General features: G+C 43.9%; 39 protein-coding genes (1 of these 39 cut by a window edge). 19 read left to right on the top strand and 20 right to left on the bottom strand.

From position 1 onward, the window contains the following. A protein-coding gene (locus BUE31_RS13215; RefSeq protein WP_073404137.1) for an NAD(P)/FAD-dependent oxidoreductase crosses the window boundary here: on the bottom strand, positions 1-476 show its 5' portion. The gene continues 667 nt to the left of window position 1, outside the view; 476 of the gene's 1,143 nt are visible here — the first part of the coding sequence; the start codon lies at positions 474-476; its stop codon lies beyond the left edge, outside the window. 131 nt (positions 477-607) lie between these two features. Between BUE31_RS13215 and BUE31_RS13220 the strand changes: the two genes are divergently transcribed. The 4 genes from BUE31_RS13220 (at position 608) to BUE31_RS13235 (ending at position 4,745) form a co-directional block, all read left to right on the top strand. Then, positions 608-1,336: a zinc metallopeptidase gene (locus tag BUE31_RS13220; RefSeq protein ID WP_073404139.1), complete on the top strand. Its 729-nt coding sequence runs from the start codon at positions 608-610 to the stop codon at positions 1,334-1,336. A 137-nt stretch (positions 1,337-1,473) separates the two neighbouring features. Further along, positions 1,474-1,755 carry a hypothetical protein gene (locus tag BUE31_RS13225; RefSeq protein WP_073404141.1) on the top strand — a complete coding sequence of 94 codons (282 nt, stop codon included), beginning with the start codon at positions 1,474-1,476 and terminating at the stop codon, positions 1,753-1,755. Between the two features lie 270 nt (positions 1,756-2,025). After that, on the top strand, positions 2,026-3,009 hold the full coding sequence (locus tag BUE31_RS13230) for a YXWGXW repeat-containing protein (protein WP_073404143.1): 984 nt from the start codon (positions 2,026-2,028) through the stop codon (positions 3,007-3,009). 302 nt (positions 3,010-3,311) lie between these two features. Continuing rightward, positions 3,312-4,745: a glycosyl hydrolase family protein gene (locus BUE31_RS13235; protein ID WP_073404145.1), complete on the top strand. Its 1,434-nt coding sequence runs from the start codon at positions 3,312-3,314 to the stop codon at positions 4,743-4,745. Positions 4,746-4,839: 94 nt separating this feature from the next. Here BUE31_RS13235 and BUE31_RS13240 read toward each other — a convergent pair whose 3' ends face one another. Continuing rightward, a complete protein-coding gene (locus BUE31_RS13240) occupies positions 4,840-7,131 on the bottom strand; it encodes a GH92 family glycosyl hydrolase (RefSeq protein WP_073404147.1) in 2,292 nt (763 codons plus the stop codon). 219 nt (positions 7,132-7,350) lie between these two features. On the opposite strand from BUE31_RS13240, the gene BUE31_RS13245 reads away from it, so the two are divergent. Both BUE31_RS13245 and BUE31_RS13250 read left to right on the top strand, forming a co-directional pair. Continuing rightward, positions 7,351-8,136 (top strand): DUF3050 domain-containing protein, encoded by a 786-nt coding sequence (locus tag BUE31_RS13245; RefSeq protein WP_073404149.1) that lies wholly within the window; start codon positions 7,351-7,353, stop codon positions 8,134-8,136. A gap of 257 nt (positions 8,137-8,393) precedes the next feature. After that, the gene (locus BUE31_RS13250) at positions 8,394-10,652 is read left to right on the top strand and encodes a biosynthetic peptidoglycan transglycosylase (protein WP_073404150.1); all 2,259 of its coding nucleotides are present in this window, start codon (positions 8,394-8,396) and stop codon (positions 10,650-10,652) included. Positions 10,653-10,756: 104 nt separating this feature from the next. Here BUE31_RS13250 and BUE31_RS13255 read toward each other — a convergent pair whose 3' ends face one another. Then, complete coding sequence (locus BUE31_RS13255; RefSeq protein WP_073404152.1) at positions 10,757-11,767, bottom strand: LacI family DNA-binding transcriptional regulator; 1,011 nt, start codon at positions 11,765-11,767, stop codon at positions 10,757-10,759. A 196-nt stretch (positions 11,768-11,963) separates the two neighbouring features. On the opposite strand from BUE31_RS13255, the gene BUE31_RS13260 reads away from it, so the two are divergent. Further along, positions 11,964-12,329 carry a response regulator gene (locus tag BUE31_RS13260; RefSeq protein ID WP_073404154.1) on the top strand — a complete coding sequence of 122 codons (366 nt, stop codon included), beginning with the start codon at positions 11,964-11,966 and terminating at the stop codon, positions 12,327-12,329. A 125-nt stretch (positions 12,330-12,454) separates the two neighbouring features. After that, on the top strand, positions 12,455-12,709 hold the full coding sequence (locus BUE31_RS13265) for a hypothetical protein (protein ID WP_073404156.1): 255 nt from the start codon (positions 12,455-12,457) through the stop codon (positions 12,707-12,709). 160 nt (positions 12,710-12,869) lie between these two features. Here the strand turns inward: BUE31_RS13265 and BUE31_RS13270 are convergent, their stop codons facing one another. The 10 genes from BUE31_RS13270 to BUE31_RS13315 all read right to left on the bottom strand — a co-directional run bounded on the left by BUE31_RS13270 (position 12,870) and on the right by BUE31_RS13315 (position 22,742). Beyond that, positions 12,870-14,111 (bottom strand): efflux RND transporter periplasmic adaptor subunit, encoded by a 1,242-nt coding sequence (locus BUE31_RS13270; RefSeq protein ID WP_073404158.1) that lies wholly within the window; start codon positions 14,109-14,111, stop codon positions 12,870-12,872. After that, positions 14,104-15,360 carry a heavy metal-binding domain-containing protein gene (locus BUE31_RS13275; RefSeq protein ID WP_083619826.1) on the bottom strand — a complete coding sequence of 419 codons (1,257 nt, stop codon included), beginning with the start codon at positions 15,358-15,360 and terminating at the stop codon, positions 14,104-14,106. Before BUE31_RS13275 ends, BUE31_RS13270 begins: the two co-directional genes overlap by 8 nt. Next, positions 15,357-16,619: a TolC family protein gene (locus BUE31_RS13280; protein WP_073404160.1), complete on the bottom strand. Its 1,263-nt coding sequence runs from the start codon at positions 16,617-16,619 to the stop codon at positions 15,357-15,359. Before BUE31_RS13280 ends, BUE31_RS13275 begins: the two co-directional genes overlap by 4 nt. A 4-nt stretch (positions 16,620-16,623) precedes the next feature. Then, positions 16,624-18,516, bottom strand: a complete 1,893-nt coding sequence (locus tag BUE31_RS13285; RefSeq protein ID WP_073404162.1) for an efflux RND transporter permease subunit — start codon at positions 18,514-18,516, stop codon at positions 16,624-16,626. Next, the gene (locus BUE31_RS13290; RefSeq protein WP_073404164.1) at positions 18,513-19,787 is read right to left on the bottom strand and encodes an efflux RND transporter permease subunit; all 1,275 of its coding nucleotides are present in this window, start codon (positions 19,785-19,787) and stop codon (positions 18,513-18,515) included. Before BUE31_RS13290 ends, BUE31_RS13285 begins: the two co-directional genes overlap by 4 nt. 57 nt (positions 19,788-19,844) lie before the next feature. Then, the gene (locus tag BUE31_RS13295; RefSeq protein WP_073404166.1) at positions 19,845-20,090 is read right to left on the bottom strand and encodes a heavy metal-binding domain-containing protein; all 246 of its coding nucleotides are present in this window, start codon (positions 20,088-20,090) and stop codon (positions 19,845-19,847) included. A gap of 43 nt (positions 20,091-20,133) precedes the next feature. Further along, positions 20,134-20,556: a hypothetical protein gene (locus BUE31_RS13300; protein WP_143167110.1), complete on the bottom strand. Its 423-nt coding sequence runs from the start codon at positions 20,554-20,556 to the stop codon at positions 20,134-20,136. 134 nt (positions 20,557-20,690) lie between these two features. Beyond that, positions 20,691-21,068 (bottom strand): HYC_CC_PP family protein, encoded by a 378-nt coding sequence (locus tag BUE31_RS13305; RefSeq protein WP_073404170.1) that lies wholly within the window; start codon positions 21,066-21,068, stop codon positions 20,691-20,693. Positions 21,069-21,150: 82 nt separating this feature from the next. Continuing rightward, complete coding sequence (locus BUE31_RS13310; protein WP_073404172.1) at positions 21,151-21,720, bottom strand: helix-turn-helix domain-containing protein; 570 nt, start codon at positions 21,718-21,720, stop codon at positions 21,151-21,153. 41 nt (positions 21,721-21,761) lie between these two features. Then, positions 21,762-22,742 (bottom strand): GlxA family transcriptional regulator, encoded by a 981-nt coding sequence (locus BUE31_RS13315; protein ID WP_073404175.1) that lies wholly within the window; start codon positions 22,740-22,742, stop codon positions 21,762-21,764. A gap of 118 nt (positions 22,743-22,860) precedes the next feature. Between BUE31_RS13315 and BUE31_RS13320 the strand changes: the two genes are divergently transcribed. Then, complete coding sequence (locus BUE31_RS13320) at positions 22,861-23,424, top strand: dihydrofolate reductase family protein (protein WP_073404177.1); 564 nt, start codon at positions 22,861-22,863, stop codon at positions 23,422-23,424. A 142-nt stretch (positions 23,425-23,566) separates the two neighbouring features. On the opposite strand, the gene BUE31_RS13325 is transcribed toward BUE31_RS13320, so the two are convergent. Next, a complete protein-coding gene (locus tag BUE31_RS13325; protein WP_073404179.1) occupies positions 23,567-24,847 on the bottom strand; it encodes an MFS transporter in 1,281 nt (426 codons plus the stop codon). 223 nt (positions 24,848-25,070) lie between these two features. Continuing rightward, the gene (locus tag BUE31_RS13330; RefSeq protein WP_073404181.1) at positions 25,071-25,508 is read right to left on the bottom strand and encodes a MarR family winged helix-turn-helix transcriptional regulator; all 438 of its coding nucleotides are present in this window, start codon (positions 25,506-25,508) and stop codon (positions 25,071-25,073) included. Between the two features lie 224 nt (positions 25,509-25,732). Between BUE31_RS13330 and BUE31_RS13335 the strand changes: the two genes are divergently transcribed. Further along, a complete protein-coding gene (locus BUE31_RS13335; protein ID WP_073404183.1) occupies positions 25,733-27,124 on the top strand; it encodes an alkaline phosphatase family protein in 1,392 nt (463 codons plus the stop codon). A 280-nt stretch (positions 27,125-27,404) separates the two neighbouring features. Continuing rightward, complete coding sequence (locus BUE31_RS13340; protein WP_073404185.1) at positions 27,405-29,201, top strand: cytochrome-c peroxidase; 1,797 nt, start codon at positions 27,405-27,407, stop codon at positions 29,199-29,201. Positions 29,202-29,291: 90 nt separating this feature from the next. Here BUE31_RS13340 and BUE31_RS13345 read toward each other — a convergent pair whose 3' ends face one another. After that, entirely contained in the window at positions 29,292-31,829 is a 2,538-nt protein-coding gene (locus tag BUE31_RS13345) for a DUF3857 domain-containing protein (protein ID WP_073404188.1), read from the bottom strand. A 165-nt stretch (positions 31,830-31,994) separates the two neighbouring features. Between BUE31_RS13345 and BUE31_RS13350 the strand changes: the two genes are divergently transcribed. The 6 genes from BUE31_RS13350 (at position 31,995) to BUE31_RS13375 (ending at position 38,860) form a co-directional block, all read left to right on the top strand. After that, positions 31,995-35,348, top strand: a complete 3,354-nt coding sequence (locus BUE31_RS13350) for a DUF4175 family protein (RefSeq protein WP_073404190.1) — start codon at positions 31,995-31,997, stop codon at positions 35,346-35,348. 1 nt (position 35,349) lies between these two features. Further along, positions 35,350-35,772, top strand: a complete 423-nt coding sequence (locus BUE31_RS13355; RefSeq protein WP_073404192.1) for an ATP-binding protein — start codon at positions 35,350-35,352, stop codon at positions 35,770-35,772. Beyond that, positions 35,772-36,203 (top strand): rRNA maturation RNase YbeY, encoded by a 432-nt coding sequence (ybeY, locus tag BUE31_RS13360; RefSeq protein WP_073404193.1) that lies wholly within the window; start codon positions 35,772-35,774, stop codon positions 36,201-36,203. Before BUE31_RS13355 ends, ybeY begins: the two co-directional genes overlap by 1 nt. Before the next feature lie 99 nt (positions 36,204-36,302). After that, positions 36,303-36,815, top strand: coding sequence for a glutathione peroxidase (locus tag BUE31_RS13365; protein ID WP_073404195.1), 513 nt, complete (start codon positions 36,303-36,305; stop codon positions 36,813-36,815). Between the two features lie 436 nt (positions 36,816-37,251). Beyond that, positions 37,252-37,593 (top strand): hypothetical protein, encoded by a 342-nt coding sequence (locus tag BUE31_RS13370; protein ID WP_073404197.1) that lies wholly within the window; start codon positions 37,252-37,254, stop codon positions 37,591-37,593. A gap of 10 nt (positions 37,594-37,603) precedes the next feature. Further along, complete coding sequence (locus BUE31_RS13375) at positions 37,604-38,860, top strand: hypothetical protein (protein ID WP_073404199.1); 1,257 nt, start codon at positions 37,604-37,606, stop codon at positions 38,858-38,860. An 809-nt stretch (positions 38,861-39,669) separates the two neighbouring features. Here BUE31_RS13375 and BUE31_RS13380 read toward each other — a convergent pair. Then, positions 39,670-40,146 carry a DoxX family protein gene (locus tag BUE31_RS13380; RefSeq protein ID WP_073404201.1) on the bottom strand — a complete coding sequence of 159 codons (477 nt, stop codon included), beginning with the start codon at positions 40,144-40,146 and terminating at the stop codon, positions 39,670-39,672. Between the two features lie 519 nt (positions 40,147-40,665). Continuing rightward, positions 40,666-41,073, bottom strand: coding sequence for a hypothetical protein (locus tag BUE31_RS13385; protein WP_143167111.1), 408 nt, complete (start codon positions 41,071-41,073; stop codon positions 40,666-40,668). 325 nt (positions 41,074-41,398) lie between these two features. Here BUE31_RS13385 and BUE31_RS13390 point away from each other — a divergent pair, with 325 nt between their 5' ends. Both BUE31_RS13390 and BUE31_RS13395 read left to right on the top strand, forming a co-directional pair. After that, the gene (locus tag BUE31_RS13390; protein WP_083619829.1) at positions 41,399-43,174 is read left to right on the top strand and encodes an alpha-keto acid decarboxylase family protein; all 1,776 of its coding nucleotides are present in this window, start codon (positions 41,399-41,401) and stop codon (positions 43,172-43,174) included. Positions 43,175-43,490: 316 nt separating this feature from the next. Then, positions 43,491-45,497 carry a flavin monoamine oxidase family protein gene (locus BUE31_RS13395; protein WP_073404205.1) on the top strand — a complete coding sequence of 669 codons (2,007 nt, stop codon included), beginning with the start codon at positions 43,491-43,493 and terminating at the stop codon, positions 45,495-45,497. 316 nt (positions 45,498-45,813) lie between these two features. On the opposite strand, the gene BUE31_RS13400 is transcribed toward BUE31_RS13395, so the two are convergent. Next, positions 45,814-46,251, bottom strand: coding sequence for a hypothetical protein (locus BUE31_RS13400; protein ID WP_073404207.1), 438 nt, complete (start codon positions 46,249-46,251; stop codon positions 45,814-45,816). Between the two features lie 398 nt (positions 46,252-46,649). Continuing rightward, positions 46,650-47,382 (bottom strand): RHS repeat domain-containing protein (locus BUE31_RS13405; RefSeq protein ID WP_143167112.1); only part of this gene is annotated, 733 nt, incomplete at its 5' end.

Consider the following 47,382-nt stretch of genomic DNA (forward strand, 5'->3'; position numbering starts at 1 on the left):
GCTATTTTAGCATCAACAACTGAATAAATGTCAGGTTTGCCTATAGCTTGCTTTAATAAATTGTTAAAATACGTTAATTGCCCAATGCTTTCTTCAGCCCTGCCCGGCTCATCATCCATAAATAATTCATAGCCACCGTTTTGTTGGTATTCTATATTTTCATCTCCCAGGTTTTGCCGAAGCCGCTGCAGACCACGCCATTTATAATCAACCATCCGCAAAACTTCGGCTTCAGATGATTTTTTAAGATAGGCTATTTGTTCGGAAATGGTACCAAAGCATGCAAAACCCGCATTTTTTGTGCTGGCTCCGGTTGGTAAAAAGCCGCGCTCCAATACCAGTACTTTTAAAGCCGATTGCTGTGTTTTTAAATGCAGCGCGGCACTTAAGCCAACAAGGCCGCTGCCGATAATAATTATATCGGCATTGTCAATAAATGCGGTTCGTTCCCAATATGAAAATGTATTTGCTTCCACTGCGTTATATTATTTTACGGAATGCTTTTTGTTTGTTGGTCATTGGTCAGTTGTCATTAGTCATTGGGGGGTAAATGGAAGACTTTGATTCTTGACTTCAGATCATACAATTATCTAACAAAAATATAAATATGAATCACATATCATTTATTACAGGATATATAGGCTATAATTCAGCCTGGTTTTTGATGATCGTTATAGCAATAATAAGCTTTATTGTTCAATGGCGGTTCAAAAGCAAATTTAAACAATATGCAGAGATCCCGTTGTTATCCGGCTTATCGGGCCAGGAAGTGGCTGAAAAGATGCTGCGCGATAACGGCATTTATGATGTGCAGGTAATATCTGTTGAAGGGCAGCTTACCGACCATTATAACCCCGAAACCAAAACCGTTAATTTAAGCCCGGATGTATTTTACAGCCGCAGCGTGGCCTCTGCAGCTGTAGCGGCTCATGAATGTGGGCATGCCGTTCAGCATGCCAGGGCTTACAGCTGGCTGAGCCTGCGTACGGCCATGGTCCCGGTTATTAATATAGCATCAGCCCTAACCCAATGGACCTTGTTTATTGGCGTTATCCTGTTGTTTTTTGTCCATAGCCCATATGTGCTGGCTATTGGTGTTGTGGCGCTGGCAGTTGTTACTACTTTTAGTTTTGTAACACTCCCGGTTGAGTTTGATGCCAGCAACAGGGCGCTGGCATGGCTTAATAATAATTACACCGTTATGCAAACCAGCGAAGAGCATGAACAGGCAAAAGACGCCTTATGGTGGGCCGCCATGACCTATGTTGTTGCTGCGTTAAGCGCATTGGCTACCCTGCTTTATTACGCTTCGCTTTTGTTTAACAGGCGGAACTAAGCTCAACTTTTAAAGAATGCTTTTTAATGGATCCTCATTTGATAAATCAAATGGGGATTTTTTTATAACGTTATATACCTTATGCCATCCGAAACATAATTACCAGCTGATTGTCTATAACTTATTAGCATATCCCAATGAAAAAAATAGTTATAATATTCATCCTGACAGGTGTAATGGGTATTTGCATGCCCGCGATAGCAAATAATATCAAGTTCCAAAGCACTAAAACCATTCAACATACAGATACTGTTAAACGCAAGATTATTAAGAAACGGAGAAAAATTGCAAGCCGGCATGTTTCAGCCGCGCGCAGCCAGCGGATGCAAATACAATTGAGGCAGGCAAAAAAGCATTTAAAGGAGGACAAAAAAGCTGACAGCGCCCAAAACGCGGTCAAAAAAGAGCTGCACCCTTAAAAAGTAATCAGAAACAGCGGAAGTGTTGAACTGCCCTGTCCATTATAATTTACCATTTATTATAAAAAGCTCCGCCATGTATTTTAGGCGGAGCTTTTTTATTGGCATACCTAAATACTCAACATTAGGATAGCATTAGAATTTGCTTTTCAAGGCTTTTAGGCTAAACTATTCTTATTTCAAATTGTCATACAACCGTTACAAATAAACAATAGCATGAAAACAATCGGAAAAATATTGACCCCCTTATGTATAATCTTTTTGTTGACAATGACAAAAACGTATGCACAGATCAGCGTAGGTGTATCCATAAGGATAGCCCCGCCGGCATTACCTGTTTATGTTCAACCCGCATGCCCCATTGATGGCTATTTATGGCAACCTGGCTACTGGGCCTATGATGATAACGATGGATATTACTGGGTACCAGGTGTATGGGTATCGCCCCCCCGCCCAGGTTACTTGTGGACCCCGGCTTATTGGGGCTATGAAGGCGGCGTTTATGGATTTCACTCAGGATACTGGGGAGAACATGTAGGTTTCTATGGCGGTATAAATTACGGTTTTGGATATGGTGGCGTTGGTTTTGGAGGCGGAGCATGGTCTGGAGGAGCATTCAGGTATAACACTGCCGTTGTAAACGTAAATACAACTGTTGTTCACAATACTTATATTGACCGTACTGTAATTGTAAATAACACAACTATAAATAACCGTACAAGCTTTAATGGCCCTGGTGGGGTTGCAGCACAACCCAGGCCCGAAGAACGGGCGGCTATGAATGAACAGCACATTCAACCTACTTCCCAACAGCTATCACATCAGCAAACTGCAAGCAAGGATAAAAATCAGTATGTTTCTGCAAATCATGGCCAGCCGGCAGCAACCGCCCTCAACAAAATAAATGGCCGGCCGTTTGATCAGCAAGGGCATACAGCCAGGGCCACATCGTTTGGCAATGCAAGGCAGAACGCTAACAACAAGCCGGAGGGCAACCTGCCAAATGCGGCCAACCCGGATAAAAATCAAAAAGCAGAAAACGGCAAACCGGAAGAACTAAAAAATAACGTTCAGTCAAATCCCCAGGCACAACAACATTTGCAAAACCAGCAAAGGGTGCAACAGCAACAACACCAGCAAAATCAGCAAAGAACGCAACAACAAAGGGTACAACAGCAAAGGGTGCCGCAACACCCAAGGCAACAGCCATCAAGGCCACATAATGCACCCAAGCCCGAAGAGCATCACAGGTAAAATACTTATCAAACAAAAACCCCGGCTGTTTATATGACCGGGGTTTTGTTTTTATTTATATTGAGCGACGGCCCCAAAGCCGAACTATGTAAGAACCCACATTTTATATTTCCCCCCACATTTGTAGTTGACAATCGGCCGGCCAAACATTATCTCTGCTGATTGCCGCATAATTAACTATAAATCAGCCAATAAAATCAGAACTTAAAGACTGCTTATGCTTAATTCCCGATTTTTTTAATTTATTTTTGTGGCCGTAATATTATTACTACAAAACTATTGATCCCTTATACCCTGATTAAATGAACAGACCGTGGTTTGTGGCCATCGTATTGGCAGTTAGCTTTTGTGCATGCAAAAAGGCTACATTTGATACAGACCCGCCGGTACAACACAATCAGCCTGCTATTCCTGTTACCATAATATTAGACCAAAACCTTCCGGGTTATACCATTCATCACCAGTTTGAGGGCCTTAGCTATGAAACTGCTCTTTTAACAGAAAGCCCGGGCTATCTTAATGAAAACAACACTGTACTTATTCAACTCATAAAAAACCTTGGGAAAGGGGTTTTACGCATTGGTGGTAACAGCAGTGATGAAATTGACTGGGGAGGTGATGACCCAGGTACCGATACCCTCAAAAGAAAACTTACAAAAGCCGATATTGACCGCCTGGCAGCATTTTCAAAAGCCATTAAATGGCCGGTTTTGTTTGGCCTTAACCTGGCAAACAATAATGCCGCACAAGCCGTTGACGAGGCTCATTACGTTCACAATGCGCTTCAAAATAATCTATATGCCCTGCAGTCAGGTAATGAGCCGGATGTTTTTTGTTTTGGCCCCCGTCCGCGCACTTATAAATACCAGGATTATCAGCGTGAGTGGAATAAGTATTATACGGTAATAAAACGCATGGTGCCCGGCGCAAATTTTGCGGGCCCGGATATTGACCCCTTTAACACCCAGTGGTTCAGCGAATTTACCAGGGACGAGCATCAGAAGGTTAACCTGCTTGATTCGCACTATTATAACTACGGCCCGGCATCTGATCCTGCAATAAATATAAATAACGTTTTAAGGCCAAATAAAAACATGGGTGAGTTTTTGCGGGGAATGGATAAGATTGCTTCGGCGCATAACCTGCCCTTCCGCATATCAGAAGCCAACAGCATTTGGGGCCGAGGCAAACCCGGGGTGAGCAATACTTTTGCATCCGCCTTGTGGGCGCTTGATTTTATGTGGAGCGTTGCTGAAAATAATGGACAAGGCGTCAATTTTCATGGCGGGGGCATCCGCTTTGTTTATACGCCAATTAATATAGATAACGGCATTACTACAGCTCGCCCGGTGTATTATGCTATGCTGGCTTTTAAATACGGAGCAATAGGCGGCAAGATAATCCCGGCCCGGATTGTTGGCCGCGATGAAAGCAATAATTATAGTGTGCATGCCTGTGTTAATGCAGATAATTCCACCTCGTTAACTTTAATAAATAAGGAGATCGGGAAGGATTTTTCATTTACCGTTCAACTAAGTAAAACGGCATCGATTATAAAAATAGCAAGGCTTAACGCACCTTCAATTACCGCATTAAACGGAGTTACTTTTGCCGGAAGCACAGTAAATACCGACGGGGTTTTTACCCCAGCTATTACCGAACAATATCGCACCGATCAAAAAAGCCTGGTAGTAACTGTTCCGGCGGGAAGTGCGGCAGTGGTGGTGATTAAGTAAAGTTAGAGGTTAGTTAATTAGAGATTAGGGGGAAGCCAATGGATTACCACCCCTTCTTCTAATCTCTAATTAACTAATCTCCAATCGCTAACCCCTACCTGTGTTTCGCTCCCATTACAAAAGTGATCTCGCCGCCGTTCATAATATCGGCATGGGTTAAAAACAAGCTGTTATGCGGCTGGCCGTTAAGGGTTATCTTTTGGATATAAACGTTTTTGTCACTTTGGTTTTTTACATTGATGGTGAAGGTTTTGCCATCGCCTACCTGGATCACCGCATGGCTTACTGCCGGGCTGCCTATGGCATACTGATCTGTAGCTGGAGCAACCGGGTAAAAGCCCAGGGAGCTAAAAATATACCAGGCGCTCATTTGGCCCGTATCATCATTACCACCCAAACCATCTGGGGTTGGCTTGTACATTTTAGGCAATATCATCCGGATCTTCTCCTGTGTTTTCCAGGGTTTGTCGGTCCAGTCGTACAAATAAGCTACATGGTGCGATGGCTCGTTGCCGTGCACGTAGTTGCCAATTATCCCGTCTTTGGTAATATCTTCTGTTTCGGCAAAGTATTTATCCGGCAGGTTGTAGCTGAAAAGGCTATCTACATACGTTACAAAACGCTTATTGCCGCCCATCATTTTTATCAGCCCTTCCGGGTCCTGCGGAACATACAGTGTGTAGTTCCAGGCATTGCCTTCAATAAAGCCCTGGTTAATGGTGGTAAACGGGTCAAAGTTTTTGCGAAAGGTTCCGTCAGTTAACTTAGGATGCATAAAACCGCTTTTAGGGTCGTACACATTTTTCCAGTTTTGTGAGCGCTTGTTAAAGTCCTCGTAAATGTCCATCCGGTTTAGCTTTTTAGCTATTTGGGCAATACAAAAATCGTCATAAGCATATTCCTGGGTTGATGATACCGAGTTACCGTTCTTTTCATCAGGAATATAGCCCATATCCATATAATAGCCAATCCCCTCATAATCGCGGTGGCGGGCGGTTGCTACACAGGCATCCAGCGCTTTATTAGCATCAAAAGGGGCATTGCCCTTAACCACAGCATCAGCAATAACAGATACGCTGTGATAGCCGCTCATGCACCAGTTCTCGTTGGCGCTATTGCTCCATATGGGCAGCATATGCTCCGGGCTCTGGTCAAAGTGGGCCATCATGGATTGAACCATATCCGAGTTTCTTTTTGGGTCGATGATGTTAAACAGCGGGTGCAGGGCACGGTGCGTATCCCAAAGGCTGAAAGTAGTGTAGTTGGTAAACCCTTCCGCTTTGTGAATGTTCTGGTCAAGGCCTTTGTACTGCCCATCCACATCCATGTAAATGGTTGGGTTTATCATAGCATGATACATTGAGGTGTAAAAGTCTTCCTTTTCGTCCTTGCTGCCGTCAATCACAATTTTATGCAGCTCGGCTTCCCATTGTGCCTGGCCATCGGCCTTCACTTTATCAAAATCCCAACCCGGAATCTCGACCTTCATGTTGTTCAATGCGCCATCAATGCTTACCGGCGACAAGGCAAATTTTATTTTGATCTTTTCGCCTTCTTCTGTTTTAAAATCGAAGTACGTTTTTAACTGACGGCCAGCCAAATCAGGGAAGTTTTTCACCCTTGCAAACTTGCCCCAAAAGCCGCCGTACACTTCGCGTTTATCAAATTTTTTATACCCCATCTGGATAAATGGCTTATTAAACGTCATAGCAAAATACAGCGTGCGGGTACGAGCCCAGCCATTGGTTTGGCGGTAACCAACTACGGTGCTATCATTCACCATGCGCAAATAGGTCCACACGTTTTTATCCGGGTAGTTATAAATGCCCGCCATCAGATCGAGAATAATGTGCGCATTATCTGATTTCGGGAAAGTATACTGGTGAAAGCCAACGCGGGTGCTGGTGGTCATTTCAGCAATAATGCCGCTGGCATCAAGCTTTACTTTGTAGTAATTTGCCGCGCTCACCTCGTTATCATGCGAGAAAGCAGAACGGTAGCCGCTGCCGGGCTTATCTGCTGTACCCGGATTTAGTTGCACTTTACCAACGGTTGGCATAATCAAAAAGTCGCCAAGGTCACTATGCCCTGTACCGCTAAAGTGGGTATGACTAAAGCCAACAATGGTTTTATCATCGTACTGATAGCCGGCGCAATACTTATATACATCCGGGTTGTATTTTCCATTAAGCTCATAGCCCGCGGTATCTGTTTCGGGGCTAAGCTGCACCATACCAAATGGCACCGTAGCGCCCGGGTAAACATGCCCCATCCGTTGTGTGCCTATTATAGGCTTAACGTATTGAATTAAATTGTCGTTGGTTTTTGTTTGAGCCGACACGATTACGGTTGCGCAGCTAAAGAGAGCGGTCAGTATTTTCTTCATTTGTTGAGATCAGTAGTTAACGCCCAAATATAGTATTAACCACTGATTTTTTTAATTGAAGGATTGCGTTGATTCTGTAACAATTGTAACATCTGATTTTTTTCTGATTTATGTTTTTTAAGTCAAAAAAGCAATTGAAATTAATCCCGGTGATCCTTAAATCCAGTAAATCAAAGTTCAAAATCATACCTTTGCGGCCTTAAAGCATCCGGAAAGCAGATGAATGAGGAAATAAAGAAACTACAGCAAGCGATTGAGCCATTAAGGCAGCAGATAATTAACCATAAAGTTTACGGCTTAATAACCAGTATTGAAGACCTCGGCATTTTTATGAACCATCATATTTATGCCGTTTGGGATTTCATGTCGCTGCTGAAGGCTTTGCAGCAAAATTTAACCTGTACGGCAGTGCCCTGGTTTCCGGTTGGTTCGGCAAATACGAGGTATTTAATTAACGAGATTGTAACCGGAGAAGAATCCGACGTGGATAGCGAAGGCAATCGTAAAAGCCATTATGAAATGTATTTGGATGCCATGCAGCAATGCGGTGCTGAACCAACGGCTTTTCTTGATTTTATTGCTGCGCTTAAAAACTCCGGCGATGTTAGCGCCGCCTTTAGTACTTTAGATGTGCCGGTAACTGTACGAAACTTTGTTGAGCATACTTTCGAAGTAATAAACAGTGGAAAATCGTATTTACAAGCAGCTGTTTTTACCTTCGGCAGGGAAGATCTTATCCCTAACATGTTCCTTTCCATAGTTAATGATCTTAACAGTAAGTTTCCCGGACAGGTCTCTCAATTTAAATATTATCTCGACCGCCATATAGAGGTAGACGGTGATCACCACAGTTACCTTGCATTGGAGATGACTGCAGAGCTGTGCGGTAATGATCCTCAAAAATGGGAAGAAATAACAGCAGCAGCTATCATCGCCCTGCAAAAGCGGATAGGCTTATGGGATGGTGTTTATGAAGAGATTTTGAGCAGCAGGGTAATGGCATAGTCGGGGTGAGTCAACCCGCCATGCATTTGCGTTAATATCGCGCGCACATTTACCCACCCGGTCATTGCTTCACTCGACCTCCCTCCCTTCGCTGCGCGTAAGGAGGGAAGAAGATTCTTTGGCTTAATAATATTATCCATAGCTATTTATACGGCAGGAAATTTTCATCTGCCTACTTTTCTTTCCGGGAAACATTTTACGGTTCCGGGCGTTTGTATCGCATAATAAATAGTTTAGTTTTGGATAAATATTTTTAGATGCAGCGCCCCAATCTTAAAAACATACACATTAATCCTAAATATATCCGCATAGCGGCAATTGTATTAGCTTCCCTGTTTGTTTTGCTTTTGATAGGTGGCTACATTGCCTATTCAAAACGCGAAACCCTGCTTCAAAAGGCTATCGCCAAAGCAAAGGCGACTGCCCGCAGCACTTATAATTTAGACCTGGAAATAGGCTCGGCGCATTTTACAGGGCTCAGCACAGTGGCATTTACAAATATTACAGTCGTGCCAGACCATCGCGACAGCTTATTAAGCATCAAAGAGTTCCGGGTAAGCATTAAGTTGTTTCCGCTGATATTTGGCACTGTTAAACTGGCCGATGTAGAATTACAACAGGGCCATTTAAACCTAACCGACATAAAGCATGTAAAAAACTTCGATTTTCTTTTTAAAAAGAAAAGAGATTCTACCATAAAAACAAAGGTTGATCTTGCCGAGCTATCTCATAACCTGATCAACCAGTTGCTTTACAAGATCCCGGATAACCTGAAGCTGAATAACTTTTTGGTATCGTTTAAAAACGACAGCAATAGTTTTACGGCGCTGGCACAATCGGCAATAATAAAAGACGGACAGCTAACCTCAACCATCAACATAAATAATGGCCTGGCGCTTTGGCATTTTGACGGACGGATGCACCCGTCAGACAAAGACATTGATGTTAAGCTTTATGCCGATGGTAAAAAAGTGGAGATCCCATTTATTGAAAAGCGTTTCCATTTAAAAGTAACATTTGATACGGTAAGCACCCGTTTAAGCAAGGTTGAGCATAGCGATGGAGAGACCCGCATTTATGGTTATTGGGGAGTAAGCAACCTGCTTATTAATCAGCCCGGGCTTTCAGGCAACGATATAGTTATCCCAAACGGGGGTATAGACGCCAACTTATTTGTGGGCCAAAATTATTTATCGCTGGATAGCTCATCAACCATTCATCTGAAAAAAATAACGGCACATCCTTATATAAAATACACGCTTAACCCGGTTAAAATTTACGAGCTAAAGCTTAATACCGGCTGGCTTAATGCCCAGGATATTTTCGATTCATTCCCAACGGGGATGTTTGAATCGCTGGATGGAATTAAGGTTGCCGGCAAGCTCAATTATAAACTCAATTTCTTTTTAAATAATGCGAGTCCGGATGACGTTCAGTTTGATTCGCGCCTGGATAAGGATGGGTTTAACATTATAAAATATGGCAAAACCGATCTGACCAAATTAAACAAGGTTTTTGTTTATACGCCTTACGAAAAGGGGAAACCAATGGGGCCGCACATAATCGGGCCCGAAAACTCTTATTACACCCCATTAGAAGACATTTCGCCCAACCTGCGCAATGCGGTAATGACAGCCGAAGATCCTTCTTTTTATAGTAATCATGGCTTTGTTGAGGAATCGATCCGTAAATCGCTGGCTACCGATTTCAAGGATAAAAAGTTTAAGCGGGGTGGCAGCACTATATCTATGCAACTGGTTAAAAACACTTTTTTAAGCCGCGAAAAAACGCTTTCACGTAAAATTGAAGAGATCCTGATCGTTTGGATGATTGAGAACAACCGGATAATGAGCAAAAACCGGATGCTGGAGGTTTATTTTAATATTATTGAATGGGGTCGTAATATTTACGGAATTGGCGAAGCATCAAGGTATTATTTTGGTAAATCGCCGGCAGAGCTCACCATCGGCGAAAGTATTTATTTGGCAAGCATTGTGCCACATCCTAAAACCGGCTTATATTCATTTATGCCCGATGGCACGCTAAGGCCGGGACTATCGGGCTATTTTAACCTGATAGGAAACCTGATGGCCGGGCACGGAAAGGCACAAAGGGATAGCAGCAACTATGGTTTTTATGACGTGCGTTTGCGGGAAGGCCTGCGGCGTGAGGTAGCCCCGGTTAGTACTACTGTAGCCGATAGCCTGATGAAGCAAAATGATGACGATGCTGCTGTTCCATTGGTTCCCGTTGAGCCGGAAGTAAAGAAGCCAACATTTTTTCAGCGATTATTTGGCAAAAAGGATACCACAGCCAAAAAGGAAGAAATAAAGAAGGTTGATGCAAAAGAAAAGCTAAAGGCGGATATTGAAAAGCTGAAAGACGAAGAAAAACGAAAAGAGGCATTAATTGATACCGCCGGAAAAACCAGGAAAGACATTCGCCAGGAAAAGAGAAGGCTGCGAAACGAGGAAAAGGACGCTGAGAAAGTTTTGAAGGAACTGGTTAAGGAGTAGTTTTCAGTTGGCAGTTAGTTAATGGTTTATAGGCACTTGCCTTGGTTAGTTCGCCTTTTCTTTACTGCAAACTGAAAACCGGCAACTGCAAACTATTCTTAAGATCAACCACCTGATGATTTCCTGATAAACAGCTTCGACTTCAACACATGTTCTTTTTTGCTGACGGGTTGCCCTTTACTTTCAAGTTCATCAAACAACAAGGTGGCTGCCTTAATACCCATTTCATAGGCGGGCTGGGTAATGGTTGAAAGCGGGGGGCATAGTAATGGCGCAATACCCAGACTGGAGAAGCTGATAACTTTCAAGTCGCGGGGGATATTGATGTTCATATCATTGCACACGTAATAGGTGGCGAAGGCCAAGCGTTCAACAGAGCTAAAAATGCCATCGGGTTTAATCTCTTCCAGTACCTTTTTAAGTATGGTGTAGTTTATCTTTTCGTCATTACTGCAATCAATTATCAGCTCATCATTAAATGGAATATTGTGCTTTTGTAAAGCATCAACATAACCCTGCATCCGCACTTTACCAATTGAAATACTTTTGTTTACAACTAAATAAGCTATTTTTTTACACCCGGTTTTAAGCAAATGCTCGGTGGCGTCAAAGCTGCTGTCATAGTCATTAGTGGTAACCTTTGCCGCTTCAATATCTTCGTAAACACGGTCGAAAAACACTACCGGGATGTTTTTTTGTTCAAGCTTGCGTAAATAATTATGGTCATTAGCCTCGCCGGATACCGACATGATGATACCGTCAACTTTGCCATTATTGAGATAATTTACGAATGAAACTTCCTTTTCAAAAACATCATCGGTACGGTAAAGCAAAATATAAAAACCCTTTTTGCGGGCAATTTCTTCAATCCCATTTATAGCCTGAGAAAAGAAATCGTTGGTTATTTCAGGAATAATTACGGCAAGGGTACGGCTCTTTTTATCGCGCAAGTTACTTGCGTAGTGATTTGGCAAAAAATTATGCTCGCGGGCATACGCTAAAATTTTCTCTTTAGTGTCCTTATTAATATCGGAATTGCCATTAAATGCCCTTGAAATAGTAGAAGTTGAGATATTTAATTCTTTAGCAAGGATCTTGATATTAATATTATCCATTTTTCGGGCCGGCTGTTTTTGTGGTTACCAAATGTAGTAAAAGTGGTTTATTACGATACCAAATCAATTTATTATTGTGTAAATATAGTCAGCGCATTGTTAAAACATCAAAATCAGGCAGTTATATCTTCTAATTTTTACATGTGGCATATCATTTGCGCTATATATAATACCTGCAATATTAAGCAGAAATACTATGGCAAAGAAAATATTGATAGTTGACAATAATTTGTTAATGATTGAGGTTATGACTTACATATTGATCAACAATGGCTATGAAGTATTTGCCATATCCAGCGGCAGTGAAGTCTTCGATCGTATTAAAACAGCGCATCCCGACCTTATTATTTTAGATGCCACACTACCGGGGATAAATGGAAAAGAGATCTGCCAGTTAATCAAGCTAAATAAAACCACGCAAAATCTGCCCGTTATCATATGTTCGGGCGATGAATCAATCAATGAGTCGTTAAAACAGAAAGGTGCGCCGGATGATGTATTGCAGAAACCCTTTGATATTAATTGTTTGATAGAGAAAGTGGAGTACCAACTGGCCGCATGAATATAGGAAGCATTGGCTCTTTTGCCCTCTGGTTTTTTAATCGTAATTTCTAACCAGCGTTTTATCCATTCATTGCGTAATTGATTAAAAGAGATTTATATAGGTCGCTTTTTAATCATCATCCAATGGCAGTATTTGTAAACCAATTAAAAAAATATTTTTCGTTCGACTGGGTTTTCTCAGAAAGTGATTACACAGAAAAAAGAGAAAGCGTTCCCTGCAGCTTATTTTTAGAAAACCGTGAAAACTATACCGGCTTTTATATTGATATAGGCACCCTTCACCCTTACCCATTTTTACGAAATATTAAGTTGACCCTGCTGGTACTATTACGCAGCAAAGTGATGAAACGCTGGGTAATAATGAAATTATTTTTATAAAAAGAAAGTAATGGCTTTTAGGCGGATGAATGCAACACATATTACCCAATTGAAAAACGCAGAAATGCCCCACCTCCCTTTCGCGTATGCTGCGGTGGGTACGCCTCTTTAATTATCTGAACAACTCCATTAAAATTTCATTACGCTATTTCGGTTTATTTCACATTTTCATTCCAGCCATACTGTTATCACTCCCATTTTTAAATATGGCTTCACTATTCAATAAATAAGCACCATTAGTAACCACAATATCCCCGGCATTTAACCCTGAAATAACGGGCACGTAGCTTTGATTACCATTTCCGGATTTTATTACCCGGGATGAAAAACTACCGTCTGAATTCTTTACCCATACTTTGCTGCCATTGCCATCTGTCAAAATTGCTGTTGCAGGCACGGCTAAAGAACGGCTTGAGCCACCTGCAATCGAAATATAGGCCAGCATTCCGGGCCGGATCAGTCCTTGCGGATTGGAGATACTGATCCTTACCAAATCCACTTTGGAGGCCTTTGATAATTCAGGATTTATAAATTCAATTTTACCATTAATTACCTGGCCGCTCAAATCGGGGAAAGAAACGCTTACCCGGGCATTTTCCTTATAGTTATTTGTTTCACTGGCATACAGTTGGGCTTCTACCCATAAATCACTTAATGTTTGTGTTTTCAGGATAGACATCCCCTCAGTTACATAGTCCCCTTCATGAACCGCTATCTCACTAACGGTCCCGCTAACTTTACTTAATACAGTAGTAGTAGCAGATACTTTTCCGGAAGCTGCTATGTTCCTGATCTGCGCCGGCGACAGGCCCCAAAGCTGCAGCTTGTTTTCGGCAGCACTAATCAGTTGCTGATAATCCACATCCGGGTTATGCAACATTTTTTGCTGTTGCTTGGCCAGCAGGTATTCTTTTTCCGCTTCTTGCAGGTCTTCACTGTAAATGGAATAAACCGGCTGGCCAACCGATATTTTCTCGCCGGTAGTTCTCACGAATAATTGCTGTACCCGGCCAGCTAATCTTGCACTCAGTTCTTCCGCTTTATTTTCGTCTGTAGTTACTGTTCCTGTTAATGTTTTTTCGCTCCCTACGTTTTCTTCCCGTATCGTGTCAGTTTGGATCCCTGCCAGTTGAATTTGTGTGGCTGTTAACCTGATCTTGGTCAGATCCATATTATTCCCGGTCACTTCCACTTTGATCAGCTTCATGCCGCAGATGGGGCAGTTGCCCGGATGATCTTCATGGATCTGCGGGTGCATGGAGCAAGTATAATAGGCTTTGTTTGATGCCTTAGCAACTGTAGTTTTTGGTTTTTGGGTGCAGGCTACAAAAAGCACCGCTGTCAATACCATAAAGGCTAAAAACGCGATTGTGCTTAATCTTAAAAAATGTTTCTTATTCATGGCTTTGCGTTTTAATAAAGCTTTCGCTGTCTGTTAAATATTGGGCATTGGACGCCAGGCTATCGGTTGCGGATAAGCCTTTTGTGATTTGCGTTTCGTTACCATTAGTTGCGCCTGTTGTTACCTGGTGGGCCTTGTATGACGCACCGTTTTTTAGCCAGACGACTTGTGTTCGCCCTAAATCAACCAGGGCAGATCGGGGTATCCATAAACCATTTGTGCTGCCGGTTTGTATAGTAGCTTTTACAATGCTGTTTACTTTCAAACCGTGATCCATATTGTCCAAATAAACCCGAATGCTGGTTGTTTTATCACCATCCTGCAAAACAGGCTCGATAAAATTAACCTTTCCGGTGATGCTCTTACCCGGCAAGTCAGGCAACGTAATGGTAACCTGCTGGTTTAATTTCAAAGCAGCAACAGCTGAGCGGTCAATTTTCAGGATAGCCCAAAGCTTGTGCGGATTGACCACATTAAATAAATTCTGCCCTTTTTCTACATACATTCCCTCTCTGACAGATAGCGGCAAATTGTTTGCAAAATCTGATGGCGTCTCTGTTGATGCAGCACCTGCCATCTGGCTATGCGCCACATCGTGTACATGGCCCGCATAGGGGCTGTAAATCGGCAAGCTATAAAAGGCTTTCCCGGTTTTAACAACCTGGTTAACCTGTTCATAGTTCATACCCAGCAGCAATAATTTTTGTCTTGCAGCATCTATTAATCCTGTTTCCTGTGCTGAGTTTTTTGTTAAATAAATTAAATCCTGCTGAGCAGTTACTAAATCAGGGCTATATATATCAAAGATGCGCTGGCCCCGGTGGATTTCCTGGAAGGCATATTTGACGTACAACTTTTCAATGCGGCCCGAAAAGCGGGAAGCGATGTTGTTAAATGTCCGTGTATCGAAGTCAAGGTAACCCTGTGCTGAGATTGTTGCCGGGATTTCCTTTTGTTCGGGTGTAATAGCAGCTACGGCTGATAAAACAGCTGTATTAACCGGTTGTAAAACCGTATTGAGGCTGATGCCCGAGCCCTCACTGGCCTGGCCGGATTTTTTTACCAGCGTCATTCCGCAAATCGGGCAGCTGCCGGGATGGTCTTCCATGATCTGCGGGTGCATCGGGCAGGTGTATTTTACATCAGTTTTAACCTGCGCTTTAGCCGGTTCTTTTTTTTGATCAGAACAGGCAGCGAACAACAACGTGCCTAACAGCAGGCTAATCGTTATGATTTTAATATTTTTCATTTGTTCTGATTGTTTAGTGGTAGTGCCGCAGTTTCATTTTCCCTTTCATAAGCTACCTGTAAGGTTAAAAATTCCTGTAAACGTTCTAAGGCGTTCATTCTCGCTGTTTGCAGATCCTTAATGACGAGTAATACAGATGGCAGGTCGCCGGTATTCTGATCGTAGGCCAGCAACGCCGTTTTATAACCATTCTGCAAGGCAGGAATAATATTTTGCTGATAGTTTTTTAACTGTCTTTTTTTGCTCCCCATTTCCGACCTGAAACCAGCCAGTTGTCCTTCGGCCTGGTTGAGTACATCCATTTTTTTCTGTTGTAATTCTTCTACTTCGTAACGGATCCCCTTCAGGTTAGCTTTATATTCTTTAGAAGCCCAGGGAACAATGGGTATGGTGACGGAAGCCATTAAGATATATTGGTTAGCATAACCGCCATAGCTGATCATGTGTGCTGCCTGGATGCCGAAATCGGGCTTGCGTTTGCTGTATTCCATTTGCGCATTTAACCGCTGCAATTCAATATTCCGGTTAATCCCTTTAATATCACTTCGTGCATTTGCAAGTGCTGCGGTATCGGTTAGCTCACTTTCATATTCTCTTAATACAATAATGGTATCCACTATAAAGGCGGTTTGCTTATCCCTGTTCATCAGCGTATTGAGCGCGATGTTTTTTTGGCTGATCTCATTGTTTAATTGCTCACGGGTATTGTCCAGTTCGAACAGATCTGCTTTAGCTTTGTAAATATTGGTCAACTTCTCCTTTCCATAAGTCAGCCTGATGTTCGCATCTTTGAGCATATATTCCAGCAGGCTTTGTGTGTTCTGCAATAAGATGAGTTTTTTCTCCAATACTACCCGTTCATAGTAATACTGTTTCGCCTGCGCGATCAGTTGATTTTTCAGATAATTCTTGTCCTCTGCTGTTACTTTAGACAGCCCTTTCATATAATCTTCTTTTGCCCGCAACTTTGCCGGGTTAGTGAACATCTGTTCGGCCTGGATCATGAATGAACCTCCATTAGGGCTAAACTGATATGGCACCTGGTACTGGCCTGCGCTAACCTTCGGTGCATCCAAACTTTTTGCACCGGTTGCATAGGCATCCTGTGCGCTGATCTTTGAATCATAAGCCTGCAATGCCGGATTGGCGGCAACTCGAACCAAAACACTGTCTAATGGCAAACGCTGAACCTGTGCTTTTGCTGACACTACAGCGAAGCAGGCGAGCAGCGTAACTATAATTTGATATTTCGTTTTCATGTTTTTACTCCTTTACATCTAATACATCCAGCTTGCCGTATTTCTTCAATTCGTACTCCTTAACCATCAAAAAAATGAGGGGAGTAACCAGTAAAATATGCGAGGAAGACGTTAAAACCCCGCCGATCATCGGCAATACAATAGGCAGCATCACATCACTGCCTGTCCCGGTTGCCCAAAGTACCGGTACCAAACCAAACAGAGCAACGCAAACGGTCATCAGTTTGGGGCGCAGGCGTTTTACTGCACCGTTCATTACATAGGTGCGCAGGTCTTCGCGGGTAATCATTTCTTTGGAATTACCCTTTAAGGTAACCAATTGCTGCATGGCATCATTCAGGTAGATGACCATCACAATACCCGTTTCTACCGCTATCCCAAACAGGGCGATAAAGCCCACTGCTACCGCAACAGATAAATGCACGCCAAAGAAATACACCATGTAAGCGCCACCGATCAATGCAAACGGAATACTGATCAGGCTAAAAAATGCTTCGCGGATTGAATGAAAGGCAAAATACAAACAGGCAAAAATGATGAGCACTACAATAGGCAGTATCAGCTTTAAGGTATGCTCTGCACGGATCAAATTTTCATATTGGCCACTCCATTCTACATAATAACCTTTCGGAAGCGTTTTCACCATGCTGTTTAGCCTGTCCTGCGCCTCCTTTACCGTACTGCCCAAATCACGGTCACGTACATTGAACAATACCGTTCCTCTTAATAGCGCATTTTCAGACTGGATCATAGCCGGGCCATCGCTGATCTTAATATCAGCAACGGATGATAAGGGAATTGGCCCGTTATTAGTTGTTTGTACCAATGTGCGTTTGATTGCATCCAGGTTGTTGCGGTAATCCTGCGCCAACCGCGCGTTTACGCTGAACCGCTGCCTGCCCTCAACCGTGGTGGTCAGGTTCATGCCGCCCAGGGCGCTTTCTACTACTTCGTTCACATCATCCACACTCAGGCCATATCTGCCGATAGCCTCTTTATTTACCTGGATATCTAAATATTTACCTCCGGTGATGGGGTCAACATATAAGTCCTTTATCCCGTTAACTCCCTGCAAAGCCTGTTTCATTTGGTTGGATAAGGCATAGATCGTATCGAGGTTCTGTCCGTAAACTTTTAGTCCCACGTCAGTTCGGATACCTGTTGAAAGCATATTGATGCGGTTAATGATTGGCTGTGTCCAGCCGTTAACCACGCCCGGTATTTGCAGCTTTGCATTCAGCTCATTGATAATATCTTCCTTTTTAATGCCCTTGCGCCATTCGCTTTTGGGTTTTAAAAGGATGATGGTTTCCGTCATACTGATCGGTGAATTATCGGTTGCGGTATTCGCCCGCCCGGCTTTTCCTAATACATTGGCCACTTCCGGTACGCTTTTAATGATCTTATCCTGTACCTGTAAAAGCTGCTTAGCTTCTGAGTTGGACACATCAGGCTGGGTAACCGGCATAAACAGGATCGTCCCCTCATCCAAAGGCGGCATAAACTCGCTACCCAAACTTAAAAGCAGCGGTATGCTGATCACTAAAGCAAGGATATTAATACCAAGCGTTGTTTTACGCCAGGTCATACACCAGTTCAACAAGGGGTGATATACTTTTTCTAAAACCCTGTTCAAGGGGTTGTGATCATCGGTCCTCAATTTTCCTTTCAGGAAAAAGGAGATCAGCACCGGCGCTAATGTTACCGCAAGGATAGCATCTATAGCGAGAATAAACGATTTCGTCCAGGCCAGCGGACCGAACAATTTGCCTTCCTGTCCTTCTAATAAGAATACAGGCAGGAATGAGGCTATAATAATCAGCGTGGAAAAAAACACTCCACGCCCAACCTGCTTGCAGGAAGCTTCTATAATTTTAATTCTTTCTGCTGTGGTCATGATCTTTCTTTTTGTTGTGCGATGGATAAATTCCTATGCGAGTTTTCAACCATTACAATGCCGTTATCTACTATCACGCCTATTGCTAAGGCAATTCCGGTTAATGACATAATATTTGAGCTGATACCAAAAGCATTGAGCAGAATAAAGCTTGCAGCAATGGTGATCGGGATCTGAATGATAATGCTCAAAGCACTTCGCCAGCTGAACAGGAACAGGATCACGATGATAGATACGGTTATCATTTCCTCTATCAATGTATGTTTAACCGAACCAATAGCATTTTCAATCAGTTCACTGCGGTCATACGCAATCTTGAATTTTACGCCCGACGGCAATCCTTTTTGAATATCGGCCATTTTATCTTTTACCGCGTGGATCACCTTATCCGCATTTTCACCGTAGCGCATCACCACGATACCACCGACCGCTTCGCCGTTTCCATTCTGGTCAAATATGCCCAGGCGTTCGTCGCCGCCCATCTGCACTGTTGCCACATCTTTTATCTTTACCGGGATGGTATTGATCGCACCAACCGGGATGTTTTCTACATCGGCCAATGTCTTGATATAACCCAGGCCTCTAACGATATAGCCGGTGCCGTTCATTTCGAACTTGCGGCCGCCTACATCGTTGTTATTGCTTTTAACGGCTTTGAGTACCTGCGACAGCGGTATGTTATAGTAATTGAGCTTATGCGGATCTATAGTTACCTGGTATTGCTTTTCAAAGCCGCCGAACGAAGCTACTTCACTAACACCCGATACGGTTTGCAGTCCTAGCTTCACATACCAGTCTTGTAACGCGCGTTGTTCACCAAGATCCATTCCTTTGGCGTCCAGCGTGTACCATAAAATATGGCCGACGCCTGTGCCATCTGGCCCGAGCGTCGGGGTGATCCCTTGCGGTAACAGGCGCTGAGCATAATTTAACCTTTCCAGCACCCGGCTCCGGGCCCAGTACACATCGGCCTTATCGTCAAAAACAATATAAACAAAGCTCATCCCGAACATGGATGTTGCACGGATAGCCTTTACTTTTGGGATGCCCTGAAGGTTGCTCACCAGCGGATATGTAACCTGGTCTTCCATAACCTGTGGACTGCGACCCTGCCATTCGGTAAATACGATCACCTGGTTCTCCGAGAGATCGGGTATGGCATCAATGGGATTTTCCTTAACCGCATAGGCCCCCCATCCAAAAAGGGCGACCGCGATCAGTAAAACGATATACCTGTTTTTTAAAGACAGGGAAATAAGTTGATTAATCATCGTAATGGGGTTTAATAATCCCGTCCGCCAGTTGGAGACAGACGGGATTAAATCATTTTACATTTTCATTTTAGCTGAATCTGTTTTCTTTTTAGCCGGTTCTTTTTTTACCAGGGTCATACCGCATTTGGGGCATTTGCCGGGTTTATCGCTTAACACCTCCGGATGCATCGGGCAGGTATATTGCACTTTTGCAGGTTTAACCTTTTTGGTTGTGTCAGCTACTGCGGCATTGGTGTGGGCAGCAAAAACAGTTGCGGCGGAGAACAGGATGGCAATTGCCATTAACATTACTTTTTTCATGCGTTTTAATTATATGATTTGATGATTAATTGCACTTTTATAATTAGGCGCGGTCAGCTTTTGATAGGTAATAGTTGACCCTAAATTCGTGATGTATCCTGTCAAAAGAAAGCAGGTCGCTATCGGTACTGAAATAGGTATCCAGAACGGTAAAAGCCTCCCCTTCCCTGTAGATCTTTTTAAGGTTTTCCAGGGTAAACAGGTACACTTTATCAGAGCCTTTTACACTAAAATAATGTGTAATAACCGGCTTGAAAAGATTAAGCTTATCACCGGGACGCTGACGCTCATAGATAATGATTGGGCCACTTTCCAGGATTTTATACTCGGAAAGATGAGGATGTTTAACTGCAAGGAGCGAATCGTGAGTTGAAGTAGTATTTTTAGCATTAAAGCTACCGGCTTGCACCAATGACCTTGAAAAAAGCAGGGCAAGCAAAACGATTGAAAATTTGAACGTTTTCATTTTAAAAAAGATTAAAATATGTTGATGCTGAATCATTCAGCAATAAATGGATTAAGAAAAAAATTTAATAAGTGGAGTGGTCTAATTCGCCGTTGATGGCAATTAAACAAATAGTGGAGGAAGTACCGGAGGTATTAAATTCTGTAGTTAGAGTAGAGGATGTAGAGTGGATCGCGCTGGACTGGCGGGGCCTGGCTATTGTAAGCGCTTACCTCCCTAAAGCTAATTCTTCCCGGCGAAGCAGGAATGAAAAATACAGGAGTAATTAAAGCAAATGAACTTTTTAAGGTCAAATCCGTTTTGGCCGAAAAGTGATTGTCTTTTACTTTAAAGCTTGTTTTAATGGTTTTGCAGCATCCTGAACCAACAGATTTACTGTCACTTTTGGATTGGTAGCTGGCAGACACAGATACATCAGCTAATTTACCACAGCAATAAAAGCTGTTTATGGTAACTCCATAAACAGATGCTGAGTAGATCAGGGTGAGTAATATAACTGCTATCTTTTTCACGATGCTAAATTATAAAAGTTCTTTATGCTATTTTTATATAATTCTGTTTTTTATTTATATCCTGTTGTATGATAGAAAATCATCAGGATGAGATTTTATCAATAGGTTTCCGTGTGGCTATTCCTGATGTCCTGAACTGGCTTGGCGTTAACCCGGTGATGCTTTTAAACTGCGTGGATAAATGCGCGCTGCTGCTATAGCCCATCAGGTAAGAGATCTCATTAAGGTTCAGTTCCCCGTATTCCAGCAACTCCTTTATTTTTTCTACCTTCTGTTCAATAATAAACCGTTCAATGGTCATGTCCTGCGAGTTGGAGAACAATCGGCTTAGATAGGTGTAGTCTTTTCCCACCCGCGTTGCGATCACGTCAGAGTAGGATGTTTTCAAGCCGGATAGGTCAGAATGGTGTACCAGTTCGACAACGCTGTTTTTGATTGCCTCTACGGTCTTATCCGTTTCCTTATTGATCAGCTCAAACCCCGGAACTTTTAAAGCCGCGGCAATCATTTGCAATTGTTCCTCATCGGGTTCGGGTGTGATGTCCGCATGACCCAAAGCGATTTCTTTCACCGTAAATCCAAGGCTCTCCAGTTGCGGTCGGATAATCATCATGCACCTGTCGCATACCATATTTTTAATATGAAGTATCATCTTTTTTGATTACGCTGTAAAGTTACGGGATAGATTGTGCATTATAACAAAGCGGCCTGGCTGAATTTGCTCCGATATTCTAACGGGGTGATCCCCGCCACCTTTTTAAAGATCGTACGAAAGGCTTTAACATCTGTATAGCCAACACCATACATCACCTCGTTAATGTTTTTCCTGCCCGACTCCAGGCCCCTTTTGGCCGCCTCCATTTTAACGCGCTGGATATAGTCGACAGGCGAGATCTTCGTTGCTCTTTTAAAGCGCCGCGAAAAATTGATCCGGTTCATTGCGCAACGGTCGGCAAGGAAGTCAACGGTTACTTTTTCTTCAATATGATTCTCGATGTAGTCCTGCACCAACCTGATCTCATCGTCGGGATGCTCTTTCAATCCCTCAAAAACAATAAAAGGCGATTGCGAGTTTCGTTCGATATCTATCTGCAACACCTTTGCGCAATACAGCGCCACTTCCCGACCGTTATATTTTTCAACCAGGTAAAGGATGAGGTTCAGACTGGAAACTGCACCTCCAGCGGTATAAATCCCCTTATGATCGGTAATGATCTTATTGGTGGTTAGGTTCAGTTCGGGGAAAAGGTTGCGAAAATGACCTTCCGCTTTCCAATGGGTTGAGCAGGATTGCCCCTTCAATAATCCTGTAGCCGCTAACAGGAACGCACCGGTACATAAGCTGGCTACTTCCGCGCCCTCTTTATATTGTGCGGTAACCCATTCCAAAGCTTCCCGGCTGCTGTTAATGGCGAAATCATCCCGCGTATCAAAACTCGGTAAAATGATCACGTCTGTTTTTTTAATCTCCGCAAGATCCTGCAAACCCTGGATTGAAAACAAAGTATTGAGTAATTTTTGCTGCAGGTTTACGCCTGCGAGCCGGATGTCATAGAACGGTCGCTGCCCTTTGTTTTCATAAAACTCGTTTGCTTTCTGGAAAACCTCTATCGCTCCAAACAGGCAGCTGGGCTTGAGTACACCATCTGCCATTAAAAATGTCACCTGTTTCATAGTGCAAGTTACAGCGATCCAGCTGCACAAACAACCCCTTAAATTGTTAAATGTGCACCCCACACAGGTCGAATACAACAAGTAGGTTTGCTACTGCAACATTAAAACAGAAAATCAAATGGGAAAAGTAATCAGTTTAATCAACACCACGCCAGATGGCTTTGTAGACAGTCAATATGTTATCGCCGATGCCGAATTTCATGAATTCGTACACGGCCTGTTAGCTAACGCATACAGCGTAGCGTTTGGCAAAAATACATTTGAACTCTTCCAGCAGATCTGGCCGGCTATATTGGAAAAAGAAGGATCGGCAGCATCGCAGGTTAAAATGGCCAAAGCATTGGGTGGTATCCCTAAGATCGCCTATTCTTCCAAACTTGAATCAACTACCTGGAGCAATTCCAGTATCGCTGAGGCTATTAATCCGGACCAGATCAGCCGGAAAAAACAGGACAACACCAAAGACCTGCTGAGCATCGGCAGCCCCGGACTGGTTGCCGCGATGACCACATTAAATCTCGTGGACGAGTATTATTTCTGCATCCAGCCAGTGATAGCCGGTAGTGGCAGCGTGCGCCTTTTTGATAAGATCGGCCTGGACGCCAGGCAACCATTAAGGTTTGTTGCAGCAACTCAATTAAAATCAGGTGTTGTGATCTTACATTATCAAAAGGTTGGGTAATTATTCAGGAAAAAATCATTTCGCTAGCGCACGCGTGTCGCATGTGCTCCGCGTGCAGGGTACTGGAATGTTAATCGGAGGAATATTGGTGACTTGTCTACGTGCACACGCGGCACGCGTTCGCTAGCGGAGGAGCAACCCATCACACCGTCTGCATCGGGTGTTCTTCTGCTTTTAATACCATGTCTTGTTCACGTTTTAATTTTTCGCGGTGAAGGTAACGCCAGTGCAATAAACCTATCAGCAATGCGGCAATACCCTCAAACATTAACGTATCTGCCGGGCCGATCCATTTTGAAATAATACCGACGAGCAGGCCACCCAAAGGCTGCATGCCGAAAAAGGCCATGGCATAAAAGCTGATCACCCTGCCGCGCATATCGGGTTCAACTGTGGTTTGGATCAGGGTATTGCTTACCGTTATTTGCGACATCATCCCAAAACCCGCAAGGGTGACAAAAGCAAGCGCAAGAGGATAACTATGCTCATGCGAAAACAGGATAAGTCCGATGCCAAATACTATTGTGTTGATGAAAAGGATCTTTTTTAAGTTGGCCCCAGCTTTTTGCGATGCCAGGAAGATGGCTCCTGAAAAAGCCCCAAGCCCTATAAAGCTGTCAATAATGCCAAAGGTGGATGCCGTTCCGTTAAAAACATCTTTTGCATAATAAGGGATCAGGGTGCTGAACGGCAATACCATTAAGCTGATAAGCGCCAGCATAATTAATACAAATGCAATTGACGGGGTTCGTTTTATATAGGCCATCCCCTCTTTAAGCTCGCCAAATACGTTTTTCTTATGCTCCTTTTTTAAGTATTTGGGCAGCTTCATCATCAACAGCGATGCAATAACCGCAACAAAGCTCAGGGCGTTCAGTAAAAAACAGACCCCATCGCCCAGGCTCTCCAGCACGATCCCGGCAAGGGCCGGACCTACTATGCGCGACAGGTTTACCATTGATGAATTGAGCGCAAGGGCATTTGGCAGATCGTTTTTATCCTCCACCATTTCATAAACCAGCGATTGCCTGGCGGGTACGTCGAAAGCATTGATGATACCAAGCACTACACTGAGGCTAATGATCTCCCAAACTGCATAGTGTTTCATTAATATTAAAATAGCCAGCAGCACAGCCTGGATCAATGAGGCTACTTGTGTGGTTAGCAATACGCGGTATCGGTTATACCTGTCAGACACTACACCGCCGATCAATGAAAATAAAAAAGACGGGAACAGGCTGGCGAACAGGGTTAGACCCAGCATAAAGGTTGAATGCGTTAGCGAATAAATTACCCAGCTAACAGCGGTTTTTTGCATCCATGTCCCTATGAGTGAAACGGATTGCCCTGCGAAATATAAACGGTAGTTGCGGCTTTTAAAAGCCCTGAATGTTCTGAATGATTTTATTGTTTGTGTTGTCATTAATTAAATCTTTTTTCTGCTTCGTTGCGCTTTACTTTTATTCTAAACCTGTCATTGCGAGGAACGAAGCAGCCTCTGCTAAGGACAATCATGAAGAATAGTTACCCGGAGCCTCGAATCTGCAGGCTGTTTGATTGTCACATCACATTCTGGTTCATGATTTGCTAGTGCAACGTTTGCTTCGTTCCTCGCAATGACGCCCGGGTAATCATTAACGTTGATATCACTTCAAATCAACCACCTTATTCAAAGGTGCTATTACCTTCCTTAACACTTCCTGTTCATCCGGTGCGCAGGCTTTTGCTATTGCATTTGCCAGCCACTCATCCCGCTCGTGACGGAATTGCAGCAGCGTGCTTTCGCCATGTTCAGAAAGGGAGATATTTACTTTTCTTTTATCGGTTGTTGATGCCCTGCGGATGATGTAGCCCAATTCAGACAAGTGGTTAAGCACCTGCGACATGGATTGATTGGTGATCATCTCAGCTGCGGCAAGCTCACTGGGCAGCATTTCTTTATTTTGATAAAGTAAGGCCATGGTTGAACGCTCGGTTAACGAAAGCTGTGAGCCGGTTGGCGATTCCTTACGGAGCTTTTTTATCAACCGGGTTATTACGTTCCGCAGGTCTGAAGCAAATTGAATATCGTTATTATCGTTCATTTTATAGTAAGTTAAACTAATAAGTTTGCCTTACAAAGGTATAGACATTTATTCTTTTAAGAAATGGTGTATTATCATATTAGCGTAATTGTTTCCTTTTGTTTAATTTAATGTAGCGTTAGATAACGTAAGGTTAACAAAACCATCACTCCCTAATAATATTCTGTTTATGCTGATATGCGTTTTTTACAGTAAATATTATACAGGTAAAAAACTATCCCCTTATGAAACGTAATCTGCTTTCTTTAAAAACAAACTCCTTCGCGGCGCTCACTATTGCAGCGCTGATAGGCTCAACCTTTGCCGGTTGTAAAAAGAACGATAAAAATGAGCCGGGAATTAATAAGGTAAATCACGTGGTGGTTATTTACCTGGAGAACCACAGCTTTGATAACCTTTATGGACAATTTACAGGCGCAAACGGCTTATCAAATGCTACCGCCGCCAATACTACACAGGTTGATGCTACGGGTAACGCCTATGCTTCATTGCCGGCCATTCCGGGCACAAGCGCATTCCCAACCAACCTGGCCAATAATTATTTCAATATAGATCAGTACATCCCCGCCGACCAGGAAACACCGGATGTTTTGCACCGTTATTACCAGGAGCAAATGCAGATTGATGGCGGTAAAATGGACAAATATGCGGCATATAACAGTAATTCAGCAGGATTATCACAGGGTTATTATAAAACCAGTTTATTGCCCTTATTGCCAATGGCCCAGCAATATGTGCTTTGCGATAACTTCTTCCATAGCGCATTCGGTGGTTCATTCTTAAATCACCAGTGGCTTATTGCTGCTGCAAGTCCTACTTTTCCTAATGCACCAAAGGCACCCAACGTAGTTGCACAAGTTGACGCAAACGGTGTTGTGACCTCCGATGGCTTTGTTACCCCTGATGGCTTTGTTGTAAATACCAGCTATAGTGTTAATATACCTCACCCTGCTGCAAGTACAAACCCTTCAAGTAGCGCATATCCGGCTAACCTTATTCCTAACCAAACTAATCCAACCATTGGCGACAGACTAAGCGACAAGAATATTTCATGGGCATGGTATTCAGGTGGCTGGAATGATGCTATTGCGGGTCATCCCGATCCAACCTTCCAGTTTCATCACCAGCCATTTGCCTATTATGCCAAATATGCCGATGGAACACAAGGCAAAAAAGATCATTTAAAAGACGAAACTGAATTTATAGCTGCAGCAAAAGCTGGCAGCCTTCCGGCTGTATCATTTATTAAGCCGTTGGGTATTAACAATGAGCACCCGGGGTATGCAGCCCTGGCAACTGGTGAAAACCATACTGTGGAATTAATAAATGATGTTTTGAGCGGACCAAATGGCAAAGATGCCGTAATAATTATTACCTATGATGAAAACGGCGGTTTCTGGGATCACGTAGCGCCACCGGCTATTGATAAAAAATGGGGCCCAGGCACCCGTGTTCCGGCTATCATCATCTCTCCTTTTGCAAAAAAGGGTTATGTTGATCATACGCAATATGAAACCGTGGGGATCCTTTCGTTTATCGAGAAAAGATGGGGCTTAACCCCGCTTGCTGATCGTGATAAAAACGCCAATCCGCTTACCAACGCTTTTAATTTTTAAACCTTTTCATAGCCTGCTAACCAACAGGCAACATTTTTATTAACACGAATAAAGGGGAGAGCTGAAGGGCTTCTCCCTTTGTTTATTTTTTGAAGCTTCAGCTTTCTGTTAAAGTGTTTGAGTAAAGAATATACAGGGGAGACCATCGGAAATGACGAGAAGACCCGGGCGTGAATATCGCGCGCAGATTTTACCAACCCGGTCGACTCAGCTAGCCAGCGGAGGGACCACCCTCCCTTCCGCAAGCCGGAAGAAAGGAAGGAAGACAAATTATTAATTAATGAGGAAATTTATTTTTATACCCCTTTTGATCTTTGCCATTACAGGTTATACGTTTTACGCCTGCAAACCTATTAACGCAACGCCAGAGAAGGTAATTGCACAAACACTGCTGACTCAAATTGACAGCTTCTCGGCAGTTAAGAATAAACTGCTGATTACAGCGCAAAGCGGCCGTGTCAATGAAAAAGAACTACAGCATCAATTTTTGCAACTGCGGCTTGCCTATAAAAAATTTGAGTGGGCTGCCGAATATTTTAACCCGGCGGTAGCCCGGTTTGTGAACGGGCCACCGGTGCAGGAGGTTGAAATGGTAAGCGGACAGGTATTTGAGCCTGCGGGTTTACAGGTTATTGAAGGCTTGCTGTTTCCAAAATACAACATCGATAATAAAAAAGAATTGACCCGCCAGCTTGCATTATTACAGGATGGGTGCGACAAATTTAAAACCTATTATGCCAATATTGATATTTTAGACTGGCAAGTATTTGATGCCGCAAAGTTAGAAGTTTTCCGGATCCTGGCATTGGGGCTCACGGGCTTTGACAACCCGTTTACCCTGAAAAGCATGCAGGAAGCGGTGGTAAGCTTAGCGGGTGTAAAAGAGGCCCTTGCCTGGTATGAAGGTAAAGTTGGTGATGAAAATTTGCCGGGGGAGATTGATGCGGCAACACATTATCTAAAAAACAACACCAATTTTAACGCTTTTGACAGGGCTGCCTTTATTACGCAATTTGGCAACCCTATTACCACAAGCATTACTAACCTTGAGCAAAAATTAAAGATCCAAATCACCAGGTATAACCGTTTACTTAACCAGGATGCCAAAACCCTTTTCGATAGGGATGCCTTTAACGTGAACGCTTATGCACCTGATCCGGAAAGCTTTTCGACGGAGAAAAAGGTGGCTTTGGGGCGGGTTCTTTTTGCAGATCCTATCCTGTCGGGAGATAATAAAAGGAGCTGCCAGTCCTGTCATCAGCCTGAAAAAGCATTTACGGACGGAATGGTGAAAAACACAATGATTGGCAGTAAACAATTGCTTAGAAGGAACACACCTACTTTAATAAATGCGGCATTACAGGCATCGCAGTTTTACGACCTCCGCGCCAAAACGTTAGAAGACCAGGCGATAAGCGTTGTACAAAACAAGGAGGAAATGCATGGCTCTATGGCTGTGGCTGTTAACGGCCTTTGGCAAAACAAGGGTTATCGGGCGCTGTTTTCGGCGGCTTTTCAGAAAAAGAACAGGACCGGCATAGATACGCTTGAGGTAATGAATGCCCTTGGTTCCTATGTGCGCAGCTTAACTTTACTTAACAGCCGCTTTGACGAGTATATGCGGGGAAATAAAACCGCCATGAACCAGCAGGAAATTAATGGCTTTAACCTGTTTATGGGGAAAGCCAAATGTGCCACCTGCCATTATATGCCGCTTTTTAACGGGTCGTTCCCGCCGAGGTACGTGCTGATTGAAAGCGAGGTTATTGGCGTGCCGCAAACTACTACAAAAGCTGCAATTGATACCGATATGGGCAGGTATAACCAATTAAAGATAAACGCTTTTAAACACGCTTTCAAAATAACCACGGTACGCAATGCCGCACGCACCGCGCCATATATGCATAACGGCGTATTTACCACCTTGCAGCAGGTGATGGATTTTTATAATAAAGGCGGAGGCGCCGGTTTAGGCTATAAAGTTGATAACCAGACGCTGGCTGCTGACAAGCTGAACTTAACCGATAAGGAAAGTGCGGAAGTGATTGCGTTTATTAAGAGCTTGGATAGTAAGTGAACCGGGATTTGGGGGATTTTCTGATGCTTTGATCAGGGTAATCCCTTAATCCTAATAATCATGGTTCAAAAAAAGCGTCGGGCGTTATATTTAAATAATTTCCCCTGCCTTGTATGGCACTATAAATGTTTGTTTTACGCGGGTGGATACATTTAAATAATAGGTCCAGATAGCGGCAACAATTACTGCCTTTATAATTTGCTTAACTCCATGATTTGAGAAATCATTTTGAACAAATGCGTTAAAGAAGTACTCCAAAAAAAGGAATGCAACCATAAACACATAATACATTTTTATATAGTGCGGGGTAATATCTCTTTTTTTGAACATAAGCACCATGCAGAAAACAGAAAAGCATATAAGCGAGATATATCCTGTTACATCAAATACCAGGAAAGCCTTGTGCATTTTGCTAACCGTGCCGGTATTAATAGAATCCCAGTGGCTTGTGCTGTAAAAACCCTCATCTACTAAATAATTTATAATGCCCAGCGCGGTTGAGATCAACACGATAACAAGCCAAATAAGCCAGCCGCCCAGTGCAGGGGCTTGTGTTAAATATTGGAGCTGCGTTGTCTCTTTTTTAAAGATCTTTAATCCGCCATAAGCAAAACCGCAACCTATAATTATAGTAATTATCAGCATTAAATAATTTAGCCGGAACGGTACTTTCTTAAGATCAGGAATGTAATAAAAGCTGAACTCGAGCTTATCATTTTTCAGATCTTTAACATCCTTTTTAAAATCTGATAGTTGGTTTATGGGAATATAATTTCTAAGGTAAGTAAACCGGTATCGTAAAGTGAGGTCGGTACCCGAAACTGTTTTATCACCAATAAATTTATATGCATCCCGGCTGATCTCATCATGTCCATTGTTCATATCCCAGCCATACGGCAGGTTAATTTTAACGGTATAGTCCGTGTTGTATGGATACGTTACTGAAACCGGGGTGTTTACCTGGCCATTTACGTCTGGCAACTGGCGCGAGATATCATCTGCATAAAAATCAGCCGTATACTTCCTGTTAACGGAATCGCGTTTAAAAAAATTGGTTATCTTATAGCTTTCAATAGTAGTAAGCTCATTTTTTGATTGATCGTCTTTTATAATGATCGAATCTGCTGCTTCAATTTTGTTATAGGTTTTTGAGTAATACTCCAGGTAGCCTTTCTCTAGCTGGGCTATCCCTGTTGAAGCAATTTCATCTCTTATATCATCTGCCCTGTCAAGTGTATATGTTGAAGTAACTTTAAATTTAACCACGGCAGATTCATCTTTGATATCGTATTTTTCAACAATGGTTGCTTTGCCGGTTTTTGATTGTTTTATAGCTGTAAGGCTATTGCCGCCTGCCTTTAAAACCAGGGCTTTAAGATAAGGCGGAAAATAAAGATCGGTTCCTTTTCCCCGTTGGTTTGACATGGTGGCATCAACCCATACTTGTTTTCCATTTACGATAGCAACTACCACGGCATGATCAAATATTGAGGGTGAGGGAATATATCCATCTATTTTATCAAGCAGATCGGTATTCAATAACGCCATGTGCGCCTCAATTCCACCTGCATTCAGGATGGAGGCCAGCAACAGCGCTTTATCTTTACAATCGCCATAGCGTTGTTTAAACACTTTAGCAGGCGTATTGGCTTTGTGCGAATACGGGCCGGTTTCAATGCCCATATACCTAACCTCGTCCTGTACCAGCATTACTGCAGCCCTAAAAAACTTCTCTTTATTATTTCCGTATTGCTTTTGCAGGTTTGTAACGCTATCTGCCAGCTCGCTGGTAAATGAGGTTTGGATTGGGTTTATTTTTAGCCCCCAATCAATTACCTCTCGCCAGTTGTTATATTCGCTGATCTGCGCATGTGCATACTGGTTAACCCATTTTGGCTGTAATTTATTTGTTGAGATGCCAGGCACCTGGAAATCTTCCCACTCATAGCGTTTGAGCCCAGCGGCAACCGATACTTTAGGTTGCGACAGCAGGTTATAGCATTTGATATTCATGCTCCTTTCGGCCGAGAACAGCAGCGTGGTGTATTGATGCACGATAAGGTCAGATCCCTGGAAATAAATGCTCCGGGCAAATTTATCATTGAAGATGGGGTTTCTGCCCGTAACGGTATATGAATATTCTATCCGGTCGCCTTTGCGGATATCGGGCAGGATATATTTTGCTGAATAGGTGCCGTTGTAAATAAATTTGTCGAGCTCGCTTTCATCCGGCAGCATTTTAAACGCGGTTAAATTTAGCCGGTTTTGCGGCTTGTTATTGCGCCATACCGTTAGTTCATGAAAATCCAGTCTTTCAAAAGAAGGATCGAAACTTACGGAAACTTCGGAGTTGCTTTGTACACCCGATTCTGAAACTATAGCAGTAATAATATGATTGTAGGTTGCTTTTTCTTCTACGTTAACCTGCTCCTCAACAAGCTCGCCATAGGCCCCGTTGCGGATATTTCTTTCCGGCGGTTTTTTATCATAAGGTTTGCATCCCGAAATCCATGCCGGTTTAGGGCTTTTATGAATAACAGGTGCGTTGGTTTGTGCGTTTGCACAGTTAAAAGCAATAATAAACAGGCCAAACAGGAAATTAATTACGGGGATAAGAGGCTTTTGCATTTGGAGATGAATGTAAAAAAAGATTGTGAATTTAGTGCGATTTTAGGGATACCTTTCGCTTTTTAATGATTAAAAAACTGTCATCATGTTTTTCAAATCTAAAAAATCCTGGTTTCATATGATATTTGCAGTATTTTCGTTTAATACGCTATATTGTGTGGGAATATGAACACTACCGATAATTATGAGCTCTTAATAGATAAGATCAACATCTTTATCCGGAAATACTATTTCAATAACTTTTTGCGGGGATTGATATTTTTGGGCGCAGGCATCTTCTCGGCCTATGTGGTGATCACCCTGAGCGAATATTTCGGAAACTTTAATATTCTTTTCCGCACGTTGCTGTTTTATTTATTTATAGTACTGAATATTGGGCTGATTGCCTGGCTGATCATCCCATCTTTATTAGCCTGGCTTAAGCTGGGTAAATCTTTAACGCATGATGAGGCTGCTGAAATTATCGGCAAGCATTTTAACGATGTGCATGATAAGCTGCTGAATACCCTTCAGCTTAAAAAACAGGCGGGCGAAGATGTGCAGCACCGGGCGCTTATTGAAGCCAGCATCAACCAAAAAATAGAAACTTTAAAACCTGTTAGTTTTCCATCGGCCATAAACCTGAAGGAGAACCGTAAATATTTAAAGTGGATCTTGTTCCCGGCCGGGGTGATCTGCATTATTGCTTTTGCAGCGCCATCCATTTTAACTGAAAGCACCAAAAGGCTCATCAGGCATAATGAGTATTTTGTGCCCATTGCACCGTTTAGCTTTATCGTCCAAAATAAAACATTGTCGGTTGTGCAGGGTGAGGATCTGAAGCTGGACTTGAGGCTTGAGGGTGATAAGCTGCCTGCCGATGTGTATGTTGAAACTGCCAACACCACTTTTAAGCTGGATAAAGAAAATATCACCAAATTTCATTACCTGTTTACTAACCTGCAGCAAAACACCGCCTTTAAATTAACAGCCAATGGCTTTACATCAGCGCCATATGAAATAAAGGTTAACCTGCGCCCGGCGTTGCTGCATTTTGATGTGGCTTTGAATTACCCGGCTTATCTGCATAAAAAAAATGAAACTTTAAAAAATGCAGGCGATTTAACCATCCCCGCAGGTACTTTTGTTACCTGGAGCCTGCATACCCAAAATGCAACGGCACTGTTGTTTAACATGAATGGCGCAGGCGGCAGCGTAACTTCAACCGTGCCTGATGTATTTGAACACAGGGAAAAGATCATTAAAAACAGCATCTATAAAATAACGCCCGTAAATACGCAGGTAAACCACAGCGACTCGGCCAGCTATCGCGTTAATGTGATCACGGATGAAATGCCATCCATCCTGGTACAAGAAAAACAGGACTCGGTAAGCTTGAAAACACTTTATTTTAACGGGCGCATCCAGGATGATCATGGGTTTTCGGCTTTGACCTTTCATTATGCGGTTGGGGCGCCCGGGGATAAGGCAAATGTGAAAAATTATAGCAAGCCGGTTAAAGCCGACTTGGCGCAGACACAAGCCGACTTCTTTTACTTTTGGAACCTGAAAGACCTGGGCATAAAACCCGGCGACCAGGTTACTTATTATTTTGAGATTGCGGATAATGATGAGGTGAACGGGCCGAAAAAGGTGCGGTCGCCGGAGCGGACGCTGAACATTCCGGATGCTAAGGAGCTGAACGAGCAACTGAATGCCGGCACGCAGGCCATCAAACAAAAAATGGAATCGGCAATTAAATTAGCGGGGCAGATAGAAAAGGATTCGCAAAAGCTTAACCAGCTGCTGCTGAATAAAAACACGCTCTCGTTTGATGAGAAAAAACAGATTGAAGACCTCTTACAAAAACGTAAAGACCTGAACGACCTGGTAAAAGAGGTACAGGCAGATAACAAAAAGAACCAGTACAATCGCCAGGAAAACCAGCAACAGGACAAGGACCTTACCGACAAGCAAAAGCAAATGGACCAGCTGTTGAGCAACGTTCTTGACCCTAAAACGCAGGAAATGCTGCAGCGCCTGCAGGAAATGATGGAGCAGGAGCAAAAAGAAGGTACAAGAGACGAGTTGCAGAAAATGCAGGGCGACAACAAATCGTTAAAAAAGGAGCTGGACCGCATGCTGGAGCTTTATAAAAAGCTGGACTTTGAACAAAAGCTGAATCAGAATGTTGACCAGCTTAATAAACTGGCGGATCGGCAGCAAAAACTGTCGGACCAGGGGCAGCAGCCAAATGCCGATAAGCAGGGATTGCAAAAAGAGCAACAAAAGCTGAACAATGATTTCCAGGATATTAAAAAATCATTGGACGACCTGCAAAAAACAAACGAACAGGCCGAACATAAACAACCGTTTGAGGATCCAAAGAAGGAAGAACAAAGCATTGAGCAGCAAATGGAAAAAAGCAGCGATGAGCTGAAAAAGAACGACACGAAAAAAGCAGCGCAACCGCAAAAGCAGGCCGCTAAAGAAATGAAGCAGCTGGCTGATAAAATGCAGCAAAAGGAATCGGAGGGGCAAGAGAGCGAGAATGCGGTTGATGCGCAGCAATTACGCGAATTGTTAAAAAACCTGGTTAATAGTTCATTTGAACAAGAGAGGGTGATGCAGACGCTGAAAACGACGAATCCGACAGATCCGAACTATATTAAACTGGCGCAGGATCAAAAAAACATAAAGGATAACCTGAAAACAGCGGAAGACAGTTTGTATGCTTTGAGCAGGCGCATTCCACAGATCCAGAGCACGGTTAACACGGAGGTTACCTGCATAAACAGCCACATTGACGAGGCCCTTGAAAACCTGGGCGACAGGCGCACGGCAGAAGCCACTCGAAACCAGCAATATGCCATGACCAGCATGAATAACCTGGCCCTGCTGCTAAGCGAAGCGCTTGACCAGCTGCAGAATATGCAGAAAAAAGGAAAGAGCGGTAAAGGGAAAGGAAAGCAGCAATCAGTATCCCAACTGGCTAAAATGCAGCAGCAGCTAAACCAAAATATGCAGAAGGCAAGGGAGCAAATGCAGCAAGGAAGCATGGGGGGAAACAAGGGAAAGGGCCAAAATGGAAATAATGGTAGTAATGGTAATATGAGCGAACAATTAGCTAAATTAGCCCGTCAGCAACAACAGATCAGGGAGGCGTTACAGCAAATAAACCGCGAAGAAAACAAGGACGGAACGGGCGGTTTAGGGAATTTGGATAAAATTTCGAAAGAAATGGAACAAACTGAGCGTGATCTCGTAAACAGGAGAATAACGGAGGATGCCATTAAGCGGCAGCAGCAAATTCAGACCCGGTTATTAGAGGCTGAAAAGGCAGAACAGGAGCGGGAACAGGATCAGCAGCGCGAAAGCAAAGCGGGCAAAGATGTTCCTCCGGGATATATAAAAGCATTGCAGGAATACCAGCAGGCCAAAGAAAAACAAACAGAACAGGTGCGGACCGTTCCGCCCGAATTAAATTTTTATTATAAATCAAAAATAAAATCATACTTTGATCTACTCAACGCAAAATGACATGGACCAATCAAATGTTCAAGCAAGTGAACTGTACACTTTACAGCTTCCTTCAAAACAAGAAAGCATAACTTTGCTGGAGAATTTGATAGAAGAGATTGCCGATAAACACAACATAAGTGAAGACACCTTCGCTAACATGATGACATGCCTTAGCGAAGCCGCCAACAATGCTATTACCCACGGCAACAAGCTTGACGAAAGTAAAAAAGTTATTGTGAACGCCGATGTTGAAGGCCGCCGCATTATATGGACAGTTACTGACGAAGGCAATGGCTTTGACTATAACAACCTGCCTGACCCAACAGCTCCCGAAAACCTGGAGAACCTTACCGGCCGCGGTGTGTTTATTTTAAAACACCTGGCAGACCAATGCATATTTAACACCAAAGGAAATGAAGTTGAACTTCACTTTAAGATCTAATGCCGGCTATCCAATTTTTTGAAGAAGACATCACCTATAAATTAAAAAACAAAACAGCTGTAAGGCAGTGGATCACCGAAACCATACAGTCCGAAGGGTATAAGCTAAAGGAGCTTACCTATGTTTTTTGCTCAGACAGTTACCTGCTGCAAATAAACCAGCAGTACCTGGATCATGATACGTATACCGATATTATAACATTTGATAATTCAGAGATCGCTAATACCATTATTGGCGATATTTTTATTTCTATCGACCGCATCCGCGAAAACGCACTTAAATTTAGCAAGACAGAGGCTGACGAGCTGCACCGCGTGATCATCCACGGCGCACTGCACCTGCTGGGCTACACCGATAAATCTGCCCCCGACAAGAAAAAAATGACATTAAAAGAAGATTTCTATTTGAATAAGAGAAGCTTTATTAGCTAATTTTACTTTGGATATACAATTTTTAAATTTGGTTGAAAGGCAACGCGTTTTTAAAAACATCCGTATATTCTTATACACTAAAACCAATTTTTTAATATCATGAAAATACTTGCTTTAATTTTTGTTTTTATGTTTGTCACCGCGCCAAAATCGGTTTATGATTTTAAACTTAAATCAATTGACGGACAAGCTTTTTCCCTGGCTAAATACAAAGGGAAAAAAGTACTGGTAGTTAACACCGCTTCAAAATGCGGCTTTACCCCACAATACAAAGAATTACAGAAACTGGCCGATCAGTACAAAGACAAGCTGGTTGTTGTAGGTTTCCCGGCCAATAATTTTGGTCAGCAGGAACCAGGTGCAAATTCTGAGATCAAAACATTTTGCGAAAAGAACTATGGTGTTACTTTCCCGCTCAGCGAAAAAGTTAGCGTTAAAGGTGATGACATTGATCCGCTGTTTAAGTACTTAACAGAAACACCAAACCCTGATTTTACAGGCGAGATCAAATGGAATTTTGAGAAATTTTTGATTGACGAGAATGGTAACCTGATCCACCGTTTCCGCTCTGCTACAACTCCGTTATCTGCTGATATTACAAAGTATTTGTAATTAGGGGAATTGAACTTATTTAAAGGCTTCCGGAGTTATCCGGAAGCCTTTTTTTATACCTGCCAATAAAAAATTTATGCCTTGGTTGGTGTTATCACTACTAGTATTCGGAAGAATCAAAAGCTAAGAGAACGTTGGTTATAATTAACCACATGACAACGTCCAGTAGCCCCACCTAAATCCTCCCCGGTTGGGAGGACTTGAAAAAACAAACGTGGGCGAAGCTAAAGTCTCCCCTACTGGGGGAGATTTAGAGGGGGCTACAAAGCCTTTGGGGAGAATCAAATTTGTGTTATCCTTACACCTCCCAGGTTCAGAATCGCACTAGCCCCGCTTTTTTATGCCTGCTGATAAACTTTAAAGAATTTGATGAACTCTATTTATTTTACTACTTTAGTAATTAATTGACCACCAAACCTGTTACAAATAATTACCTATGCCCTCAAGAACAATTTTTACAGACGGGAGCGCAACACCGATCACGCTTTCAGTTAACGAAGTTTGCGGACAACGTATTACGACAATTATAGATATTGACGGAGCAGAACTCCCGGCCATCCAGAGTAATTTTAACAATCTTCAGATTGGAACCAATGCCAGCCTTGCAGGTACTACTGTAAATGTTACTACTACCGCAATGAAAGTAACACCCGCAGGCAACTCCGAGGTTGATTATACTTTGAAAGGTTCCGGGCCGGATGTACCTGATTCTGACGACCAGGACTTTGATGCGGCAGGGGATCCTATTTCGCATCTAATGACCTACATAATGTTTTAAATTGACTAAAATGAAACTTAAACATCTACTTTTATTTCTCCTTTTAGTTGCGGGAGCAGCACCCGCTTTTGCACAACAAAAAGATACGGTGGTAAACTTCGATCAGTTGAGGGCACCGTCTTCGCCGGCATTCAACTTGCTTGGGATCTCGCCAAGTGACATTGAACGCCCAAAAAACCCTACCGACTTCGCCATCTCGGTGGCCAATGCCAGCAATAACCTTTCTACCGTGCCCAAAAGCTACGCCCTGGAAATTGCCCCTTTTTGGGTTTTTGGCGGAAAAAGCAGCTTTGAGCAATTTATTGATAATAAAAATGTGGGCAACAACATTAAACAGACATTCGTTTTTTCATTGGGCTCAACAACAGCAAAGTCTGCTAAAGATTCGTCTGAATTCAGGCAGATCGGCATTTCTGTTAAATTTTCTATCCTGAGAGGTAAGGTTGGGAAGGAATTTACTAAATGGGATTCAACCGTTACCAAAGTTCTTACCCAATACACCGAAAGCAGTAAAAAAATCAGGGATAGCTTAAGGAATGCCGACACCGCTGCCATCAATCAGTTAAGGAAACTGCGGTTACAATCTGTAACCAGCGATCCGGACAAAGCGGCCGCCATAGCGAAAGCCATACAATCAATGGTTGATGCGCAGAACACAAAAGCACTGGCGCTGATCCATAAAAACGACAGCACAAAGAACAAGGTTTATGTTACTCAGCTAAGCCAGCTTTCAAATCAAACATCGTTCAGGCGTTACGGGTTTTCGATGGATTGGGCGGCGGGTACTGTTTTAGATTTCCCGGATAGCTCGTTTAACCATTCGTACCTTTCGAAGTTTGCTACCTGGCTTACTTTTGGCTATGAGGAGCAGAACGGGAGCAACGTTATGTTTTTAGTGCGATATGCCGCCAACTTTAACCGCTTTTACAAAAACGACCTTAACCAGGTGGTAAAAGATATTGACGTTGGCGACCTTGACCTGGGCCTGCGTCTGTATAAAGATTTTACCGATAAGCTTACCCTTTCGGCCGAGTATATTAACCGACTGCCATTTTACAGCAATGCCAACTACACAGGCAATCATGTCTCCACCCCGTCGAGGACGGATAAGTATGATTTTTCGCTGAATTATAAGGTGGGGAAGAATCAGAATTTATCATTTACCTATGGTAAAAACTTTGATAATACGGTGGTTAAAAGCGGCAACCTGATTGCAGCGGTTAATTATATGATTGGGTTGGGGTCTGCAAGGGGGTTGAGTCGTTAAGGGGGTTGGGAGAAGTTGTAAGGAGCAATAACCACGTCATGCTGTCCGCCAACTGGTCGGATCAGCACCCCACAGGACAGGTATGCGCTATGCTTAAAATGTTTGTGGTATGTAACCGGATGCACGCAGAATCTCCCCTATGTCTTTAGGTTATCGCGGGTTACTTCGAAGCTATATTACCTCTTAGAACTTAAGCATCTTCCCGCTCATAGCCGCGGAGGCTTAGTTCTTTTTTGTCTTGATACAAAAAAGGACCAAAGACCGAGCATGGCGAGATAATGAGTGCCTTAAAAAAACAAACAACATACGAATAACATCAAGACAGAAAAAAGCTTTCCCCCGCAGGCCAGACTCCCCGGCCCGCTTTTCTGTCGTGCCTTTGCCCGCTTTTGTTTTTGGTTCGATTAGGGGTTGGTTCTTCGATTGGGTCCATTTGCGAATGTTGGTGATTTGAAGTGAAAGGGCATAAAAAGTATGTCATGCTGAATTTATTTCAGCACCTCACAAGACGGGCGTTCGTCATGCAAGCGGGGTAGGTGAAATAAATAAAGAAGAACTACCTTTTCCCTCTTTATGCGCAGCAAAGTGAGGGTCGGCGAGCGAAGCAATGCCGGGGTGAGTCCACGCCGCCATGCATTGGCGCCAATGCATTTGCGTTAACGCCGCGCGCATATTTCACCCACCCGGTCAACGCTGCGCTGGACCGCCCTCCCTTCTGCAAGCGGTAAGGAGGGCAAAAAAACCTTAAGTTAAAATTAAGGACATTGGAGCGCGTGCCACATAGGCTTTCTGCGCCTTGAACTTCGCCATTATTTCCCCGCCTTTTTCTTTACAATCAAAGCATCCAGCGAAAAAACACCGCCGCCAGTGAGGATCAGTGAGATCAATCCGGCTATGTAGAGGAGGTTGATCTCGTAGCCCGGGGGACCGAACAGGGGGCCGTGCGGGGTTAAGCCGATGGTTTTTATAGCGCTGAAGCCATAATTGATCTGCACCGTGAGCATTGCCGACAGCATTACTATTATAAGCGGGATGGCGGTGATGCTTACAAACAGGCCTAAAAACATTGCCAGTCCGCCGAGGAGTTCTGTGAGGGGGACGATCCACGAGCTGATGTGCGCAAACGGGACCCCTGTCTGCGCCAGCAATTTTTCGAATCCGGCGGTACCGCGGCTCAATTTTGCCCCTCCGTGCGCCATAAACCCAAAGCCAATTATTAAGCGCAGCAACAATGGCCCCACCTGCCGGTAATTTTTCCTGGTTATTGAAAATGTTTCAATGATCATGCGTATGAAATATATGGTTGTTGGGGGTTAGTCGGGATTGGGGGAGGAACCTTACAGGGGTAGGGAGGAAATTGGGATGTTGTTACTGGAAATAGGCTGTTTTGGATTTATTGGGAAGAAACGGCGTTTGAGTTGCGCAAATTAATGACCCGGTTGTTATTGTATAGCAAAAGTTGCCGTGCAAGAGGCTTGGTTGCTTATCAGAAGCTTTTTTTGATTTTAAGCGCGATTCCCCGAACGCGGGTATGACCTCCGCTAAGCGCAATGGCTCCTCTTGCTTCGATGCAGAAGCATAAGCAATTTTTTTCAAAAAACACTGACACCAGTTTGTCTGTACTTTTCACATTTTTTAGGACAGCAAATAAGACAAAAAGTGTGCTGTTAATGCAGAAACAAGCTTTTTAGCACGCGGTGGTGACCTTTCGCTGTTTCACCCTGTTCACGTTGTTCCACTGTGAACAGCAACGTAAAACTATACTATAATACAAGTATAGCTTGTTTGCATTACATCCATCCCCATCACTGCTTTTTAAGTTTATAAGTATACGCCACATTTAATACCGTTTTGCTAAACAACAGGCTATCGCCCTTGACGGTATAATTATAACTATTGCTCAAAGCTGCCGACGAATTAATTGATGTATTGTCGGGGAAGGCTTCCGTATCGGTAAAATTTAAAACGCTTGTGCTTGTCTGTACGGTACCTGCCCCCACCGTAAGATAAGCAGTGCCCTGCCCCGACTGGAAATTATTGCCTGAAATAATTAATTGCACTGCGAATAATGTAGGGGGTTGCTGTATAACACTAGGGGTTGTTTCACTGAACGACCCGGTGTAGGTTCCGGTTAGTTGAGGAGCCTTTTTTTCTTTTTTGCAGGCGCTCGCCAGTATCATTACTGACAGTATTAAGATGGAGATCTTTTTCATATAATTTAGTTTTTTACCGTTACGCCGGAAATCAGCCAGGTGATACAAATAAAATGCGGATTTCAACCAATGCCCTGTTTTTTTAAACGGATGCCCGCTTTTAAAAAAGTGGGCAGTTCCGGGTAGGCAGTGGGCAGGTGAAAATGACAAAGTACAATCCCCTTCCTCCCATGGACCATCGACTTCCCACCCTCCGGCGATGAACTATGAACCATCATCCATGAACTCCCCCCCCATTAAAATAATAGTTAAAATTCCTCTTTTTAAAATCAAAAGAATGTTATAGCTTTATGCTTAGTATTCTACTAATTAATAACCTAATCCTATGTCGAACCAAAATCTGCGGTTTCATGAGAGCCCTATTACCAAAGCCGCTTTAAATGAAAAACAGGCCCAGCCTTTTACCGTTGCCGATTACCTTTTAACCCGCTTAAAACAGCTTAATGTTACGGAAGTGTTCCAGATCCCCGGCGATTATGTGAAGCATTTTACGCAGGCGCTGGAGTATTTCGACGGAGTTACCGCCATCGGCGCCGTTAATGAGCTGGACGCTGCCTATGCCGCTGATGCCTACGGGCGTACCCGCGGACTGGGGGCCGTTTCGCTGCAATATGGGGTGAGCACGTTCAGCGCGCTTAATGCCATTGCTGGGGCCTATGTTGAGCTGAGCCCGGTGGTGGTGATCAGCGCTTGCCCTGGTGCGGATGCGCGACAGATCGGGAGCATGTATAATGTGCTTTACCACCACTCAACCGGCAACCTGCAAGCCGACCAGGAGGTGTATTCGCACGTTACGGTTGCGGCCATAACGCTGAGCACTTCGGTTGGCGCAGCCGAGGCGATAGATAATTTGCTGATTGCGGCCATCACCCATAAAAAACCGGTCTATATTGCCTGTTATAAAGAAGTTTGGGGCGAGCCTTGTCCCCCGCCGCCGAACGAGGTTTTAAGGCCGCGGGTTCCCAAGAGTGATCCGCTGGCGCTTCAAAACGCGGTGGCGCAGGCCTGGGCACAGCTAAGCGCTGCCAAAAAGCCAATGATATTTGCCGGTGTGGAAGTGCTGCGGCACGGCCTTTCCGGTTTGCTGCAAGAGCTGATTGATGCCAGCGGCTATTTATACACCACCACCAGCCTGGGCAAAACGGTGCTTGACGAAGGGGGCGATAAGTTTATCGGCACCTATTCAGACGCGGCATCCATAAAACATGTAAGGGACCTGGTTACCGCTTCGGATTGCTTTTTAACCCTGGGGACCATTATTACGGATGATTACCTTGTTTTTATTGAAAGCAAATATGCCGATATGGTGCTGGCCACCACCACGCAAATAAGGGCCGGCTACTTTATTTATGAAAATGTTACCATGAAGGATTTTATGGAAGCATTGCTGCTACGCTTTAAGGCTACCAAGGGCTACCCACTGGCAACAGTGGCCCCCGCGCAACCTAAATACCCGGAGCCATGGCTCTCCAACTCCGACCCGCATTGGGACGATAAGCCGGATACCATTACCTATAACCGTTTCTTCCAGCACTCGATGAAGTTTTTAACGGATAACAACCTGCTGCAGGAGATCGTGATGACGTATGGGGTTAGCTCGTCGCTGTATGTGGCTACCAATGCTTACGGACTGGCGCAAAACAGCTTTATCTCGTCGGCGGCGTGGCAGTGTATCGGGTTCGAGACCGGGGCGGCATCGGGCGCACAGCTGGGCAGCGGCAAACGCGCCTGGACGGTTGCCGGCGACGGCGGCTTTATGATGGTTTGCCAGTCGCTTTCAACGTTGGCTCGCAACAACCTCAATGCGGTGATCTTTGTGATCAGCAACGGCGTGTATGCCATTGAGCAGGTGTATGTGGATATGGATTCGTTTGAGCCGGGCCCAGAGCACAAGTTCGACGCTTTCGACATTTTGCCAAAGTGGGATTACCTGGCGCTGGCAAAAGCGTTCGGCGCCGAGGGCCATACCGTGAAAACCATAAAGGAGCTGAATGCGGTACTGGAGAAATTAAAAACGCCATCCACCAAGCCCACGCTGGTGCAGGTGGTAATCCCGGAGAAGGATCTGCCGGGGCAGATGCGAAGGCTGGGGCTGGAGTAGGGAGCATGTATATGTAGCCCCCTCTAAATCTCCCCCGGTTGGGGAGACTTTAGCTTCGCGTTTGTTGAAAGTTTTTTAGCCCTCTTTCCGCGCAGCGAAGAGAGGGCTGGTCCAGCGCAGCGTCGACCGGGTGAGTAAGATCTACGGCCGATATGAACGACAATGCATTAGCGCGAATGCATGGCGGGTTGACTCACCCCGCCGACTCCGCTAGCCAGCGGATGGGCACCCCTCTCTGCTGCGCAAAGAGGGGAAAGGAAGAAATAAATAGGAGTAAAAATTAAAAGAAACTAAACATATACATAACCTAAATCCAATGAAAAATAAAACTTATTCTATTTTCGGTGCCGGGGCTTCCGGGCTTTACACTGCATGGCGTTTGCTGAATGGCGAACCCAATGTTGAACAGGACCAATCAAAACTGCTTAACAAGGGCGACACGCTCGAACTGTACGACTGGGGCCAGTACGATTTCTCGAAAGCGCACAAGGGTACCCGCGCTGCCGGTGCACGGGTTTGTACCTGGCATTATGAGGATAATAAAAGCAATTCGTACCTGGAACTGGGCGGTATGCGCTACTCGGAGTGGGATGGAAAAAACGAGGCCATGAGCGGCGGCCACCGCCTGGTTACCACGGTTATTAAACAACTTGACCTTGATCAGTATTCGGTGCCGTTTAATGAGTCGACCAACCCGTTGTATTATTTGCGGACCAAAAACATGTATTATAATGATATCAGCAAAACTAACCCGGCCCCGTATAATGTGAAGAACGACGGTGCAAGTCAGCCGCCTGATAATGGGTTTAATATTGTTGAAAATTTGGCGGTTACGGAACATACCGGCCCGCAAACCCGGGCCGAGTGGTGCAAGTTTTACCAGGACGGGCGCATTACCGCCGATACCCCCGCATCATCCGTTTTCCAGAAAGGTGACCTGCTGAAAAATATAGGCTACTGGAATTTGATGTTTGATCAGCTTGGGTCTGAGGGGTATAATTATACCAATGACGGCAATGGCTATACTTCCAATGTGATCAACTGGAACTCGGCGGTGGCTTTCCAGGCCAATAACGAGTTTACGCCGGGCACGGAATATAAAACGCTTACGCACGGTTATTCCAGCATGTTCAATGCGTTGTTTGACGCCATTGTGAAGCTGGCCAAACACAAAGGCGTTAATTTTGAGTATCACCCAAACACCCGCCTGCATTCAATCCTCGAAATTAAAGGTGTAATTCATTACAGCATTGCCACACGTGAGAAACCAGATAAAAAATCGGCCACAAAAACCACTTCGGCTGCCTGGCTGGCTATGCCCCGCGGTCCGCTTGATTTGGTAGCGCAGGCAACCCGTTACGAGGATCACAAAGGGCTTGATGTGCTGAACCACCGGAAGGTGCAATTGTATTTAGAGTCGGCCGTTTTGCAGCCATCCTATAAGGTGGGGATGTTTTTTGATTCGCCGTGGTGGATGCCTAATGTGGTAACTCCGCCGCCTTACCCCGCTCCTATCATCAGCTACGAAGTAACAACCGATGTGCTGAAAACGCTGGCTGCCGAAGGCTTTCCGAAACCTTACCTGGTTGAGATAGAAAAAAGCAAAAATCCGGTGATCATGGAAACCCCGTTTGCTGCCGCCTCTCTTTTGATAAGCAATGTTGAAACGTGCATAGGCGCGCCGCTTTCTCCAGCACAGCAGACCCAGCTGCTTAGCGCTGCCGAACGCAACACTATAGGGCCAAGCGTTACAGATACCCCCATAAGGCAGGTGGTTTATTTTGGCAATAATGCGCTCGATAAATCTGCCAAGCCGGTTTATGGTATTTTGGCCAGCTATGATGACGAGCAGTTCACCAGCTTTTGGGAGGAGCTTGAATACTCGACCGATTCGGTTGAGAAAACGGCGTTTTCGGAAAACTATCAGCCACTGGTTGGTCCGCGTAAGGCTCCGGAGGTGATGGTAAAAATGCTGCGTCAGCAACTGGCCGCCGTGCATTTTGGTCCGTATGCCGATTATAGCGCAGTGCCCCAGCCGCTGGAAACCCGGTATATGGATTGGTCGCTGCCGCCGTTTAACGCGGGCTACCATGCCTATGCGGCGCATTATGATATCTGCGATGTGCAGCAGAAGATCCGCAAGCCATCGCAACTGATCAAAGGTGCCGACACCAATATTTTTATTGTAGGCGAAGCCTACTCAAACGACCAGGCCTGGGTTGAAGGCGCCTTTTGTACAGCAGAATCGGTGCTGAATGATTTCTTTGGTGTAAAACCCATTATTGATAATACGGAATATCCTTTTATTTGTCCGTGCAGCTGAGTTTAAAACAGTACTGATCTTATAATAAAGCGGGGGTTAGTGGTTACCTCCGCTTTTTGTTTTTATTTAAGTTTATTGATCCGATCCCGGTTGAATGAGTGCTTTTCGGGGGTTGCCTGCGGCCGGGCTTTACGCTCATACGCCTGCAGGCCTTAGGCGCGGCCTGCCCTGAGGCTCCCGAAGTGGCCGGTATCCGCTTCAATCCCTAACCCGGAGGAAGGTTCTGTGCATTTATGCCTGGTTGCGTAATATGAAAATAGCCCGCAGGTTCTTTGTCCTGCAGGCTACTTTAACTGTTGGTTACTTGAAGTTAAATTTAATCAGCGGTCCGATCTATTCTTGCAAAAACATATTCGATGTTACTCGGTATTCTAAAGTTAGAAGGAACATTTATTATTATCGATTGACTCTTGATATCTTTAATGGTACTCTTATTGATAATGAAGCCCGGACCCTCATCATCAAAGTACTGTTTACCAGGAGGCCTGTTCACATCGAAAACAAACATTGAATCTCTGCCATTACCTCCCTTGCAAACATACAAATTTACAGCAGTCAGATTGCTGCTATTTAATTTTTTCATTGGATAAGCATGTAACAAGGTAACAACCGTAATGGGATTATTTGGATCACTAACCATCAATCTATAATGAACAATGTTTAATACTTTGGGTTGTAGATTGTTATTGCCGCAAGAAAGAAATAATCCTGTAAGGATCACTAGCACTGACAGAGTTCCTTTATTATTTTTCATAATTTTTTTATTCTTCGATAGGTTGACCAATTGTATTGAGTTTGTGCTTAGAATATAACTCTTGCATTTGTTCTCTACTTGGCCCTGCTGCCGCAAGCGTCCCCGGCTTGTGGCCCGTATGCTAAGTGTTCCACTGTTTAATCTATAAATCTTCCTGTAATTTATAATTACGGCTCATTGATTAAAAGTACAGTTTTTGTTTGTACTTTATATTGCAAAATAGCCTGCAGGTTGTTTGTCCTGCAGGCTACTTTGCTTGTTGGTTACCTGTCCTACGGACCACAAGCAGGGGACGCTTGTGGTCCGCTACTTGGTAATCAGCCGATAGGCAGTCCGCTTACTTAGTAATTCAAGTCCGGCTGTTGCATACAAATCAAATGATTTTGTTGTAATAAGCACTATCCTGCTTTACCTAATGGCCACCTAAACGCGGGCCACAAGCGGCACGCTTGCGGCAGCGGGGGTTTTTTATCAACTGTCAATAATATTGGCTTTGGTTTATTAGGGTCATCTACTCCCATCCCATCAGGATCAATAAATCTAATGGGATTATCAATTCCATAATTGTATGGTGACCATCTTCGATACTTCTCCGATAACGGATCAACCGTCGTCCATCTTGCAATTACCGGATCGTAGAACCGCGCGCCATAATCATACTGCCCTAACTCCTCCTGTAACTCTTTCTTATTGTAAAGATATTCATTTTTAGGGTTTAATACATTCCGGTTTATTTCCATACCAAAAGGCATGTAGTCATCATTTTGATAAGATACCACAGCGCCTGTTTTTGTACCAAAGGTTACCCTCGTATTGCCCAGGTTATCGCCCAGGTAATACTGATAATCATACCCTGCTCCGTTTGGTACCGCCTTGCCTTCCTCGGTCTGGATAAAGGTCAACGCCGGGGTTGTCGTTCCGTCATACTGGATGCCACTGATATAGTCGGTATTGCCGGTTGCCGGGCTTACCCTTCGCAGCTTATTTCCGGCTGCATCATACGTGTAGGTAATGGTTTTGCCACCTGTTATGCTTTGCGGCAGGTTGAGCAGGTTATAGCCTATAGTAATGCCCTTGCTGTTATCGATTCTTACGTTTCCGTTGACATCATGCACATAGGTATGGCTGCCG

Source organism: Mucilaginibacter sp. OK098 (assembly GCF_900142915.1).
GTDB lineage: Bacteria > Bacteroidota > Bacteroidia > Sphingobacteriales > Sphingobacteriaceae > Mucilaginibacter.

Coding starts and splice junctions, on each gene's coding strand:
- BUE31_RS13355 (WP_073404192.1), top strand. CDS start 35,350: ATGGACCAATCAAATGTTCAAGCAAGTGAACTGTACACTTTACAGCTT.
- BUE31_RS13315 (WP_073404175.1), bottom strand. CDS start 22,742: ATGAAACAGGTGACATTTTTAATGGCAGATGGTGTACTCAAGCCCAGC.
- ybeY (WP_073404193.1), top strand. CDS start 35,772: ATGCCGGCTATCCAATTTTTTGAAGAAGACATCACCTATAAATTAAAA.
- BUE31_RS13340 (WP_073404185.1), top strand. CDS start 27,405: ATGAGGAAATTTATTTTTATACCCCTTTTGATCTTTGCCATTACAGGT.
- BUE31_RS13290 (WP_073404164.1), bottom strand. CDS start 19,787: ATGATTAATCAACTTATTTCCCTGTCTTTAAAAAACAGGTATATCGTT.
- BUE31_RS13260 (WP_073404154.1), top strand. CDS start 11,964: ATGGCAAAGAAAATATTGATAGTTGACAATAATTTGTTAATGATTGAG.
- BUE31_RS13400 (WP_073404207.1), bottom strand. CDS start 46,251: ATGAAAAATAATAAAGGAACTCTGTCAGTGCTAGTGATCCTTACAGGA.
- BUE31_RS13245 (WP_073404149.1), top strand. CDS start 7,351: ATGAATGAGGAAATAAAGAAACTACAGCAAGCGATTGAGCCATTAAGG.
- BUE31_RS13350 (WP_073404190.1), top strand. CDS start 31,995: ATGAACACTACCGATAATTATGAGCTCTTAATAGATAAGATCAACATC.
- BUE31_RS13235 (WP_073404145.1), top strand. CDS start 3,312: ATGAACAGACCGTGGTTTGTGGCCATCGTATTGGCAGTTAGCTTTTGT.
- BUE31_RS13240 (WP_073404147.1), bottom strand. CDS start 7,131: ATGAAGAAAATACTGACCGCTCTCTTTAGCTGCGCAACCGTAATCGTG.
- BUE31_RS13345 (WP_073404188.1), bottom strand. CDS start 31,829: ATGCAAAAGCCTCTTATCCCCGTAATTAATTTCCTGTTTGGCCTGTTT.
- BUE31_RS13275 (WP_083619826.1), bottom strand. CDS start 15,360: ATGAAAAATATTAAAATCATAACGATTAGCCTGCTGTTAGGCACGTTG.
- BUE31_RS13300 (WP_143167110.1), bottom strand. CDS start 20,556: ATGAAAACGTTCAAATTTTCAATCGTTTTGCTTGCCCTGCTTTTTTCA.
- BUE31_RS13390 (WP_083619829.1), top strand. CDS start 41,399: ATGTCGAACCAAAATCTGCGGTTTCATGAGAGCCCTATTACCAAAGCC.
- BUE31_RS13365 (WP_073404195.1), top strand. CDS start 36,303: ATGAAAATACTTGCTTTAATTTTTGTTTTTATGTTTGTCACCGCGCCA.
- BUE31_RS13250 (WP_073404150.1), top strand. CDS start 8,394: ATGCAGCGCCCCAATCTTAAAAACATACACATTAATCCTAAATATATC.
- BUE31_RS13295 (WP_073404166.1), bottom strand. CDS start 20,090: ATGAAAAAAGTAATGTTAATGGCAATTGCCATCCTGTTCTCCGCCGCA.
- BUE31_RS13265 (WP_073404156.1), top strand. CDS start 12,455: ATGGCAGTATTTGTAAACCAATTAAAAAAATATTTTTCGTTCGACTGG.
- BUE31_RS13385 (WP_143167111.1), bottom strand. CDS start 41,073: ATGAAAAAGATCTCCATCTTAATACTGTCAGTAATGATACTGGCGAGC.
- BUE31_RS13220 (WP_073404139.1), top strand. CDS start 608: ATGAATCACATATCATTTATTACAGGATATATAGGCTATAATTCAGCC.
- BUE31_RS13380 (WP_073404201.1), bottom strand. CDS start 40,146: ATGATCATTGAAACATTTTCAATAACCAGGAAAAATTACCGGCAGGTG.
- BUE31_RS13370 (WP_073404197.1), top strand. CDS start 37,252: ATGCCCTCAAGAACAATTTTTACAGACGGGAGCGCAACACCGATCACG.
- BUE31_RS13335 (WP_073404183.1), top strand. CDS start 25,733: ATGAAACGTAATCTGCTTTCTTTAAAAACAAACTCCTTCGCGGCGCTC.
- BUE31_RS13255 (WP_073404152.1), bottom strand. CDS start 11,767: ATGGATAATATTAATATCAAGATCCTTGCTAAAGAATTAAATATCTCA.
- BUE31_RS13285 (WP_073404162.1), bottom strand. CDS start 18,516: ATGACCACAGCAGAAAGAATTAAAATTATAGAAGCTTCCTGCAAGCAG.
- BUE31_RS13280 (WP_073404160.1), bottom strand. CDS start 16,619: ATGAAAACGAAATATCAAATTATAGTTACGCTGCTCGCCTGCTTCGCT.
- BUE31_RS13310 (WP_073404172.1), bottom strand. CDS start 21,720: ATGATACTTCATATTAAAAATATGGTATGCGACAGGTGCATGATGATT.
- BUE31_RS13270 (WP_073404158.1), bottom strand. CDS start 14,111: ATGAATAAGAAACATTTTTTAAGATTAAGCACAATCGCGTTTTTAGCC.
- BUE31_RS13375 (WP_073404199.1), top strand. CDS start 37,604: ATGAAACTTAAACATCTACTTTTATTTCTCCTTTTAGTTGCGGGAGCA.
- BUE31_RS13325 (WP_073404179.1), bottom strand. CDS start 24,847: ATGACAACACAAACAATAAAATCATTCAGAACATTCAGGGCTTTTAAA.
- BUE31_RS13230 (WP_073404143.1), top strand. CDS start 2,026: ATGACAAAAACGTATGCACAGATCAGCGTAGGTGTATCCATAAGGATA.
- BUE31_RS13395 (WP_073404205.1), top strand. CDS start 43,491: ATGAAAAATAAAACTTATTCTATTTTCGGTGCCGGGGCTTCCGGGCTT.
- BUE31_RS13225 (WP_073404141.1), top strand. CDS start 1,474: ATGAAAAAAATAGTTATAATATTCATCCTGACAGGTGTAATGGGTATT.
- BUE31_RS13320 (WP_073404177.1), top strand. CDS start 22,861: ATGGGAAAAGTAATCAGTTTAATCAACACCACGCCAGATGGCTTTGTA.
- BUE31_RS13330 (WP_073404181.1), bottom strand. CDS start 25,508: ATGAACGATAATAACGATATTCAATTTGCTTCAGACCTGCGGAACGTA.